The organism is Actinocrinis sp. (assembly GCF_035653575.1).
In the GTDB taxonomy this organism is placed as follows: domain Bacteria; phylum Actinomycetota; class Actinomycetes; order Streptomycetales; family Catenulisporaceae; genus Actinocrinis.
This window is the reverse complement of sequence record NZ_DASRBQ010000122.1, coordinates 1-57671: the sequence shown is the minus strand read 5'-3', so window position 1 is coordinate 57671 and position 57671 is coordinate 1. Positions and strand designations below refer to the sequence as shown.

Annotated in this window: 47 protein-coding genes; 21 read left to right on the top strand and 26 right to left on the bottom strand. The window is 70.5% G+C overall.

The window, feature by feature from the left end:
• The first annotated feature begins 10 nt into the window (after window positions 1-10).
• Window positions 11-610 carry a hypothetical protein gene (locus tag VFA06_RS17670; RefSeq protein ID WP_324841704.1) on the top strand — a complete coding sequence of 200 codons (600 nt, stop codon included), beginning with the start codon at window positions 11-13 and terminating at the stop codon, window positions 608-610.
• Window position 611: 1 nt separating this feature from the next.
• Here VFA06_RS17670 and VFA06_RS17665 read toward each other — a convergent pair whose 3' ends face one another.
• Complete coding sequence (locus VFA06_RS17665) at window positions 612-1820, bottom strand: lactate 2-monooxygenase (protein ID WP_324841703.1); 1209 nt, start codon at window positions 1818-1820, stop codon at window positions 612-614.
• Between the two features lie 30 nt (window positions 1821-1850).
• On the opposite strand from VFA06_RS17665, the gene VFA06_RS17660 reads away from it, so the two are divergent.
• Window positions 1851-3263, top strand: a complete 1413-nt coding sequence (locus VFA06_RS17660) for a class II fumarate hydratase (RefSeq protein WP_324841702.1) — start codon at window positions 1851-1853, stop codon at window positions 3261-3263.
• Window positions 3264-3271: 8 nt separating this feature from the next.
• On the opposite strand, the gene VFA06_RS17655 is transcribed toward VFA06_RS17660, so the two are convergent.
• The 5 genes from VFA06_RS17655 to VFA06_RS17635 all read right to left on the bottom strand — a co-directional run bounded on the left by VFA06_RS17655 (window position 3272) and on the right by VFA06_RS17635 (window position 12542).
• Window positions 3272-4048, bottom strand: coding sequence for a hypothetical protein (locus VFA06_RS17655; protein ID WP_324841701.1), 777 nt, complete (start codon window positions 4046-4048; stop codon window positions 3272-3274).
• Between the two features lie 120 nt (window positions 4049-4168).
• Window positions 4169-5281: a hypothetical protein gene (locus tag VFA06_RS17650; protein ID WP_324841700.1), complete on the bottom strand. Its 1113-nt coding sequence runs from the start codon at window positions 5279-5281 to the stop codon at window positions 4169-4171.
• 65 nt (window positions 5282-5346) lie between these two features.
• Window positions 5347-6540 carry a methyltransferase gene (locus VFA06_RS17645; protein WP_324841699.1) on the bottom strand — a complete coding sequence of 398 codons (1194 nt, stop codon included), beginning with the start codon at window positions 6538-6540 and terminating at the stop codon, window positions 5347-5349.
• 66 nt (window positions 6541-6606) lie between these two features.
• The gene (locus tag VFA06_RS17640; protein ID WP_324841698.1) at window positions 6607-11178 is read right to left on the bottom strand and encodes a carbohydrate binding domain-containing protein; all 4572 of its coding nucleotides are present in this window, start codon (window positions 11176-11178) and stop codon (window positions 6607-6609) included.
• Window positions 11178-12542 carry a ricin-type beta-trefoil lectin domain protein gene (locus VFA06_RS17635; RefSeq protein ID WP_324841697.1) on the bottom strand — a complete coding sequence of 455 codons (1365 nt, stop codon included), beginning with the start codon at window positions 12540-12542 and terminating at the stop codon, window positions 11178-11180. The genes VFA06_RS17640 and VFA06_RS17635 overlap by 1 nt, the downstream gene beginning before the upstream one ends.
• A gap of 584 nt (window positions 12543-13126) precedes the next feature.
• On the opposite strand from VFA06_RS17635, the gene VFA06_RS17630 reads away from it, so the two are divergent.
• Complete coding sequence (locus VFA06_RS17630; protein WP_414639917.1) at window positions 13127-15793, top strand: caspase, EACC1-associated type; 2667 nt, start codon at window positions 13127-13129, stop codon at window positions 15791-15793.
• Here the strand turns inward: VFA06_RS17630 and VFA06_RS17625 are convergent.
• The 3 genes from VFA06_RS17625 to VFA06_RS17615 all read right to left on the bottom strand — a co-directional run bounded on the left by VFA06_RS17625 (window position 15763) and on the right by VFA06_RS17615 (window position 17656).
• Window positions 15763-16242: a hypothetical protein gene (locus VFA06_RS17625; protein WP_324841695.1), complete on the bottom strand. Its 480-nt coding sequence runs from the start codon at window positions 16240-16242 to the stop codon at window positions 15763-15765. The two genes, VFA06_RS17630 and VFA06_RS17625, sit on opposite strands and share 31 nt — an antisense overlap.
• Before the next feature lie 229 nt (window positions 16243-16471).
• Window positions 16472-17089, bottom strand: a complete 618-nt coding sequence (locus tag VFA06_RS17620; protein WP_324841694.1) for a flavin reductase family protein — start codon at window positions 17087-17089, stop codon at window positions 16472-16474.
• Window positions 17090-17224: 135 nt separating this feature from the next.
• On the bottom strand, window positions 17225-17656 hold the full coding sequence (locus VFA06_RS17615) for an STAS domain-containing protein (protein WP_324841692.1): 432 nt from the start codon (window positions 17654-17656) through the stop codon (window positions 17225-17227).
• Window positions 17657-17898: 242 nt separating this feature from the next.
• Here VFA06_RS17615 and VFA06_RS17610 point away from each other — a divergent pair, with 242 nt between their 5' ends.
• The 3 genes from VFA06_RS17610 to VFA06_RS17600 all read left to right on the top strand — a co-directional run bounded on the left by VFA06_RS17610 (window position 17899) and on the right by VFA06_RS17600 (window position 20737).
• The gene (locus VFA06_RS17610) at window positions 17899-18741 is read left to right on the top strand and encodes a helix-turn-helix transcriptional regulator (RefSeq protein WP_324841691.1); all 843 of its coding nucleotides are present in this window, start codon (window positions 17899-17901) and stop codon (window positions 18739-18741) included.
• Window positions 18741-18935: a DUF397 domain-containing protein gene (locus VFA06_RS17605; RefSeq protein ID WP_324841690.1), complete on the top strand. Its 195-nt coding sequence runs from the start codon at window positions 18741-18743 to the stop codon at window positions 18933-18935. The genes VFA06_RS17610 and VFA06_RS17605 overlap by 1 nt, the downstream gene beginning before the upstream one ends.
• Window positions 18936-19087: 152 nt before the next feature.
• Complete coding sequence (locus tag VFA06_RS17600; RefSeq protein ID WP_324841689.1) at window positions 19088-20737, top strand: serine/threonine-protein kinase; 1650 nt, start codon at window positions 19088-19090, stop codon at window positions 20735-20737.
• 227 nt (window positions 20738-20964) lie between these two features.
• Here the strand turns inward: VFA06_RS17600 and VFA06_RS17595 are convergent, their stop codons facing one another.
• Window positions 20965-21324, bottom strand: coding sequence for a hypothetical protein (locus tag VFA06_RS17595; RefSeq protein WP_324841688.1), 360 nt, complete (start codon window positions 21322-21324; stop codon window positions 20965-20967).
• Window positions 21325-21443: 119 nt separating this feature from the next.
• Complete coding sequence (locus tag VFA06_RS17590; protein ID WP_324841687.1) at window positions 21444-21677, bottom strand: hypothetical protein; 234 nt, start codon at window positions 21675-21677, stop codon at window positions 21444-21446.
• Window positions 21678-21823: 146 nt separating this feature from the next.
• Between VFA06_RS17590 and VFA06_RS17585 the strand changes: the two genes are divergently transcribed.
• Together VFA06_RS17585 and VFA06_RS17580 are read left to right on the top strand one after the other, a co-directional pair.
• Window positions 21824-23374 (top strand): MFS transporter, encoded by a 1551-nt coding sequence (locus VFA06_RS17585; protein WP_324841686.1) that lies wholly within the window; start codon window positions 21824-21826, stop codon window positions 23372-23374.
• A gap of 131 nt (window positions 23375-23505) precedes the next feature.
• On the top strand, window positions 23506-23844 hold the full coding sequence (locus VFA06_RS17580; RefSeq protein ID WP_324841685.1) for an STAS domain-containing protein: 339 nt from the start codon (window positions 23506-23508) through the stop codon (window positions 23842-23844).
• Window positions 23845-23911: 67 nt separating this feature from the next.
• Here the strand turns inward: VFA06_RS17580 and VFA06_RS17575 are convergent, their stop codons facing one another.
• Together VFA06_RS17575 and coaA are read right to left on the bottom strand one after the other, a co-directional pair.
• Entirely contained in the window at window positions 23912-24331 is a 420-nt protein-coding gene (locus tag VFA06_RS17575) for a CBS domain-containing protein (RefSeq protein WP_324841684.1), read from the bottom strand.
• Window positions 24332-24408: 77 nt separating this feature from the next.
• Window positions 24409-25458, bottom strand: coding sequence for a type I pantothenate kinase (coaA, locus tag VFA06_RS17570; protein WP_324841683.1), 1050 nt, complete (start codon window positions 25456-25458; stop codon window positions 24409-24411).
• Between the two features lie 102 nt (window positions 25459-25560).
• Here coaA and VFA06_RS17565 point away from each other — a divergent pair, with 102 nt between their 5' ends.
• A complete protein-coding gene (locus VFA06_RS17565) occupies window positions 25561-27060 on the top strand; it encodes an SGNH/GDSL hydrolase family protein (RefSeq protein WP_324841682.1) in 1500 nt (499 codons plus the stop codon).
• A 59-nt stretch (window positions 27061-27119) separates the two neighbouring features.
• Here the strand turns inward: VFA06_RS17565 and VFA06_RS17560 are convergent, their stop codons facing one another.
• Together VFA06_RS17560 and VFA06_RS17555 are read right to left on the bottom strand one after the other, a co-directional pair.
• Entirely contained in the window at window positions 27120-27425 is a 306-nt protein-coding gene (locus VFA06_RS17560; protein ID WP_324841681.1) for an adhesin, read from the bottom strand.
• A 107-nt stretch (window positions 27426-27532) separates the two neighbouring features.
• Window positions 27533-28144 carry a hypothetical protein gene (locus VFA06_RS17555; RefSeq protein WP_324841680.1) on the bottom strand — a complete coding sequence of 204 codons (612 nt, stop codon included), beginning with the start codon at window positions 28142-28144 and terminating at the stop codon, window positions 27533-27535.
• A 326-nt stretch (window positions 28145-28470) separates the two neighbouring features.
• On the opposite strand from VFA06_RS17555, the gene VFA06_RS17550 reads away from it, so the two are divergent.
• From VFA06_RS17550 to VFA06_RS17540, 3 genes are all read left to right on the top strand, one after another.
• Entirely contained in the window at window positions 28471-29748 is a 1278-nt protein-coding gene (locus VFA06_RS17550) for a cellulose-binding domain-containing protein (protein WP_324841679.1), read from the top strand.
• Between the two features lie 40 nt (window positions 29749-29788).
• Window positions 29789-30967, top strand: coding sequence for a cytochrome P450 (locus VFA06_RS17545; protein ID WP_324841678.1), 1179 nt, complete (start codon window positions 29789-29791; stop codon window positions 30965-30967).
• A 395-nt stretch (window positions 30968-31362) separates the two neighbouring features.
• A complete protein-coding gene (locus VFA06_RS17540) occupies window positions 31363-32064 on the top strand; it encodes a hypothetical protein (protein WP_324841677.1) in 702 nt (233 codons plus the stop codon).
• Window positions 32065-32152: 88 nt separating this feature from the next.
• Here VFA06_RS17540 and VFA06_RS17535 read toward each other — a convergent pair whose 3' ends face one another.
• Both VFA06_RS17535 and VFA06_RS17530 read right to left on the bottom strand, forming a co-directional pair.
• Window positions 32153-33586 (bottom strand): ATP-binding protein, encoded by a 1434-nt coding sequence (locus VFA06_RS17535; protein WP_324841676.1) that lies wholly within the window; start codon window positions 33584-33586, stop codon window positions 32153-32155.
• A 4-nt stretch (window positions 33587-33590) separates the two neighbouring features.
• Window positions 33591-35858: a terpene synthase family protein gene (locus VFA06_RS17530; RefSeq protein ID WP_324841675.1), complete on the bottom strand. Its 2268-nt coding sequence runs from the start codon at window positions 35856-35858 to the stop codon at window positions 33591-33593.
• Window positions 35859-36321: 463 nt separating this feature from the next.
• On the opposite strand from VFA06_RS17530, the gene VFA06_RS17525 reads away from it, so the two are divergent.
• The 3 genes from VFA06_RS17525 (at window position 36322) to VFA06_RS17515 (ending at window position 40077) form a co-directional block, all read left to right on the top strand.
• Window positions 36322-37302 (top strand): lytic polysaccharide monooxygenase, encoded by a 981-nt coding sequence (locus VFA06_RS17525; RefSeq protein ID WP_324841674.1) that lies wholly within the window; start codon window positions 36322-36324, stop codon window positions 37300-37302.
• Window positions 37303-37399: 97 nt separating this feature from the next.
• Entirely contained in the window at window positions 37400-38323 is a 924-nt protein-coding gene (locus VFA06_RS17520; protein WP_324841673.1) for a hypothetical protein, read from the top strand.
• A gap of 59 nt (window positions 38324-38382) precedes the next feature.
• Complete coding sequence (locus tag VFA06_RS17515) at window positions 38383-40077, top strand: serine/threonine-protein kinase (RefSeq protein WP_324841672.1); 1695 nt, start codon at window positions 38383-38385, stop codon at window positions 40075-40077.
• A gap of 88 nt (window positions 40078-40165) precedes the next feature.
• Here the strand turns inward: VFA06_RS17515 and VFA06_RS17510 are convergent, their stop codons facing one another.
• The 3 genes from VFA06_RS17510 to VFA06_RS17500 are packed head-to-tail and all read right to left on the bottom strand — an operon-like array spanning window position 40166 to window position 43325.
• Complete coding sequence (locus VFA06_RS17510) at window positions 40166-40642, bottom strand: type II toxin-antitoxin system PemK/MazF family toxin (protein WP_324841671.1); 477 nt, start codon at window positions 40640-40642, stop codon at window positions 40166-40168.
• Window positions 40639-41808 carry an amidohydrolase family protein gene (locus VFA06_RS17505; protein WP_349260228.1) on the bottom strand — a complete coding sequence of 390 codons (1170 nt, stop codon included), beginning with the start codon at window positions 41806-41808 and terminating at the stop codon, window positions 40639-40641. Before VFA06_RS17505 ends, VFA06_RS17510 begins: the two co-directional genes overlap by 4 nt.
• Complete coding sequence (locus tag VFA06_RS17500) at window positions 41805-43325, bottom strand: APC family permease (RefSeq protein ID WP_324841669.1); 1521 nt, start codon at window positions 43323-43325, stop codon at window positions 41805-41807. Before VFA06_RS17500 ends, VFA06_RS17505 begins: the two co-directional genes overlap by 4 nt.
• Window positions 43326-43529: 204 nt before the next feature.
• On the opposite strand from VFA06_RS17500, the gene VFA06_RS17495 reads away from it, so the two are divergent.
• The 6 genes from VFA06_RS17495 (at window position 43530) to VFA06_RS17470 (ending at window position 52415) form a co-directional block, all read left to right on the top strand.
• A complete protein-coding gene (locus VFA06_RS17495; protein ID WP_324841668.1) occupies window positions 43530-44927 on the top strand; it encodes a glutamine synthetase family protein in 1398 nt (465 codons plus the stop codon).
• A 10-nt stretch (window positions 44928-44937) separates the two neighbouring features.
• Window positions 44938-45795, top strand: a complete 858-nt coding sequence (locus tag VFA06_RS17490) for a MurR/RpiR family transcriptional regulator (RefSeq protein ID WP_324841667.1) — start codon at window positions 44938-44940, stop codon at window positions 45793-45795.
• 94 nt (window positions 45796-45889) lie between these two features.
• Window positions 45890-49285: a BTAD domain-containing putative transcriptional regulator gene (locus VFA06_RS17485; RefSeq protein WP_324841666.1), complete on the top strand. Its 3396-nt coding sequence runs from the start codon at window positions 45890-45892 to the stop codon at window positions 49283-49285.
• 67 nt (window positions 49286-49352) lie between these two features.
• Window positions 49353-50591 (top strand): hypothetical protein, encoded by a 1239-nt coding sequence (locus VFA06_RS17480; protein WP_324841664.1) that lies wholly within the window; start codon window positions 49353-49355, stop codon window positions 50589-50591.
• Window position 50592: 1 nt separating this feature from the next.
• On the top strand, window positions 50593-51540 hold the full coding sequence (locus VFA06_RS17475) for an ABC transporter ATP-binding protein (protein ID WP_324841663.1): 948 nt from the start codon (window positions 50593-50595) through the stop codon (window positions 51538-51540).
• Window positions 51537-52415 (top strand): ABC transporter permease, encoded by an 879-nt coding sequence (locus VFA06_RS17470; protein ID WP_324841662.1) that lies wholly within the window; start codon window positions 51537-51539, stop codon window positions 52413-52415. Before VFA06_RS17475 ends, VFA06_RS17470 begins: the two co-directional genes overlap by 4 nt.
• Here the strand turns inward: VFA06_RS17470 and VFA06_RS17465 are convergent.
• From VFA06_RS17465 to VFA06_RS17440, 6 genes are all read right to left on the bottom strand, one after another.
• The gene (locus VFA06_RS17465) at window positions 52405-53277 is read right to left on the bottom strand and encodes a hypothetical protein (protein ID WP_324841661.1); all 873 of its coding nucleotides are present in this window, start codon (window positions 53275-53277) and stop codon (window positions 52405-52407) included. The two genes, VFA06_RS17470 and VFA06_RS17465, sit on opposite strands and share 11 nt — an antisense overlap.
• A 57-nt stretch (window positions 53278-53334) precedes the next feature.
• Complete coding sequence (locus VFA06_RS17460; protein WP_324841660.1) at window positions 53335-54183, bottom strand: metal ABC transporter permease; 849 nt, start codon at window positions 54181-54183, stop codon at window positions 53335-53337.
• Window positions 54180-55106 carry a metal ABC transporter permease gene (locus VFA06_RS17455; RefSeq protein WP_324841659.1) on the bottom strand — a complete coding sequence of 309 codons (927 nt, stop codon included), beginning with the start codon at window positions 55104-55106 and terminating at the stop codon, window positions 54180-54182. The genes VFA06_RS17460 and VFA06_RS17455 overlap by 4 nt, the downstream gene beginning before the upstream one ends.
• Window positions 55096-56043 carry a metal ABC transporter ATP-binding protein gene (locus VFA06_RS17450; RefSeq protein WP_324841658.1) on the bottom strand — a complete coding sequence of 316 codons (948 nt, stop codon included), beginning with the start codon at window positions 56041-56043 and terminating at the stop codon, window positions 55096-55098. The genes VFA06_RS17455 and VFA06_RS17450 overlap by 11 nt, the downstream gene beginning before the upstream one ends.
• Window positions 56044-56143: 100 nt before the next feature.
• Window positions 56144-57121 carry a metal ABC transporter solute-binding protein, Zn/Mn family gene (locus tag VFA06_RS17445; RefSeq protein WP_324841657.1) on the bottom strand — a complete coding sequence of 326 codons (978 nt, stop codon included), beginning with the start codon at window positions 57119-57121 and terminating at the stop codon, window positions 56144-56146.
• Window positions 57122-57532: 411 nt separating this feature from the next.
• Complete coding sequence (locus VFA06_RS17440) at window positions 57533-57646, bottom strand: phospholipase domain-containing protein (RefSeq protein ID WP_324841712.1); 114 nt, start codon at window positions 57644-57646, stop codon at window positions 57533-57535.
• Window positions 57647-57671 lie beyond the last annotated feature (25 nt).

Genomic DNA, 57671 nt, shown 5'->3' with positions numbered 1-57671 from the left:
AGGAGTGCTCATGCTCAGCGACTTCCAGCGGGCGAAGCTCGAACGCCGCTTCGAACTGCTCGACATGGACGGCGACGGGTACATCACCGCGAACGACTACGACGTGGCCGCGGCGAGTGTGTGCCGCGCCTTCGACTTCGCGAAGGATTCGCCGCAGTACGAGAAGGTGCACGTGATCTATCTGCGGCTGTGGGTGGCGCTCAGCCGCCGGATGGACCAGCAGCAGACCGGCATGATCTCCCGCCAGCAGTTCGTCTCCAGTTGCGCCCGGTCCATCGTCGAGGCCGAGGAGGGCTACGACCGGATCATCGGCCCGATCGCGCTGACCATCTTCGACCTCATCGACGCCGACGACAGCGGCACCCTCGACATCGAAGAGCTCACCACCTGGTTCAACGCGTACGGCGTGTGCGCGGACGACGCGGAGCGCGCGTTCAAGGCGGTGGACCGCAACAGGGACGGCCTGCTGGACGCGAACGAGGTGCAGAACGCGATCCGCGAGTTCTACACCAGCGACGACCCGCAGGCGCCCGGCAACCTCATCTTCGGTCCGCTGCCGATCCCCGCCGCCGCGAAGAAGCGCCCTGCGACAACCGCGGCCAAGCGGTAACTCAGCGCTCGCGCGTCAGCGCGTCCGCAGTCAGCTGGCCGGGTTCGGTGTAGCCCGACAAGGCGAGGGTGAGATCGAACTCGGCCAGCAGACACCGCAGCACATGCTCGACCCCGGCCTGCCCGTCCAGCCCCAGCCCGTACGCGTACGGTCGGCCCAGCAGCACCGCCTTAGCCCCGAGCGCCAGCGCCTTGAACACGTCGTCCCCACCGCGCACACCGCTGTCGAAGAGCACTGTCAGCCGATCGCCGACCGCCTGCGCGATCCCCGGCAGCGCGTCCGCCGCGCCGATCGCGCCGTTGACCTGCCGGCCGCCGTGATTCGACACCACGATCCCGTCCATTCCGGCGTCGGCGGCACGCAGGGCGTCGTCCGGGTGCAGGACCCCCTTCAGCACGATCGGACCGTCCCAGTGCGCGCGCAGGAACTCCAGGTCCGCCCACGTCTTCGCCGGATCGGCGAACATCTGCGCGAAGTGCAGCACCGCCGCGTTCAGGTCCTCGTGCACTGGCTTGGCCAGCCCGGCCTGGAACGCCGGATCGGAGAAGTAGTTCGCGGTGCCGACCCCGCGCAGGAACGGCAGGTAGGCCTGATCGAGGTCGCGCGGCCGCCAGGCCAGCAGCCAGGTGTCCAGCGTCACGAACAGCACCCGGTATCCGGACTTCGCCGCCCGCGTCAGCAAACTGACCGTCACCTCGCGATCCTTCGGCCAGTACAGCTGGAACCACCGCTCGGCCCCCGCGGCGACGCCGTCCATCGCCTCGGCCACCTGTTCCAGCGTCGTACTCGACGCCGTGGAAAGGATGAGCGGAAGACCTTGCGCCGCGGCGGCCCGCGCAGCCGCCGGTTCCGCATCCGGATGCATGATCGACAAAACGCCCACCGGTGCCAGCGCGACCGGCGCGGGCAGCCGAGTGCCGAACAGCTCCACCGACAGGTCGCGCTGATGCACGTCGCGCAGCATCCGGGGCACGATCCGCCACCGATCCAGCGCCTCCCGGTTTGCGCGCACCGTCTTCCCGTCACCCGCCGCGCCCGCGACATACCCGACGGGCCCCGGACCGAGCCGCCGCTCGGCGACCTGCTCTAGCCGGGACAGGTCCGTCGGCAGCCGCGGAACCGTGCCGGCGATGCCGTTCAGGTAGATCTCGTACTGGAACGCGGACCAATCCTTCGCGGGTACCGGGTTCGGAGCATCGGAAGCGGTCATAGGTGAGGATGCTAGGAGGAGGTGACCGGCATGAACAGTGACGACGCCGCGTACAAGGGCATGCGCATCGAGCACGACTCGATGGGTGAGGTCCTCGTCCCCGCACATGCGAAGTGGCGCGCCCAGACGCAGCGCGCGGTGCAGAACTTCCCGATCTCCGGGATGCGGCTGGAACGGGCGCACATCGCCGCGCTCGGCCAGATCAAGGCCGCGGCCGCGGCCGCGAACGGGCGGCTGGGCGTGCTCGCGCCCGACCTGGCCGACGCGATCAGAACCGCCGCGACCGAGGTGGCCGAGGGGCGCTGGGACGAGCAGTTCCCCGTCGACGTCTTCCAGACCGGCTCCGGCACCTCCTCCAACATGAACGCCAACGAGGTGATCGCCACCCTCGCGGCCGAGCGGCTCGGCCGGCCGGTGCACCCGAACGACCACGTCAACGCGTCGCAGAGCTCGAACGACGTCTTCCCCTCCTCGATCCACGCCGCGGCCACCGGAATGCTCGTACGCGACCTGCTGCCGGCCCTCGACCTGCTGGAGAACGCGCTGGCCACCAAGGCCGCGCAGTTCGCCGACGTGGTCAAGGCCGGGCGCACGCACCTGATGGACGCCACGCCGGTCACCCTCGGCCAGGAGTTCGGCGGCTATGCCGCGCAGGTCCGCCGCTCGGTGCAGCGGCTCGAGTCCGCGCTGCCCCGCCTCGCCGAACTGCCGCTCGGCGGCACAGCGGTCGGCACCGGCCTCAACGCGCCGCCGGGCTTCGCCGACGCAGCCATCGCCCAACTCGCCGAGGACACCGGACTGCCGTTCACCGAGGCGCGCAACCACTTCGAGGCGCAGGGTGCGCGCGACGCGCTCGCCGAGTGCTCAGGCCAGCTGCGCGCCCTCGCCCTCGCCCTGTTCAAGATCTGCGGCGACCTGCGCTGGATGGGATCAGGGCCGCGGGCGGGACTCGGCGAGCTCACGCTGCCGGACCTGCAACCCGGCTCCTCCATCATGCCGGGCAAGGTGAACCCGGTGATCCCCGAGGCGGTGCGCATGGTGTGCATCCAGGTCGTCGGCAATGACGCCGCGGTCGCCTTCGGCTGCGCCTCGGGCGAGTTCGAGCTCAACGTCACCCTGCCGGTCCTGGCGCGCAACCTCCTGGAATCCATCAGACTGCTGGCTTCCTGCTCCCGTCTGCTCGCCGACCGGTGCGTATCAGGGATCGAAGCCAATGCCGAGAAGCTGCGCGAGTACGCGCAATCCTCGCCGTCGATCGTCACCCCGCTGAACCGGATCGTCGGCTACGAGGAGGCCGCGAAGATCGCCAAGCAGTCGCTATCGCAGGGCACGACGATCCGCGAGGCCGTCATCGAGCGCGGCCACGTCGACTCCGGGGCGATCAGCGAGCAACAGCTCGACGAACTGCTCGACGTGCTCGGCATGACCCGGCCGCCGAGCTGAGCGCCGGGTCAGGCGAGTACGTCGAGGCCGACCGGGGCGTTGCCGGCGGTCACGTTCACCGAGACCTTGTTCGTGTCGGCCGGCAGCGAGAGGCTCACCGCGCCGCCGTTCGCCGTGACCGTGTGCTCGACGACCGTCCACGCGTGCTGCTTGAAGCTGAACGTGGCGACCCGTACCGTCGCGTCGCCGAAGTCGCTGGCCAGCAGCATCGTCGAGGTGCCGCCCAGCACCGCGGCCGGGTTGGTGAACACCACCGGGGTGTTCGGCTTCAGGTCGACGTGCATGTCGTTCCTCCTGAGACTCGCACCGAAGGTGGTGCCGGACGCCGGATCGACGCCGGGCCAGTAGTCGGCGACCACGGACAGGTCGTAGCCTGCCTGGTTGTTGTTGTAGTACTGCTTGGCGACCGCGCCCGCGGGCAGTGTCGCGATCCCGTCGTACTGCGCGACCCAGTAGTGCGGTTCGGCCACCTTCCGCGCGCTGAACTCGGAACGCACGGTGGGCCAGGTGGACGTGTTCATGTAGACGGTCGGATCCACTCCGGCGCGCCGCCGCATGAGGACCCAGTCCACTGATTCGGCCGGGGTGGCGTTGCCGGGTTCGACATCCAGGACCTCGCCATCGTTCGTGCTCGAAAACACGGCGATGCGCACCTTCACCGACTGCGGGAACCGGGCCCAGTCGGCGGCGGACCACGCATACGCGCCGTCGACGTAGCCGGCGACGAGCTGCGCGTCCGCCGGGAGTCTGCTTGCGTCCACGCCGTCGTACATCGTCCTGGTCACGATCGCGGCTCTCCGTCCTGTCCTGCGCGCGTGGAACCGAACATGCCCACGATTCCGCTTCGCATGCCTCTTTCACACGTAAGCGCGGCGTAGCGGTTCATGGCGCGCGTCAGTGCCCGGCTATCCGCCCGAGCAGACGGTGCTGATCTCAGCGTCCAGATCCTTGGTGAACTGCGTGCCGAGCCCGGCGTCCCAGGTCTGCGTGGTCTGATTCGCCATCGCGGTGATCTGCACGCCCGCCGCCGAGTGCACCGAGGTGGCGATGACGCAGCTCATCACCCGCCAACTGACCTTCAGCCGCACGGTCTGCCCGTCGAGCACGGTGACCGGCAACGGGGGATCGGTCGTCGTCGCGCTGATGCCCGGGTTGTCCTGCGAGATGCTGTACACCGTGACGGCCGTGGCCTGCGGCGCGGAGAGCGTCAGGCTGTAGTTGAAGGTGACCGGCGTCAGCTCCATCAGGGTGTTGCCGTAACCGCCGTACGCCACCTTGAGGTCCGCTTGCGGTGACGGCTGGGTGCACACGGCCCAGCGGAGCGGTTCGCCCGCCTGCCAGGGCGTCGCGTCGGGCGGGAGGGAAAGTTGCACCGAGCGGGAGTTGCCGTGCGCGGTGAATCCGGTCAGCCCGACCGTGTGCGTGACCGCGGGCTCGCCGCGGTTCGAGCAGTCGTAGCGGAACGGGACGGTGACCATCTCGACGTCGCGCGGCGAGAGCGCGATCGGCGTGATCGCCGTGCCGAGACCGAACGCGGACTGCTGGGGCGAGCCGACCTCGAACTCGGTGACGCCGGGTGCCTCTTCCGCCTGGCTGAACCTGATCAGGCCCGGCTGGTAGATCGCGACCCCGGTCAGTTCGACCATAGTCGAGCCCATGTTCTGCACGGCCATCTGCAAGTCGATGCCGGAGGCGTCCTGTCGCAGCTCGTACTGCGCGGAGATCAGCGTCAGAGTGAAGTCGTCGCCGGTCTTGTCCTGCTGCCGCACGACCGCGTACGCGCCGCCGGCGACCGCGAGGATCAACACCGCGAGCAGCACCGTGACAGGCGTGACCCAGGCCTGCGCCCGGATCCGGTCGCGCAGCGCGCGGCCCGGCAACTGGACGCGACGGCGCGGCGGCTCAGCGCCCACGGCCTCCACGCCGGATGCGTCATCCGCTGCGGCCTCGGTGCCGGTCTCTGGTTCCGGCTCGGATTCTTCATCCGAGCCGAGGAACTCGACCTCGGAGATTCCCACGCTCCCCAGTGTCTACTGCACGCGCGCTTGCGGGTACTGCCCGGCGAAGTTTCTGCTCGCCGCTGCTAGAAGCCGCCGTCCGACACGATGCCGGCCCGGATCGCGCGCTCGCGCCACCGGTCCAGCGCGGTGGGCAGCCGCACTTCGGCGTCGTGTCCGGGGGCGGCGAGGATGACGTGCGAGACGCGTCCGGCCAGCCGGATCGTCTGCGCGAGCGCGACGGTGTAGCCGGCCCGAGCGAGTCGTGACGGGACGTCGAGATCCGCCTCGGCCACGGTGCAGATCCGGCCGTGTGGCGCGAGAGAGCCGGGGATCGCCCGCCAGAAGGGGTCGAGCGTGTCGGCCAGCGTCCCGGCCGCGCCCACGGCCCGATTCCAGGGCGGGTTGGTGACGAGCAGGTCGAACCGGCCGTCGGCCCACACCGGCCGCCCGGCGTCGGCGAGGATGAACCGGGTGTGTGACGAGACCCGGGCGCGTGTCGCGTTCGACCGGGCGTTGGCCAATCGCTCCGGGTCGAGGTCGGCGGCCACGAGGCGCGTGCCCGGGAAGGCGTGCGCGGTCTCGATCGCGACGGTGCCGTCGCCGCAGAACGGATCCAGCGCCGTGTCCAGCGGCCCTTGGCCGCCGATCCGGGCGAGCGCGGCGGCCAGCGGCGGGTGCAACGTTCCGGGACCGGTGTCCAGCTTCCACGGCCGTCGGTGCAGCGGCTTGCGCGAGAGACGCAGCGCCACGTCGACCGTGTCGCCGGTCAGCGAGAGCCGCACCGTGAACTCGGCTTGCGCGGCTTCGGGCGTGCGGCCGAACCCCGCCGCGGGATTGCGCGAGGCGTACCGCGCGCCGACTGCCTTGGCCACGATTTCGCCGGCGACGTCCTCGACCATGAACCGGTTGTAGTTGCGCCGACCGAGCAGGCTCACGACGACGTCGAACGGGAGCGCGCGCAGATCGTCGCCGTCATCGCCGCGCGCCCGCTGCACGAGGGCCAGTCCCGTGCCGAAGTCGATTTGTGACAGCTGCCGGGAAAGCTCGGCCACGGCCGCGCGGGTGTGGTCGATGCCGTGCAAGGTGCCCAGATCGAGCAGCACGTCGTCGGCGGTGCGCAGGTCCAGCCAGCCCGCGTCGATCTCGGTCGTCTCGAAGGAGACCTGCCGCTCGGCGAAGCTGAGTTTCTGCGCCGCGCCGTCCGCGACGCCCGCCACTTCGGCCGCGAGAATCCACTCAAGGCCGCGGACGCAGCGGGCGGTAAGGCGGAAGGTCACGCAGCACATGGTACGGGCGGCGCCCGGCAGGGCGCCGCCCGTGAGTGCTTACCGCCTGGTGAGCGACTACTTCGCGATGGCCATCGCCTTGGCGAGTCCGGCGATCGCGGCAGCCGGGTCGCCGATCAGCAGCGCATGCTCGGCGTCGGCTGTGCTCGCCGCGGTCTTCGTCATGGCCGCCGCTCCGCCCGCGGTGATGGTCTGCTGGGCGAAGTCGCGCACCACCGAGACGAGCAGATTCGCGTTCTGCTCGGCCGTCGGGGAGGTGCCCGAAACGGCGGGAGATGCGAGAGCGATCAGAACGAGTGCGACCGTTTGGTTGCGCACGGAGCCGTCCGCGTTCCAGTTGCCCTTGGCGGCTAGCAGCGCGGTAAGGGATATCGCGCCAAGCTGTGCGGTGAATCCAGGCTGCTTGACCAAAGCATCGCGCACTGCGGTAACGCGGGCCTTCTCCGAGTCGGTTCGCAGGCCCCAGCCATACGGGTACAGCGGGTCGTACGTGCCTGTGGTGCGCGGAATGCCGACGTCCACAGGCGTCGTGGTTGTGTCCACCTGCTTTGCCCAGGAGTCCGGGAGTCGGCCGGTGAACAGGGTCTTGCCGAACAGCGTGTCGGCGACGCCCTCGCCCTCCGAACCGGGCAGCCACGAGGCGACGATCGCGTTCGCCTCGGCCTGGATCGGCGCGATGTTCATCGGCCGGCCGGAGACGACCAGCACGACGCACTTCATCGCCGCGCAGACCTTGTCCACCGCGTTCTTGTCGGCCGCCGTGAGGTCGAGCGTGTGACCGTTGCCGACGTCGCCGACGCCCTCGGCGTACGGGGTTTCGCCGACCACGACCACGCCGACGTTAGAACCCGTCATCGGTGCGGAGGCGTCTTGCGAATAGGTGATGTGGGCGTTCGGAGCGTCCGCCTGCATGCCCTGGTAGACGGTGGTGCCGACGTCGGTGTTGCCCGAGGCGCCCTGCCAGGTCACCGTCCAGCCGCCGAGCTGGTTGCCCAGGTTGTCGGCGTTGCTTCCGGCCAGGTAGATGTCGGCGGTGGGGGAGAGCGGGAGTGCCGCGTCCGCGTTCTTCAGGAGAACTTGCGACTCGGCCGCGGCCTGACGGGCCACGGCCCGATGTGCGGCGTTGCCGATCGTCGAGGCGTTGGTCCGGTCCGCGTACGGCTGCTCGAACAGGCCGAGCCGGAACTTCTGGGCCAGGATCCGGCTGACCGCGTCGTCGATCCGCGACTGGGCCACCAGGCCCTTGCTGACGAGGTCCTTCAGGTCGTTCTCGAAGGTGGTGTACTGGTCCGGGACCATGATCATGTCGAGGCCGGCGTTGATCGAGGTCTCGACGTCCTGCTCGTAGTTCGGGCCGAGCTGGTTGATCGCCTGCCAGTCGCTGATCACGAAGCCGGAGAAGCCGTACTGCTGCTTGAGCACCCCGGTGATCAGATCGGCGCGGGCGTGCATCTTGATCGGCGCGGTGTCCTGGCCGATGATCTGCAGGCTCGAGTAGGACGGCATGACCGAGCCGAGGCCGTGCTGTTGCACCGCGGCCTGGAACGGGGCGAGGTACAGGGCTTGAAGCTGAGCCTGCGTCACCTGCGTGACGCCCTGGTCGATCTTGTAGCTGCCGGTGGTCGAGGAGCCGTAGGTCGTGCCGCCGTCGCCGACGAAGTGCTTCGCGGTCGCCAGCACGCTGGTGTTCTTGCTGAGGGCAGTGTTTCCAGAACCATCGCCGCCCTGGAGGCCGTCGATGATGGTCTCCATCTGGGTGACCAGCGCCGGGTCCTCGCCGAAGGACTCGTAGGTGCGGCCCCAGCGCTCGTCCCGCGCCACGCAGAGGCAGGGGGAGAAGGCCCACGTGACGCCGGTCGCTCGGGTCTCGGTCGCGGTGATCTGGCCGTCCTGCTTCACCAGCGCCGGGTCACGGGTCGCGCCCATCGCGATGTTCTGCGGGAAGACCGTGGCGCCGACCAGGTTGTTGTCTCCGTGCACTGAGTCCTCGCCGTAGATCAGCGGGATCTGCAACGGGGTGGCCTGGGCGCGGGCCTGGAAGGAGTCGATCATGTCGGCCCAGGCCTGCGGGGTGTTCGGGGTCGGTGTCGAGCCGCCGCCGCTGAGCAGCGAGCCGAGCGCGGCCGTGGTGATGTCGGACTGATGTGCGAGGTCGCCGCGCTCCGCCTGGGTCATCTGGCCGATCTTCTCCTCCAGCGTCATCCGCGAGAGCAGGTCCTGCACTCGGGTGGCGATGGGAAGCGAGGAGTCGAGATATGGCAGGCCGTGCGCGTTGATGACTACCACCGGGTTGTCGGCAGTGACGTCGGCGCCGGCGGGCGTGAGCTGGATCGGGATCGCTTTCGCGGTGGAGGCGGTGGTGTTCGGCAGGGTTTGCACGGTGAAGGACTGGGTGCTGCCTGAGGCCGAGCCGGTCGCGAAGGTGAGGCTGCCGGTGGTGTCCGTGTAGTCGGTTCCTGCGGTCGCAGATCCACCGCCGAGCGCGTAGTTGACGGTCACGTCGTGATCCAGCGCTTTGCCGCCGTCGGTCGTCAGTGTGACGCCGACCGTCGCGGTGCCGCCGGGGTTGACCGCGTAGACCGCCTGCGCGGTGCTCACATGGGCGCCAAGTGTTCCGGTGTTGATTCCGTAGACGGCGAACTGGTCGACGTCGAACTCACCGTTCGCCGAACCGGCCGGCTCGGTCAGCGCGAAGCCCCGCATGGTGGTCAGGTCGATCGTGGTGTTGCCGGGAGCGCCGGAGGGCTGGTAGTCGGTGCGCCGCTTGAGCGAGGAGAACGGCACCTGGATCAGGTGCCAGCCCTGCCAGTCGTCGGTGAAGAAGGTCTGCCACAGTTCGGCGTGCTCGCCGTCGGCGCCGCCCATCTTCACTTCGAACTCGTACTTGGGCCCGGAACCCGGCACCGCGTCGTTGCTCGGATTGTGGCCGTAGAACCAGAACTCGATGCCGGCGTACGGGCTCCAGTCCTGCGGTGTGTTCGTGGCCAGGTCGTAGCTGAAGCCGCCGTAGCTGGTATCGGAGACCCAGGTGCCGCGCAGCGCGTGGTTGTTCGTGACGCCGGGCCGATCGAGTTGGGCGATGCTCAGCGTGGGGGTGCTGCCGGTGTCGCCGCCCCAGGAGAACGCGCCGGTGTTCGCGAGCGCGCCATTGGTGTCGGTGATCGGGTTCGCGCCCTCGAAGTCCTGGATGATCTGGAGCGACTGGTAGACCTGGAAGTCGTCGAACTCCAGCGTGTTGGTGGAGCCGCCGGGCAGGTTGACCGCGTAGCCCCACATGGCGGTCAGCGAGATCTGCGCGGAGTTCGGGGCGCCGGAGGGCTGGTAGTCGGCCCGCTTCTTGAGATTCGCGAAGCCGATCTGGACCTTCTTCCAGCCGTTGACGTCGTCGGTGAAGAAGGACTGCCACAGTTCGGCGTGCTCGCCGTCCGCGCCGCCCATCTTCACCTCGAACTCGACCTTCTGGCCGGAGCCGGTTCCCTTGACCCAGAAACTGAATCCGTCGTACGCGCTCCAGTCCTGAGCGGTGGCCAGATCGTGCGAGAACCCGCCCCAACCGCTGATCTTGTAGGCGACTTGCAGCGCGTGGTTGCCGCTCGCGGCGCCGGGCCGGTCGGCGGCGGCGACCTGGGTGAGCGTGGGGGTGGAGGCGGCGTCGGAGGAGAAGGTGAAGATGCCCGGGTTGCCGCTGCTGAACGGGACCGTGCCCTCGAAGTCGTCGATCGTGGCGACGGCGCCGTCGGTGGGCACCGGGTTGTTGTTCAGGATGCTGACGGTCGTGGTGGCGCGCGGGCCGATCGAGGTGCCGGACGGGCTCGCGTTGGCGAGGGTGACGCTGAAGGTCTTGGTGGGCGCGTGCAGCGCGTTGGGAAGAGCGGTCAGATGAATGCTCTGCGAGGTCTGACCGGGGGCGAAGGTGAGCGTTCCGGCGGCCGTGGCGTAGTCGGTACCTGCGACGGCGGTGGCGTCTGAAGTCGCGTAGTCGACGGTGACCGGTACGGTCGCGGCCATATTCAGCTTCACCGGCAGATCGATCGACGTGCCCTGCTGCAGAGCGAGCGTGTCAGTGCTCGTGCTCACGGCTTCCTGGGTGAAGTGCCCGAGCACCTGGAACTCATAGATCGAATACCCGTACTGCGCGCCGCCGATGGTGGTGCGCGCGGTACCGGTCAGCCGCACGTAGCGGCCGGTGGTGCCGGACGGCACCGAGACGGACTCGGTGCCGCCGGCGCCCGACGTGGTCGCGTAGACATGCGACCACGTGGTCGCGTCGCTGGAGACCTCGATGTGATACGCGGTGGCGAAGGCGGCTTCCCACTGGATGGAGAAGCCGCTGATCGCCGCGTTCGCGCCGAGGTCCAGTTGCAGCCATTGCGGATCGCTCCACGCGGAGGACCACCGCGTGGTGGAGTCGCCGTCCACGGCGGCGGAGGCCGGGGTGTCGGCCCCCTGTACCGAGGAGGCGGTGGCCTCGGCGCCGAGCGCGATGTTCGTGTCGGCGGTGGTGTCGGCCAGAGCGGTCCGCTGGAATCCCAGCCCGAGCAGACCTGCGAGCAAGGCGAGCACCGCCGGGTACACGGTCACTCGCCGCCGGGCGCGGGATCGGCTGCGATCAGCGACGCGGGAGAACATCAGGGCAGATTCCACTTCTGGTTGGAGTTGCCGGTGCAGTCCCAGATCTCGGCCTGGGTGCCGGAGCCGCCCCAGCCCGTGTCATCAAGGCACTTATTGGACTGTGGGTTGTAGAGCGACCCGTTGGACTGCGGGATGAAGACCTGTGCGGCCGTGTTATTGCAGTCGTACAGGTCCACTGTTGTGCCGTCGGCTGTTCCGCCTCCGTTGATGTCGAGGCACTTGCCTAGGGCATGCAGCGTCGTGCCGGCTTGGACGAAGGTCCACTGCTGCGCGTTCGTTCCGTTGCAGGTGTAGACCTGGACCGGCGTGAAGTTGGCGGTGTTGGCGCCGCGCACGTCGAGGCACAGTCCGTTGTAGGCGAGGGTGACCGGGCCGGAGCCGGGCGGCGGCGGGGGCGGGCTGCCGCCGTTGGTCGTGTACGCCGCGACGTAGTCGACCTGCATCGTGCCGCCCGAGGCGGTCGAGCCGGTCGGCGTCGTGCAGCCGCACACGCCGTTCGGGTAGCCGCCGCCCATCGCCAGGTCGAGGATGATCGACTGGCCGTGGTCGAAGGCCTGCTGCCAGGTCGAGGTGCCGACCTGTCCCTCGGTGACGGTGAAGTAGGAGTTGCCGTCGAGGTAGAAGGTGATCGACTCGTTCGAGGTGTTCGTACGGTCGAGGATCATCGAGTAGGTGTGGAAGCCGGACTGGCAGCCGCCGCAGCCGCGCAGCCCGCTGCCGATCCCGTTGGTCTCGTTGCACGGGCCGCCGGGGTCGACGCCGCAGTGCACGGTGCCGGACACCTCCGACAGGGCATTGACATCCTCCATGATGTCGATCTCGCCGTTCTCAGGCCACTGACCCGGGCCGAGCATCCAGAACGCCGGCCAGTAGCCCAGGCCGCCGGTGGGCTGCTGGATGGAGGCGGTGACCTCCAGCTTGCCGCCGGCCGGGGCGCCGTACGTGCCGTAGGTCTGCACGCGGCCGGAGGTCCAGTTGCCGCCGTTGTTCAGGGCGGTGATGTCCAGGTTGCCGTTGCCGTCCAGGTGGACGTTGGACGTGGAGCTGGTCATGTTCTCGATCTCACCGGTGCCCCAGACGCCCTGGCCGGTGTCGTACTGCCACTGGCCGTCGATTCCGCTTCCGGAGCCGCCGTTGAAGTCGTCGCTGAACACGGTGGTCCAGCCCGAGGGCGGGCCGGGCAGCGCGGCGTTCGCCTGGGTGGTCGCGACGGTGAACAGCCCGACCAGCGCGACCGCCGCGCCGGCGGCGGTCAGCCGGAACCAGCGGCCGGGCAGCAGCAGCCGCCGGCGGGTACGGGTGGGTGAGGTGGGTACGGCGGGGTCAGGGGGAGTGGCGCGACCTCGCGTCTCTTCGATCATGGCATGCGACCTCTCGCGTTGGACGCCTGCGCCCGTCCGGCCGCGCCGAGCCGTCAGGGCGAAATATGGGTTCTGTGCGCTCGCGGTATGGCCGGGCCGCGCTTGGAAACGTTTCCGAGCCGTTGCCGACGCCTCAACCGCTGAGCTTCGGGGTGGTGGTTGGGAGTATGTGGTCGCCGACAACTAACGTCAAGGGAGTGGTGTTCGCGCGGCCCGCGGCCGAATATCCGGTCGAACGCTTGTCCGTTCGGGCGGGCAAAAACCCGAATGCCGTTCACGTTTCCGGCCCGGTGATCGGATTCGGCGCAGAGTAAAGCGACACTGCGGGCATAAACTCAGATTACGTACACACAAGCCGCAATTACCGCAGTACGGCTAATTTCCCGGCTTACTTGACGGCGCCAGGTATTCTTCAGGGCACGACATTCGCAGGCTCAACTGTGCATACACTGTGGGATCGATCCCAAGGCCCAGCTGCGGTAACGGCTCGGTTACAGCGGCTCGAATGGGCACCGGTTTTTACCGTCGCGTTGCAGGATCTCTGATGAACCCTGCGCGGCTCAGAGGAGGGGGCGGCATTGCCAGTGCAAGATCCGAGCACGTCGCGCGCGGTCCTCATCGCGGTGGACGACTACCTGCCCGCCGGAGAGCCTGGACCGGTCCCCGGCGTCGCAGCGAACGTCGAACAATTGTCCGCGCTGCTGACGGACCCCGACCTGCTCGGCCTTGCCCCGGAACACTGCACCGTGCTGCGAAACCCGGCCGACGCGGCCACCGTCTTCGACGTGGTCTACGAGGCGGCGGCGGCCGCCACCGGCGCGTTCATCCTCTACCTCGCCGGCTACACCCTCGCCGCGCCGCGCCACCCGGACCTCTACTTCGCGCTGCCCGGATCCTCCGAATCCCGGCTCTACCGCGCGCTGCGCTACCCCGACGTCGCCGCGCTGGTGCGAGACACCGGCCGCGCCGCGGACCGCGTCGTCATCCTCGACTACTGCTACGACGGGGAGACCCCGCCGACACACTCCACCGGGCCCGCGATCCTCGAGGCCGTCCCGGGCGCCTCCGTCCTCGCGGCCACGGCGAAGGACTCGAAGTCCTGGGTGCCATCAGGGCAGCGGCTGACCGCGTTCACTGGCTCGCTGATCCGCACCGCACAGCAGGGTGTCGCGGATGCCGGAGACGCGCTCGACCTGGCCGCGCTGCACCACCACGTCGGCCAGGACCTGTCGGCCCATCAGTTCCCCACGCCACGGTTGTGGCCGGGCCAAGGCGAAAGGCGGATCGTGCTGCTACGCAACGCACACATGGGGCAGGCGAACGGTGCCGGCCCGGTCGACCACTCGGGCGGCGGCGGCGCGGGCTCGGAGCCCGATCCGGCCGATCGTCAGTACACCGACAACCTGCCGAGGGTGCCGGACGGTCAGGAGGCCGCGCTGACCATGGCGCCCTCCGCGCTGGCCGACTGGACCGCGCAGCTGCGCACCTCCGGCTGGGGGCAGGTGGCCGACGACGTACTCGCCGGCGTGGCCGCCCGCAGCGTGCCGCCGAACGTCGCGCTGCTGCTGGTGGTGCTGCGGATGGCCGGGCGCGAGGCCGAGGCCGACCAGGCCGGGGCGGTGGCCCTGCTGCGCCCGCCGGACCAGACCGCCGAGATCGCCGTCGCGCTCGTGCAGTCCGGCTACCGGGAGGAGTGCGGCCGCCTGCTGGCCCAGGCCGCCCGAAAACCCGCCGACCACATCAAACGGCTGGTCCGGGCGCTACTTGCGCGCGGCGGCAGGCCGCAGGCCGCGCTGCTGTTCGCCGAGGCCACCGCGCACGCCCCGGCCGGCGCCGCGATCGAGCCGTTCGCCGACCTGCTGCCCGAGCTCGGCGCGCCGAAGGAGGTCGGCCCGGCACTGGCCGAGGCGACCACGCACTGGCAGGAAGGCAGGGTCCTGACGCTCGCGGAGGAGCTCGAGGCCGGGGGAGCGGAACGCTGCTCCTACGCGCTGTACGCCCGCGCCGCGCAACTGGCCGCGGGCAACTGGCCGCCGGACCGCTTCGCCGCGCTGCTGCACCGCATGTCCGACGCCGGCGCCCAGGACGAGATCGACACCCTGCTCGGTGCGGCCGAGAAGGCGGTCGGCCCGTTCCCCTCGCTGACCGCCTACCTGGCCACGGACCTGGCCGCGGCGAAGGTTCCCGGCCTCGCCTACAAGCTGCTCAGCCACGTGGTCCCGGCGTATTCGGACGTCGAACTCGTCGCCCTCTCCTCGTACCTGGAGGCGGGCCGGCAGCGGGACCTGGCCGTGCACGCGTACGCCACCGCCGCGCTCAGCCGCCCGCCGTCCGCGACCGTCGGCTACATCGACGTGCTGCGGCGGCACCGCGAGGCCGCCAACGCCGACAAGCTGATCCTCGGGGTGCTCGGCGGCCGGCCCGGTCACATCGTCGGCCTGCTCGAGGCGCTGCGCGCGGCGGAGCGCACCGAGGACACGGACCACGTCCTGGCGCTGGTCGCCGCGGGCCCCGCCGACCTGGCCGGGGCGGTGGCCCGCGAGCTGTGGGAGAACGGCGACGAGCAGGACACGGCGCGGGTGCTCGACGGCGTCGCCGGCCGGCCGCTGGTCGACATCGCCGGGGCGCTGGTCGCCCTGGCCGCCTCCGGCTCGACGGCCGCGCTGCTGGATCCGCAGCTGCGGGTGCGCTCGCCGCAGGAGTTCATCGACGCCGTCAGCGTGCTGCGTACCGCCAAGCGGGACGAGGAGGCCGACCTGCTGTTCGCCGCGCTCGGCCGCGGCGCTCCGCACCAGATGTGCGCCGCTGTGCTCGCGCTCACCCAGGCGGGCCGGCATCAGGACGCCGCCAGCCTGCTGGACAGCTTCGCCGCGCAGGCTCCCGCGATCGAGGCGGTCGAGGCGATGGCGCTGCTCGCGGAGACCAGGCAGGGTGCCCAGGCCGCCGGGGAGCTGCTGATCACCGCGCTGGCCACCCGGACCGACCCCGGCCGCATCCTGGCCACGCTGCGGCAGGTGCGCGCCTCCGACCAGACGGACCGCTACCTCGAACACCTCGGCGCCAGCATGCCGCCGGCCGACCTGGTGGTGCTCGCCTCGAACCTGGCGACCCGCGGCTGCGACGCGGAGGCGGACCTGATCCTGACCCGGGCCGCGCGCCGCGACGACTTCATGGAGCTGCGCGCGGCCTTCCACGAGGCCGGACGGCACGCGCAGGCCTATCACCTGACCGAGCGCCGCGGGGAGTTCTGAACCAAGGCGGGCCGGCCGGCCGCGTGCCGCCGCAGGCTCTGCGCGAGGCCGGCCAGCGCGGTCAGCGTCGCGAAGCCCTCCGCGATCGTCGTGGCGGTCTTCTTCGGGAACCACAAGGGCTCGTACATGTTCGGCAGCGGGCCGAGCGTGCCCACGTTGACGTAGCGGTACAGCAGGACGGCCCCGACCCCGCTGGCCGCGACGAGGAACGCGAACGTCCACACGAGGCGGTGCGCGGACAGCAGGATGAGCAGCGCGGCGAGCGCGGACGCGCCGGCCTCGATACGGAACAGGTCGCCCTGGCTGATGCTGTTGCGCACCGGGTCGTAGACCGAGGCGAGATCGGCGTGTACGTACGCGTCCACGGCCAGCGCGGCGGCAGTCAGTACCCGGAGGAGAGCCTGCGTTCCCGAGCTGGTACGGGACTCCGCGGATCCGAATTTGATCATTGCCTCACCGTCCGTCACAGTCACTGTTCATCACGTGACCGGCGGCGTAAGGGTTCACGGCTGCATCCGATCGGCGGCTGTCCGCGTCTCTAACGGTCGGATGGTTGTGTCCGGGGTCGCTACCCGGTCACCGAGGCAACAAAGCAGAACCGCCCGCCCGCGCTGGAGATGGTCATCTCAACGCGGGCGGCGCTGTTTTGTCAGGCTGTGTTTCGTCAGGCCGCGTCGGTCAGCAGACGCGCGGGAGCGCGCCGTTTCCGGCGACCGGGAAGCAGTTGGCGAACGCGCCGCGGTGGTAGACCAGCGGGGCCGCCTCGCGCTGCACCGCGAGCGCGTGCACGTTGCCGACCACGATGGTGTGATCCCCGGCGGGATACTCCGCCTCGACCGTGCAGTCGATCCAGGCCAGCGAACCGTCCAGCACCGGGCAGCCGCCGGGGGAGCGCCACCAGTCGATGCCGAGGAACCGGTCCACGCCGCGGGTGGCGAACCGCGCGCAGAGCGCGTGCTGGTCGAAGGCGAGCACGTTCACGCAGAACCGGCCCGCCGCGAGGATCCGCGGCCGGCTGCTCGAAGCGCGCGAGACCGAGAAGGACACCATCGGCGGGTCGAGCGAGAGCGAGGTGAAGGCCTGACAGGTGAAGCCGATCGGCGTCGGGCCGTCCAGCGCGGTGATCACGGTGACCCCGGTGGCGAAGTTCCCCAGCACCTCGCGGAACTCGCCGGATCCGACCTCCTGCGGCTCGGGCGCGGGCTCGCCCCGGTGATGCGGCCGGAAGGGGAGGGCCGGGGCTTCCCGGACGTCCGCGCGCTCGAAGCCGGGCACCGCGCGCCGTCGTCCGTTCATCGAGCCTCCCAGCCCCTGTAGGTAAGCCTCACCTTACTAGATAGTAGGGCGAGCGTACCGGGGCCCTCAACGGGCCCAGGCTGATTCAGGTACCCCTGGCTGGGAATAGGGATGCACGCCGCGGGCTGGATGTGGCTAAGACCTCACCGGCCGCCGGGCCAGCGCGCGCTGCGACTCGATCTCGGCGCGCTCGGCGGCCTCGACCGCCGATTGCACGTCCGGGTGAATCGGCCAGAGCTTGATCAGCCCCATCCGCCGCAGCTTGACCAGCAGATGGCTCTCCGGGATCACCAGGCGCAGGGTGCCGGCGCGCGCCGTGGCCTGTTTGCTCAGCGCCACGATCACCGCGATCCCGGCCGAGTCGATGAAGCCGAGCTGCCGCAGATCCATCACCACGTGCACGAATCGGTGCGCCGGATACAGCGCGAGATAGCGGCGCAGTTCGAACGCTGTGTACGCGTCGAACTCCCCGGACAACTCGACCACCGTGGCCGGTCCGCTGTCGCGGACGGTAAGCGTCAGATCCGCGAAGGTCTTGGTGTCGCACGCGTCGCGGGGGAGCGTCATGCCGAATCCTGAGATAGAGATGAGGCGCAAGTTACCGACGTGGCGAGAACCCGGCGCCTACCATGAGCAGATCCTGCGCGTTGTGCAAACGCCGTGTGCGGATGCGGGGCGCTAACATCTCGTCAGACGGTGAGGATGCCTTTACGCTAAGTTACTAACTTGACGATGCACCGGAGCGTGCTCCGGTGCAAGCAACGACGTGTGGCTTTACCAACTCTTTACTTGGCTGGTTGGGGTTCCCGATGGCGTTCCAAGCGAGCTGGCTGCAACGGCAGCTGGGCCGGGAGCTGCTGGAGCTGCGCGAGAGCCGAGGGCACACGACCCGTGAGGTCGGCGAGGCGCTCGGCTGGGCGCACACCAAGGTGGGCCGGATCGAGCGGGCCGAGAACAAGATCGACCCGATGGACGTCATCCGGCTGGCCAAGTACTACAAGCTTTCTGACGCGGACTCAGAGCGGCTGTGCACCATGGCCCGGGAGAGCCGCACGGACAGCTGGTGGGAACGCTTCAAACCCTGGATCAACGAGCCGTACTACACCCTCCTCGGCTACGAGAACGACGCGACGCGCCTGCTGGCGCTGCACAACTCCGTGGTCCACGGCCTCCTGCAGACCGAGGGCTACATGCGGGGCCTGTTCGAGACCAGCGCCCTGATCCGCGACCCGGATCATGTGGACGTACACATCGAGGTCCGTCTGTTGCGCCAGCGCCGCCTGTTCGAACCCGAACCGTTGGTCGTCGACGTGATCCTTCAAGACAGCGTGCTGGGCACCCCCTTCGGCGGGGTCAAAGTGCTCAACGAGCAGCTCAGGCACCTGCGGGAGCTGGCAGAGCTGCCCAACGTGGTGCTCCGCAGCATCCCGGCGACCAGCCCGGTCACCCGGATGCCGCTGGACATCTACGAGTTCGGCGGCGGCGACGGCCCGGCCGTGGCGAGCTCGGAATCGATCTTCTCGACCGTCGTGCACGACGGTCCGCTGGAGGTCCGCCAGGCGCGCAGAGCGCTGGAGCGGGTCCGCAGCGCGGCGCTCTCGCCGGAGGAGACTGTCCGGATAATCGAGCAGAGGATCAGAGAAACCCACTGATGGAACGCAATGTGTGGCGCAAGGCGAGCGCGAGCGGCGGCAACGGCGGCCAGTGCGTCGAGGTCATGGTCACCGATGACGCCGTGAAGGTGCGGGACACCAAGGACGCGGGCGCCGGCCCGGTGCACGTCTACACGCACGCCGAGTGGAATGCTTTCGTGGACGGGGTCAAGAAGGGCGAATTCGACTTGTAGACCGCGGCCGCGCGTGAGGCCCACGGCCGGGTGGTGACGACTCGTCACCACCCGGCCGTCGCGTCTGCCGGGATCTTACGAACCGCTTAATTGGGCATCAGTTCTGTCATGGTTTCGACCGGGGTCACGCGAGCGGCGCAATAATCCGCTTTATGGAGCCCGCGATACCCGGCACGCTGCTCGCCGGTCGCTACCTGTTGGTCCGGCCGCTCGGCAGTGGCGGCAGCGCGACCGTCTGGGAGGCTGTGGACACCTCCTACGACCGGCCGGTCGCCGTCAAGCTGCTGCGTGGCGCCGCCGTGAACGACCCCACCGAGCGCGAGCGGCTGCGCCGCGAGGCCAGGGTGCTGGCCCGGCTCGCCCACCCGCGCATCTGCGCCATCCGGGACTACCTGGAGAGCCCGCGCCCGGACGGCAGCACGGTGCCGGTCCTGGTCACCGAGCTGCTCACCGGCACCAGCCTGGCCCGGCGGCTGAAGGAGGGGCCGCTGCCGTGGGCCGAGGCGGTCCGCGTGTGCGCTCAGATCGCCGACGCGCTGCTGGCGGCGCACCATGCCGGAGTCGTGCACCGGGACGTGAAGCCCGCGAACGTGATGCTGGTCGCGGACGGCGCCAAGCTGCTCGACTTCGGTATCGCGCGCGGGGCTGGGGACGGGGATCTGACCGGCAACCTGACCGTCGGCACGCCGCTGTGCATGGCCCCGGAACAGGTGCGCGGACAGCGGGCCAAGCCGGCCTCAGACATCTACGCGCTCGGCTGCGTGCTGTTCTGGTCGCTGACCGGCCGCCCGCCCTATCAGAGCAACGACATCACCGAGATCTTCGAGTCGCAGCTCTATGACCCTCCGCCGTCGATCGAGGTGCCCGGCCTGCCCGCGCGCGTGATCGAGTTCTGCCACTCCTGCCTGTCGAAGAACCCGGCCTTCCGGCCGAACGCCGCCCAGGCGCTGACCACGTTGTCCGGTCTCGCCGCGGCGGCCGGAGTCCCGCTCGGCGACGAGTTCATCGGCCGCCGCTCCATCTCCGCGTTTGAGGCCGTGCCGCAGCCGCAGAGCGTGCAGGACCCCCGCGTCGGCGCGCAGTACCAGGCCGCACCGGTGCCTCCGCCTCCTCCTGCACCGGTCCAGGCGCCGGGGGAGAGCACGATGCTGTCCGAGACGTTCGACGATGAGGAGGACCTCGGCGACGTCGGCGCGGCCTTCGACGGCAGACTGCGGCCGCGCGGCGCGCCCGAGGCCGGGAGACGACGCGATCGGGGCAACCAGGACGGCAGGCGCGGTCCGCGCCCCATGCTGCTCGGCATGGCGGCGCTGGTCGTGCTGGTGGCCATCGGAGTGGTCGCGCTGGTGCTCACCACCAGCCACGCGGCCACGGGCACCTTCTCGGCGGGACCGCGCGAGACGGCGCAGCTGCCGAATCCGTCGCGGCCGACCGGCGGGCCGACCGCCCCGATGCCGCGGATGGGCGGCGGGGCGGCGCCGTCGATCACCGCGTCCGCCGCCGATCCCATCCGGTACCTGGAGGCGGTGCGGGCCCAGATCCGCGTCTTCGTCGCGGACGGCCCGGCCACGCTCGACCCGACGACCGGCGGCGACCTGCAGAACTCGATCATCGACATCGAGAACTCGGTGGTCTCGGCGCAGCGCAACGGCGGCGCCGCCCACCTTCAGGAGATCCGCAACAAGATCGCGCTGTTCAACGGCAGGCTCGACAAGCTGGTGGGCAAGGAGCGCATCTCGGCGGCCGCGGCGAGTCAGCTGACCGCGGAGGTCCAGCACCTGTCGGGCACCGTCACGGACTGAAGGGCGGGTGCGACCGTCCCGCCGACCCGTCGGTCGCACCCGCGCTCGGGATCCCCCGCCTCCATGGGCGGACGGTATCCCGCAGCGGCGGTCGGTGCGCGCCGCCCGATTGAATACGCTGAGTCACCGCAGCTGGCAAACGATATTGACGCGACGCCCGCGTGAAAACAGCTGAAAGTTGCCGGAGGCTACGAATACGGGGCCGCACATGGATCGTGCGCCCGAGGCTACGTCTCCGGGAAGCTCAGCCGGGAGGTACCGGCGCCCCACTGCTCCCTGCGCCGCCGCCGGACCCGGCTGCGCGCGGCGCCGAAGAGCAGCAAGGCGGTCACCGCGCCGACGCAGCAGGCCGCGATCACCACGTCGAGCGTCCCGGTGCGGCCGGCGGCCAGGGCCAGAAGCAGCGTCGTCGGTATCAGCAGGCTCAATTCGGCGCCGCGCAGTCTGCGCTGGACTGAAAGCAGTCTGAGTCTGAAGGGCAGGCGAAGGTTGCGCAGACGCTCGTCGAGCCTGCGGTCCCGGCGCAGTACCGTCTCGATCTCTTCGAGAATGCGCTGCTCCCGTAGCGAGAGCCGTCGTCCATCCATTGCCCGCCTCCGCAGTGACTGCAACGCGCGCGTTTGTCGCTGTTGTCTACCCCGTCGGCGGTGGAAAATGCGCTGCGGTCAGGCCTGCGACTCAGTACAGCTCAGTGCTTCAGTACGGCTCAGTGCTCCGACGGCGGGCGCACCACGACGGTGCGCTCCGGAGGCTGCACCTCCGCCGCGGTCATCTGGCGCTGCCGCTGCAGCGCGGCGATCTGAAGGCCCAGCGCGACGAGGCCGACCACCATCAGCACTCCGCCCATCGCGATGACGCTGAAGCCCGAGCTGTGCACATGCGTGGCGAAAGTCAGGATCGCGCCCACCGCGACCACCGTGATGCTCGCCCCGATCGACATGGCTCTCCCTAGTCCGTATCCGAGGTCCGTCTCGCGGAACCGAACCTGGCGCCGAGTACCCGGCCGGCCGGTTCCTACGCGCGGCCTCGCCGTTTGCTGGACGGCTTCCCGGTTACCAGGCATCCGGGAATTGAACGGAGGTAGACATGTCGGCCACTGAAGCTGACGGCTCGCTCTCGTCCTCGTCGCGGATCCGAACCCTGATCCCAGCCCGGATCGACCGGCTGCCCTGGTCCCGCTTCCACACCCGGCTCGTGATCGCGCTGGGCGTGGCCTGGGTCCTGGACGGCCTGGAGATCACCGTGGCCAGCGCGGTCGCGGGCGTGCTCAACACGAAGCAGACCCTCGGCATGTCGTCGACCGCGGTCGGCGCGATCGCCACCGTGTACTTGGCCGGCGAGGTCGTCGGCGCGCTCGGATTCGGCCGCCTGTCCGACAAGCTGGGCCGGCGCCTGCTGTTCATGGTCACGCTCGGGGTGTACCTCGTCGGCAGCGGGCTGACCGCCCTGACGCTGGGCTCGAGCTGGGCGTGGGTCGGATTCCTGTACCTCACCCGCTTCATCGCCGGCACCGGCATCGGCGGCGAGTACGCCGCGATCAACTCCGCGATCGACGAGATGATCCCGGCCAAGCACCGCGGCCGGGTCGACATCGCGGTCAACGGGACTTACTGGGGCGGCGCGATCCTCGGCACCCTCGGTTCGCTGCTGCTGCTGAACGTGCTGCCCGAGAGCATCGGCTGGCGGCTCGGCTTCCTGCTCGGCCCGGTCCTCGCGGGCGTCGTGATCTTCGTGCGCCGCAATCTGCCGGAGAGCCCGCGCTGGCTGGTCATGCACGGCCGCGAGGCGGAGGCCGAGGCCTCGATCCGGGAGATCGAGGAGGAGGTCGAGCGCACCGGCGGGCGCCTCGAACCCGTCGCGCGGGACCAGGCCCTGGAGATCCAGCCGGCCGAGCGCACCGGATACCTCGCGCTCGTCAAGGTCCTGTTCTCGCAGTACCCGAAGCGTTCGGTGCTCGGCGCGAGCCTGATGATCAGTCAGTCCTTCCTGTACAACGCGATCTTCTTCACCTACACCCTGGTCCTGACCAAGTTCTACGGAGTCGCGTCGAACAAGGCCCCGTGGTTCCTGATCGCCTTCGCGGTGGGCAATCTGGCCGGCCCGCTGACCATCGGGCGGCTGTTCGACACGATCGGGCGCAAGCAGATGATCGCCGGAACCTACCTGCTGTCCGGGGTCATGCTGGCGATCACCGCGGAGCTGTTCCGCGACGGGGTGCTCACCGCCGCGACGCAGACGATCGCCTGGTGTGTGATCTTCTTCTTCGCCTCGAGCGGGGCGAGCGCCGCGTACCTCACGGTCAGCGAGATCTTCCCGCTGGAGGTGCGGGCGCAGGCCATCGCGGTCTTCTTCGCCATCGCGCAGTGCTTCGGCGCGCTCGGCCCGGTGCTCTACGGCCACCTGATCGGCAACGGCACGAACCGGAACCTGCTGTTCGTCGGCTATCTGATCGGCGCGGGGGTGATGGTGGCCGGCGGCCTGGTCGAAGTGGCCCTCGGCATCGCCGCGGAACGCCAGTCGCTGGAGAGCATCGCCAGGCCGCTCTCGCTGGTGCGGCAGGCGACGGCCGCGGCGTCCGGCGCCATCGTGCCGCGAACGCCGAGCATGCGGCCGACCGGGACCGCGCAGTCCGGCTAGGTCTCGCGGGCGCGGCGTTTGCGCTACGGGAGTCCGGGCATAGTCCGGGCTCCCTTCGCTTGTCTCCGAATCGGCGATAAGGTGTGCCTGAAGGGGCAACAGGACTCTTACAGCGATATAATGGAGCTTCCATGGAGCGTTTCGAGGTCGGCGTCGGGCCCGCCGAAGAGGGCGACCGGGTGGTGACCGTGCGCGGCGAGCTGGATCTGGCGGCCGCCGATCAGCTGTGGGAGACGATCGAACCGCTGCTGCTGCCCGGCACCCTGGTGGTGCTGGACGGAACGGACATGACCTTCCTCGACTCCAGCGGCCTGCGGGTGCTGCTCCAGGCGCACAAGCGCGCGGAGAGCGAGGGGGCGGTCTTCCGGATCGTGGCCCCGCAGCAGGCGGTGCAGCGCGTGCTGGATCTGGCCGGCGCGGCCAGCTATCTGCACGTGCGCGACGACGTGTCGAGCGCGCTCGCGGGCTGAACGGAAGTACGACAACGCGGCGGCGTGACACACCGGGTGTCGCGCCGCCGCGTTGTCTGTGCCGCCGTCAGAGGGTGGGCGGCTGCGCGCTGATCGCGGCCAGCACCGAGCTGTCGTCGCGGTCCTTGGCCAGGTCGCCGAGTGACACGATGCCGACGGCGGTGCCCCGGTCCACGACCGGGACGCGCCGGATGCCGTGCTTGCGCATCAGCGCGGCCGCCTCGGCCGGATCGTCGTCCGGCGCCAGGGTGATCGGGGAGGCGGTGGTCACCTCGGCGATCGAGGCGATGTCCGGGTCCGCGCCCTCGGCCATCCCGCGCACCACCAGGTCGCGGTCGGTGACGATGCCGAGCAGTTCGTCCCCGTCCATCACGAGCACGGCGCCGATGTTCGAGTCCCGCATGAGCGAGGCGGCGGAGCGCATCGGGGCGGTCAGCGGCAGGGTGACCGGGACGGGGCTCATCACGTCGGCGATCTTCGTCTGCATGGTCGTTACCTCCACAGTCGCGGTCCTTTGCTTCGTTTAGTCCCGCCTACCCGCGACCGCGATTCAAAACGGAGGGCTCACAGCTTGCGCAGCCACACCCGCTCGATGCTGTGATCCGGCCCCTTGCGCAGCACGAGCGTCGCGCGCCGGCGCGTCGGCAGCACGTTCTCCACCAGGTTCGGCAGGTTGATCCGCTGCCAGAAGGTGCGCGCCTGCTCCAGCGCCTCCTGCTCGGAGAGCGCGGCGAAGCGGCGGAAGTAGGAGTCGGGGTCGGTGAACGCGGTGGCGCGCAGCTGCTTGAACCGGTCCAGATACCAGCGTTCGATGTCGTCGGTGCGCGCGTCCACGTAGATGCTGAAGTCGAAGTAGTCGGCCAGGCCCATGCGGATGCGCCCGTCGCTGCCGGGGGCGGCCGGCTGCAGCACGTTGAGGCCCTCGACGATCAAGATGTCCGGGCGGCGCACGGTCAGCCGCTCGCCGGGCACGATGTCGTACACGAGGTGCGAGTAGACCGGGGCGCTGACCTCCGGCCTGCCTGACTTCACGTCAGCCACGAACCGGGTCAGCGCCCGGCGATCGTACGACTCGGGGAAGCCCTTGCGGGCCATCAGGCCGCGGCGCTCCAGTTCGGCGTTGGGAAGCAGGAAGCCGTCGGTGGTCACCAGCTCCACGCGCGGGTGCTCCGGCCAGCGCGCCAGCAAGGCCTGCAACAGGCGCGCGGTGGTCGACTTGCCGACCGCGACGCTGCCCGCGATTCCGATGACGAACGGCGTGCGGCCGGCGTCATCCCCGTCGCTGTCCTTCTCGTCCGCGCCTGCGCCGAGGAACGTGTCCAACGCGCCGCGCAGGCCGTGTACCGCGGCCACGTAGAGGTTGAGCAGCCGGGAGATCGGGAGGTACATCTCCCGCACCTCGTCGAGGTCGATCATGTCGCCCAGACCGCGTAGCCGCTCGACCTCGTCTGCGGTAAGCGGGAGGGGAGTGCGTTCACGCAACGCGCTCCAGGCCGCTCGATCGAGATCGACGTAAGGCGTGCCCTCGCCGCGGCGCACGGTGCCGGAAGGCGCGGAAGACGAGCGTGCGGCGGCCACGTGCCCGGACGCGGAGGCTCCGGCGGAGATCGACATTGGACCATTGTGGCCGAGGAGCCGGGTCGGCAGCAGGTCGCCAGGAATAGTCCGCTTTTGGATCGTCCTATGAGAGGATGAGCATCCTGTGCTGATTCGTGCGTGAACCGGAGCATCTTGAGCCACAGCAATCTCCCGCGGCGCATCCTCGAACGCTCTCCCGGCGGCCTCGTCCCCCGCGTCCTGCGCAACCGCAGACTCTGGGGCCGCGCCCGCCGAGCCGCCGCCGTCTCCTTCGCCCTGCTGCTCGTCGCCGCCGTCGCGGCGTGGCTGGCGCTGCTGGTCACGCCCGCGCAGTCGGTGTCCGCCGCCGGGCAGACCCTCAGGGTCGGCGCGACCTCGCCGGACCTCTCCCTGGCCGGCCCCGGCGAACTGGACCTGTTCGGCCAGTCCGTGCCGACGACCCTGCAGTTCAACGGGCTGATCCGGCCCAAGCTCGAACTGACCCGCATCACCATCGACAGCCAGCTCACCCAGTTCGTGCAGACCTCCGCCGACCACGGCGGCGCCAGCGCGCAGAGCCGGCTGGCCGCGAGCCTGATCAGCGGCTGGGAGCACTACTTCCTGTGGCAGACCGCGGTGACGGCCGGATTCGCGATCCTGCTGCTGCTGGCCGTCTCGGGCCTGCGCCACTACACACACCGCAGGATGCTCAAGGTCGTCGTGATCGGGACGCTGGTCTCGGTGGCGGCAAACGCCGGCGCGGTCGCCGTCTTCGCCACCGGCGCGCCCAGCACCCTGCGCCAGGTCAAGTCGCTCAGCGACCTGGTCGGCGACAGCGCGCTCGGCCCCGCGGCCCCGGCCAGGAACGGCGCGAGCCTTCCCGGTGTGCAGGCCGTGGTCATCGGCGACTCGACCGCGGCGGCGATCGGCAATCCGCCGGTCGCCCACCCCTCCGACCAGGACAAGGCCTGCGGCCGCAGCGCCGACTCCTACGCGGTGGACCTCGCCCAGGCCAACAACTGGAAGGTGCTGAACCTCGCCTGCAGCGGCGCGACCGTGAGCGCGGGCGTGCTCGGTCCGCAGATCGCCGGCGGGCTGACCGTGCCGCCGCAGATGAGCGTGCTGGAACAGGCGGACCGGGCTTCGGTGGTCGTGGTCAGCATCGGCGCCAACGACCTCAAGTGGGTCGCCACCGAGGCGCTGTGCGTGCTGGCCGCCGCCTGCGACGACCAGGCGTCCACCGCCTACTTCCAGAGCAACCTGCACGACTTCACCCGCGGCTACTACGAGATGCTGCACGACCTGGCCGCCCTGCCGCAGCACCCGCAGGTGCTGATCAACACCTACTTCGACCCGTTCGGGCCGAACCTGAGCTGCCTGAGCGGCGTCGGTTTCACCCCGGCCAAGACGAAGGTGCTCTCCTCCCGCCTCGCGACGCTGAACACGGTGCTCGCGGACGGCGCGCAGACCTTCGGGTTCATCACGGTGCGCCCGAGCTTCGCCGGCCACGAGCTGTGCAGCAGCCAGCCGTACGTACAAGGGCTCAAGGACCCGGCGCCGTTCCACCCGACCGCGGCCGGCGAACTGACGATCGCGCTGGCAGACCAGCAGGCACTGACCAAAAACGCGCTGTCGATCTCCGCCGCCGGCGCTAAGTAGTAGCGCACCGGCGCCGAAGACCGACAGCGTCGCGTCTTTGGGATCGCGCTCGAGCGGTGCTACACGTTCCGCGGCGGCTGCTGCGAGATCATGAAGGCGATCTCGCCCTGCTCGTCGATGCGCGCGTCGAGCACCTTGTCGTCGAGCAGCTGCGATACCGCGGGCTCCAGGTAGATCCGGGCGTCCGGGGTCTCGATGACCTCGTCGGCGGCCTGCGGGGCCTGCGTGAGCGAGAGCGCGAAGGCGGGGCCCTCGCCGTTGTCGGCGGCCTGCGGGGCGATCCGCAGCCCGGTCCCGTCGGGCAGTCCCGGCTGGGTGGTCAGGTCGTGGATGACGCCCACCGCCGTCTGAGTCAAAGCGAGCACGGGTTTCTCCTCACCGTCCGTTCCAGGGTCCGCCCCGCAGTACCCCCTGAGCCCGGTCCAAACGGTCGGATGCGCGGAAAACTCGCGCCCCCGCGGCCCGGCCCCGGTCACAGCAGGTTGGTCAGGTGATCCGGCTCCTGGGCGTCGCGCAGCCCGACGATGTACTCGCGCAGCTCGAACAGCAGCGACGGATCCGGCATGGCGTCGCCCTCGGCCGTGGCGACGGCCAGGTCGTCGTACTTGGCGCTGGTCTCGTCCAGCAGCCGTTGCAGCATCGGCTCGATCACCCGGTGCCCGTAGTCGACGTAGCTCTGCGCGTGCGTGATCGCCTCCGGCCGGTGGATCAGGTCCTCGATCGCCTCCCGCGTCGCGCCCTGGGCACTGAGGGTCTTGAAGTCGCTGTACTCCAGCCGCGCGCCGCGGGTGATCTCGTGCAGGCGGCGCACCTCGAGCCGGGCGAGCACGACCAGGTTCTCCAGCGCCCTGGCCTCCACGACGCACCGCAGCTTGGACAGCTCGCGGCGGGTCTTGGTCAGCACGTCGAGCACGTGCCGCCCCACGGACCTGCCGGTATCCCCGAGCCGGTCCTGCCGGTCGATCGCGGACAGCGCGGTGGAGAGGCCGACGAGCTCATCGCAGGTCTGCGAGAGCTCCGCCACCGCCTCCGCCAGCCGGTCCTCACGGTCCCAGCTCACTGGGCCGTCGTGCGCCTGTGACACCTGTTTTCCTTCCGAGCCTTACCAGTGCGTGCCGCACTGGACGGATTATCCGTCGCGACACGCCGGGCACCAGCCTAAGCTGCGGCGGTGACGGATTCGGCCGCGGCCGGCGCCAGGGCGGCCGCCGGGCCGAGGCTTCTTCAGTCGTCTGATATGTAACTTTCCTTGTCGATCACGGTGATTGCGCCTCTCCGCGCAGGACACCGCCGATCTCCCGGTGCGGCCCGCACCGGCCGGTTGCCCCGCTTCGGCGGCCGCCCGAATACTGCGCCCAACGCACCGCCCACCTCGCGCAGCAGCGTCAGCAACCAGCAACTGGAGTCCGTATGGTCAACCTCCTGCGCCGGCCGCGCCGCCTGCGCGATGCCGCCCTGGCCGTAGCGAGCGCCGCCGTCGCGGCTGGCGTCGTCGCCGTCGCGCCGAGCGTGAGCGCCGCCTCCGGCCCATGCAGCGTCGCCTACCAAGTCAACCAGTGGTCAGGCGGGTTCACCGCGAACGTCACGCTGACGAACACCGGCTCGCCGGTCACCAGCTGGACGCTGAGCTGGACCTTCACCGGCAACCAGCAGATCACCTCCGGCTGGAACGCGCAGATCACCCAGACCGGCACGTCGGTCAAGGCGGTCAACGAGTCCTACAACGGCTCGATCGCCACCGGGGGCACCGCCACCTTCGGCTTCCAGGGCACCTTCTCCGGCGCCAACGCGACGCCCACCGACTTCGCCCTGAACGGCGTGTCCTGCGCGGGCGGCTCCTCTTCGTCGCCGAGCGCGAGCGCGAGTGCGAGTGCGAGTGCCAGCGCCACTCCCAGCGCCAGCCCGAGCACGAGTCCGTCGAGCAGCCCTTCGGCGAGCCGGTCGGCCAGTCCGTCCGCGAGCCCGAGCGGCAGTTCGGGCGGCGGTTCCTGCCCGAGCGCGGCAGTGTTCTGCGAGGGCTGGGAGAACCAGACGGTCGGCGCCGCGCCCTCCGGCCGGTGGAGCATCAGCACGCCGAACTGCTCCGGTAGCGGCACCGCGACGATCACCGGAGCGCAGGCGCACGGCGGCGTGAAGTCGCTGGAGATCGACGGCGTCGGGACGTACTGCAACCACGTCTTCGCCGACGACACCACCGACATGCCGCTCGCCTCGCCGACCTGGTACGTGCGGTTCTGGTTCAAGCACACCGCGCCGCTGCCGACCAACCACACCACCTTCCTGGCCATGAACGACTCCGCGGACAACAACACCGATCTGCGGCTCGGCGCGCAGAACGGCGCGCTGATGTGGAACCGGCAGTCCGACGACGCGACGCTGCCCGCGCAGAGCCCGGCCGGAGTCGCGCAGAGCGTGGTCGTGCCGACCGGGGCGTGGGAGTGCCTGGAGTTCTCGGTGAGCAAGACCACCGGGCAGATCTACACCTGGTACAACGGCACCCTCGTGCCAGGCCTGACGGAGGACGGCGTGCCGACGCAGGACATCGACGCGCAGTGGCTCGGCGGCTCCGGGGCGAACTGGCGGCCGAACCTGACCGACCTCAAGCTCGGCTGGGAGAACTACAGCAACGGCAACGACACGCTGTGGTTCGATGACGTGGTGCTCAGCACCTCGCGCATCGGCTGCTGACGGCGCCGCCGTGCTCCGGCTGAGGCGTTAACCTGTCTCCATGATCTCGCCGCGCGCCGACCGGTTTCCGGTCGGCGCCGCGGCGACGGTCGCCGAGCTCGAGCAGGACCCGCATCCGCTGCTCGCCCGGCTGCGCGCGCACGAGCCGGTCTCCTGGCTCCCGGCCCTCGGGGGCTGGTTGGTCACCCGGCGCGATCTGGCCGTGGCCGTCATGCGCGACGCCGAGACGTTCACCGTGGACGACCCGCGCTTCTCGACCGCTCGCGTCGTCGGTCCGAGCATGCTCTCGCTGGACGGGCCGGTGCATACGCGGCACCGCACTCCCTTCGCCGAGCGGTTCCGGCCGCGCGACGTGGAAGCCAGGCTCGCCGCGTTCATCGAGCAGGAAGCGGCGCGCTTGGTCGACGCGCTGCGCCCGGCCGGGGCGGGCGAGCTGCGGCGCGGGATGGCAGGTCCGCTCGCGGTCGCGGTGGTCGCCGAATCGCTCGGCCTGCTCGGCACCGACCCGGCGACGGTCCTCGGCTGGTACGACGCCATCGTCGGCGCGGTCAACGACATCTCCGCGGGGCTCGAACCACGGCCGGGCGGCGCCGAGGCGGTCGCGCGGCTGAGCGCGAGCGTGCACGCCACCGTGCGGGCCGGCGATCCCGAGGCGCTGCTGGTCGCCGCCGGGGCGGGGCTGGAACTTCCCGAGGTGGTCTCGAACGCGGCCGTGATGATGTTCGGCGGGATCGAGACCACCGAGGCGATGATCGCCAACGCCGTGCTGCACCTGCTCGCCCACCCCGACCAGCTCGCCCTGGTGCGCGCCGATCCCGGGCTGGTCGCGGACGCGGTCGAGGAGTCGGTGCGGCTGGAGCCCGCGGCGGCGGTCGTCGACCGGTACGCGACCCGTGACGTCGAGCTGGCCGGCGCCCCGATCGGCGCCGGAGACCTCGTGACCGTCTCGATCGCGGGCGCGAACCGCGATCCGCGGGTCTTCGCCGAGCCGGACCGCTTCGACCTGCGCCGCCCGAACGCCAGGCTGCATCTCGGGTTCGCCCAGGGCCCGCACTTCTGCCTCGGCGCGCACGCCGCCCGGCTGGAGACCCGCGTCGCCGTCAGCACCCTGCTGCGCGAGCTGCCCGGGCTGAGGCTCGATCCGGACCGCCCGCCGGCCGCCCCGCGCGGACTGGTCTTCCGCAAGCCCGAATCCTTATACGTGCGCTGGGACGCCTAAATCAGTGCAGGGTGCATCGGCCCGGCGGATCGGGTCAGGAGAGAGGTCCCCCGGCGTCTCTGGGGGAAGGCGACGCCGGGGGGTGCGTCCGAGCCGCGAAATCGCGTTCCTCGGGCGCGAGATCAGACTGGGGGGATGCCTGATCTGCCTTTCAGTCTCTCACCTGATGCGACGTGAGCTGTGTGCCGAACCGATCAGTGTGGCATCAATTCGCCAATGTGATCCGTGGGACTTCCGTGACGCCGTATCATCGCCTCCGCCCCGGGATCCGGCGGGCCCCGATCCGCGCCGCGCGCATTCGTTCACTCTGTAACGGTTCGGTCCGCGCACTCGTAGTGAGCGCTCGGTGACCGCTAACCTGCGTGCCGTCCGCCACCTGATCCCGAGGGGATTGCATGCGCGTCTTGAGTGTCAAGTCCTTCACGGTCGCTTTCGGTTCGGCCGCACTCGTCGCTCTGGCCGCAAGCGGCTGCTCGTCGTCCGCGGCGGCGACCTCGCCCGGCGGCACGGGCTCCGCGCAGCCCTCGGTGACCGCGCCGTCCGGCATCGGGACGGCGCCGTCGACCGCGGCCCCCGCCACGGGGCTGGCGGCCAAACTGCTCGCACCGGCGGACCTGCCGGCCGGCTGGGGTATCGACGCGTCGGCGACGAACCCGACGATGCAGACCACCTGTCCGCTGCTCAACACCGCGAACTGGAACAGCCCGCTCAACAGCCACGCGGAGGCGGATCTGAACGGCGGAATGACCGGTCCGTTCCTCGTGGAGCAGATCGCCGCTGGAGATCAGGCCCAGGTGAATAAGTCCTGGGACACGCTCGTCAACGGGCTGCCCAAGTGCACGACTTACACGCACGGCGGCGCCAACGGGTCGAGCACCTTCTCGATCGTGCGCGCCTCGCTGCCCGCCTACGGGGACAGTTCGTACTCGTTCACGCTCTCGATCGAGATCTCCACCGGCATCACCGGCAAGGGCTACATCGTGGCCGCGCGCAACGGGAACTCGGTCATCGTGGTCTACATCGTCGGGCTCACCCCGCTGGACAAGACCTTCGTCGAGAACACGATGAGCAAGGCGGTCACGAAGGCGCGCACCTGAGCCGCCGGCCGCGCGCGGCCGCACCGGTTCATCCGGCGGGGCTCTAGTTCATGTGGCGGGGCAGTGGTTCATGTGGCGGAGCCGTGGTTCAAGTGGCGGGGCCGTGGCCTCCCGCGCCGAGCAGCCTTCTGGTCAGGGCGTTCGCTTCGCCGAGCAGGACGTCGAGCGCGGCGTGCAGGTGCCGGTCGGTGAGGCGCAGCGGCGTCGAACCGGCGCCGTCCGAACCCCCGGCGCCGTCCGAACCCCCGGCGCCCTCCGCCGCGATCAGCGCCGACCGGCGAAGCAGTTCCTTGATGAAGGAGGCGGTCACGCCCTCGGTGCGCCGGATCACCTCGTCCGGATAGGCGAGGTCCAGCTCCAGGCCGCCGCGGTACACCTCGATCAGCGCGCGGCGCCCCTCGGCGTCCGGCAGCGGGATCTCCACCGCGTGGTCGATGCGTCCCGGCCGGCTGGCCAGCGCTGGCTCGAGCACGTCCACCCGGTTGGTGGTCAGCACGAACGTGACGTCCACGTCGTCGCGCAGGCCGTCCATCTCGTTGAGCAGCTGGAAGAGCAGCGGGTTCTGGCCGATCGGCCGCGAGCCGCGATCCTCGGCGATCAGGTCTACGTCCTCGATGATGAGCATGGAGGGTTGCAGGTCACGGGCGATCGAGCACGCCTCCTGGACGAACCGCAGCGCGGCCGCGGAAAGGATCAGCACGGACACCTCGGGCAGCCTGCTCATCAGGTAGCGCACCGTGTGTGTCTTGCCGACGCCGGGCGCTCCGTAAAGCAGTACGCCGCGCTTGAGGTGCTGGCCGTGCGCGAGCAGCAGCTCCCGGTGCCGTGCGACGCCGAGGATCTGCCGCTCGATCCCCTCGAGCACGCCGTCCGGCAGGACCAGCTGGTCGCGGGTCATCCGCGGGCGCGGATGGAAGGCCAGCAGCCCGCCGCGGCGCGGTCCGAACATGTCGGGCTCGAAGGAGACCACCTGGCGGCGGTAGACGCTGCGGCGCAGCCCGAGCTCCCGGATCTCGGCCAGCGCCCGCCGCGCGGCGGCCGGGTCCGTGGCCGTGATCTCCATGCTGACATCGGGCTGCGGGCCGCGCTCGTCCGAGCCGCGCAGCAGCAGGGCCATGCGAAGCTCTCCATCGGAGAGCAGGTACAGCCCGCACTGCACGCAGCTGCGCATCTCCCCGTCCGGGCTGACGGGCTGCTCGCTGACCGGCACCCCGGCCAGCGCGAGGCCGGTCTCCATGCCGGGCTGGCAGAGGTCTGCCAAGCCGAACATCCGGTGCCGGAAGCCGGCGAGCCCGAGCAGCCGGTGCTCGCCGGGCCAGCCTTCCAGCCAGTGGTCCAGGCCGCCCTGCACGTTGACGTGTTCGTAGGAGGGCCAGGTGCCGGAGGTGACCGGCAGCGAGCCGGCGCCCTCGCCGAGATGCTCGATCAGGGTGCTGCTGATCGTGTGCTGTGGCCCGGCACCGGAGGCAGAGCTTGCCGATACGGCCACGGCGCGTCCGCGCATGAAGCCCCGTGATTCCATTCCGTCAGCATGGCACGCGGGCTGAGTGGAAGGCGGGCAGCTGACCGAAGCGCGGCGCACCGCCGACGCGGCCCGGCGCGGTCTGCGCGATGCCGGTCGCGCCATACCGTTTGCGCAGCGCCGCCTCGTCGTAGCGGTCGCAGCCACGGTGCCAGTTGAGGATGCCGGCAAGCCAGTTCTGCATGTGCCGCACATACCCGTCGACCGATTCGCGTGCTTCCGCGTCGAGCGCGAAGTCGTCGCAGAGCACTGGCAGCTCCGCCGCGACGACGTGCTGGAACTGGCTCAGCCGCGAGTTCATCAGGTCGCTGACGATGGCGACGGCCTGGTCCCGGCCGCAGTCCAGGAAGTGCTGCACCACCAGCACGCAGTTGTGCCGGTCGCCCTCGAACTCGATCTCCTTCTGATAGGAGAACAGGTCGTTGAGCAGGCAGGCGTAGTCCATCGCCGCGTTGTCCAGCGACCGCATGGTTCCGGCGCGGAATACCTCCGGCGGCACCCGGCGGGCCCGGCGCAGCCTGGCCAGGCTCGCGGTCAGCTCGGAGCCGAAGGTCTTGCGCCGCATCTCCAGGTAGTCGACCGGGTCGGGGACGCGGTTCTGGATGTGGTTGGCCAGTTCCCACAGCCCGGCGCCGAGCATGTCCTCGATCGCGGCGCGAAAGTCCGCGCGTGCGCTCGGGTCCATCGGCGCGGCGCTGCGTTCCCACAGATCGGCCAGTGCGCGCTCCAGCGCGGTCAGCGGGGTGGCGGCGCGGTGGGCGGCGTCGGCCGGCTCCAGCGGCATGAACAGGGAGAGCCGGTCGGTGGCCGCCTTCGCGGTGGCGTAGTCCCGGCGCGAGCCGTACACCGCGGGCAACAGGTCATCCCAGTAGGTGCCCCAGGTCAGCCAGTGCGAGCCGAGTTCCAGTTCGTCCGGCGGGCCGTCCGGGTTGAGCCCGGCCATGCACAGCGGGAAGTCGAATCCGGACAGCCGCTCCTCGTCCCAGATCGCTGACATCGGCTCGCCGGGCTGCGCGGCCAGCAGGCCCATCCGCCGCGCCCACGTCAGGGTGCTGCGCCGCGCCTGGTCAAGGTGCGGATTGAGGCGGAGCACGAACGGCAGCTCGAACTCGGGCAGCGGCGTCGGCCCGACCTTCCGGTATGGCGCGAAGGCAAAGCTGCGTGCTCGTAACGTCTCGCTGGCAGGGGTGACCGGCGGCCGGGCGGCGACGGCGGACAATCCGAGATCGGCCAGCGGCAGCTCGGTCAGGCCGAACGGGAGGCGCATCGTGGTGGCCCGGCCGCCACCGTTCATATACCGGCTTGAGCGCATGTGCCACTCGTGGCCGCCGGCCTGCCAGTCTTGCAGACCCTTGACATACGCGAGCACCTTCGCGCACGAGGCCGGATCCAGCCCGTGCTCGGCGAACAGCGGCAGCAGCTCGGTCAGCGCGGTGTTCTCGAACTGCTGCAGCCGCGAGGTGAGCAGGTCGTTGACGGCGTCGGCGGCACGCTGCGTGTCGTAGCCGAGGAAGGTCTCCAGCACGAGCACGCCGTTGCTGAGCTCGCCCTCGGTGCCGGTCTCGCGTTCGTAGGAGAACAGGTCGTTGCGCAGGTGGACCCCGTCGGAGAAGGCGTCTCTCAGCACCCTCATCGGCCGGCTGCCCGCGATCACGGCCGGCACCTCGGCCCCGGCCGCGTGTTCGACCAGGCCCGCGGACCAGGGTGCGCCGCCGACCTTGCGCCGCATCTCGATGTACTCGACCGGATTGGGGATGCGGCCCTCGTTGATGTTCGAAAGCTCCCACAGCGACTCGTTCAGCAGGTTCTCGGTGCTTTCGGCGAACCGGGCGCGCCAGTCCAGCGACATGCTCGGCACGGTGCGCGCCCACAGGTCGGCCAAGCCAGCCTCGACGGGGTTGGTCGGCTCCGGCATCCCGACGGCCAGGTCCATCGGCATGAACGCGGGCAGCCGGTCCAGATACGCCTTGCCGCCGGCCCGGTCCTGGCTGCGCTTGAACGTCTCCAGGAAGTGGTCGTCGAAGAAGAACACCCACACGTACCAGTCGGTGACCAGGTCGAGTTCCGGTGCTGAGGCGTCAGGGTGCGTATACGCGCACAGCAGGCCGTAGTCGTGGGCGTCGAGGTCCGCCTCGGTCCACACGCCCGAGCCCTCGAGCATGCCCATTCGGCGCGCCCACTGCTTCGAATGCAGCCGTGCGCCCTCCAGGTGCGGGTTGAGTCTGGCGGGGTACGGGAGATAGAAATCCGGCAGCTCGAACGGCTGGGTCACGCGGCCCGCCTCTCCTCGTCGGGTGGCCCTCACTTGGATTGAAGAAGACGCCTGTGCGGCCCGGCAAGCAACGTCACCCGTACCAGTGACCATCAGGGTATTGCTGTCGACGGGTCGGCGGTTCGCTACGAAAACTTCACGTTGGGTGCGGAAAGTTTCATCCGCTTCGTCCGGATTGCGGCCGACTGAGTCAGCCTCCTGCGCACCCTGACGTGCGCGGATCAGGTCGCCGACGGATGACCGGGGCTTTCGATAACGGACCATGATCGCCGTGCCGTTCACCCGCACTTGCGCCGCAGGTACTCTCCGCCACGACCTGGGCGTGTCCGCCCCGGGACGTCGGGGCCGCGTCCCGGGTCGGGCATGCCCCACCTCGCCGGACCCAAGAAGGGTGGGTAATGTGAGGAAAAGAACGAGATGGGCGCTATGGGGTGCCGTCGCGGTGGCGATCACGGCGAGCGTCGTGAGCGCGACGCCGGCCTCCGCGCACGGCGCGATGCTGATGCCCGGTAGCCGCACCTACCTCTGCTACGAGGACGGACTGACCTCTACGGGCCAGATCATCCCGCAGAACCCAGCCTGTCAGGCGGCCGTGGCCAGCAGCGGCGTCACGCCGTTGTACAACTGGTTCGCGGTCGGCAACCGCAGCGGCACCACCAGCGGCGAGACCAGCGCGCTGATCCCGGACGGCAAGCTGTGCAGCGGGAACAGCAACTACTACGACTTCTCCGGATTCGACCAGGCCAGCAGCTACTGGCCGGTGACCCACCTGACGGCCGGCGCGACCATCCAGATCCAGTACAACAAGTGGGCCGCGCACCCGGGGACGTTCTCGCTCTACGTCACCAAGACCGGCTGGGACCCGACCAAGCCGCTGACCTGGTCGGAGCTTCAGGCGACGCCGTTCTCGACGGCGACCTTGCCGCCCTCGGTCGGCAGCGCGGGCAGCGCCAGTAGCTATTACTACTGGAACGCGACGCTGCCCTCGGGGCTGACCGGCCGTCACATCATCTACTCGATCTGGGCGCGCTCGGACAGCACCGAGACCTTCTACGGCTGCTCCGACGTGGTCTTCGACGGCGGCACCGGCCAGGTCACCGGCCTCGGCCCGGGCTCAGGCCCGCCGCCGCCCTCGGTGCCGTGCACCGCGGCCTACTCGGTGACCAGCAGCTGGAGCGGCGGCTTCCAGGGCCAGGTCACCATCACCAACCCCAACACCACCACGATCAACAGCTGGACAGCCAGCTGGGATCTGGCGAACTCCGAGACCATCACCAGCGCCTGGAACGGAACGCTGTCCCAGGCGGGCACGCTGGCCACGGTGAAGTCCGCGAGCTGGAACAGTCAGCTGGCACCGAGTGCGAGCACCTCGTTCGGCTTCACGGCGAACTACTCCGGTTCCGGTACGCCGCCGGTGCCGACCGTCTCCTGCACCAGCCCGTGACGACCGCGGCAACGGTCAGCTGACACGGATTCACGGCCTCGCCCTCACCGGCGGGGCCGTGAGCCTCCGAACCGCGAGCAAAAAGGGAGCCCGCACCTTGCGTCACCGACTCGCCGCGCGCCGGATCACGGCCGCGTTCCTGCTGGCCGCGGTGATCCTGCCGGCGGCGGCGTGCAGTTCGTCGAAGGCCACCAAGATCGCCTCCGGCACCGGCTCGGCGCAGAACATGTCCGGCATGGACATGGGCGACATGGCCGGACTGCCGACCACTCCCGCGATCGCGGAGGCCGCGCCCACGAGCAACGGCCTGGCCGCGAGCTACTCAGGGTACATATATCTGCCCGGCGCGGCGTCAGTGCCCGCGAACACCGCGGCGGAGTTCAGCTTCCACATCACCGGCCCGAACGACCACGCCGTGACCCGGTATCAGGCGTACGAGAGCCAGTTGGTGACGTTCTACCTGGTCCGCTCGGATCTGGCCGAATTCCGGCAACTCGAGCCGACGATGCGGCAAGACGGCACCTGGACCGTCGGCCTGCCCGCGCTGCCGCCGGGTTCGTACCGCAGCTACGTCTCCTTCGCCGCTCCCGATTCCAGCGAGGGCACCCCGCTGGTCTACTCCCTCTCTGCACCGCTGACCGTCACCGGACCGGGTGCGAAGCCCGCGGCGGGGCTTCCCGCGCCGGCCTCGACGGTCACCGTCGACGGCTACACGCTCAAGCTTTCCGGCGCCTTGAAGGCGGGAGTGACGACCCAGTTGGCACTGGACGTGACAAAAGCCGGAAAGCCGGTCGAGTACTTCGACCGCTACCTCGACGGATACGCGCACCTGACCGGGTTCCACGCGGGTGACGGCGCGTTCGCGCACCTGCTGGCCACCGGCCGGGCCAGCGGTGCGGGCGGCGTCGGGCCGCTGACGACGCGCGCGCTGTTCCCGGAGAGCGGGACCTGGCGGCTGTTCGTCCAATTCGAGACCGGCGGCGCGTTGCATCAGGCCGCTTTCACCGTCGACGTGTCCTGAGCACCGGCAAACGGCTCGATCGAAGGGCCACGTGGCGTCCGGTCCCGTATAGTGCCGCCATGACTGCTGGGGGGTCGGCGGCCCGCGGCCTCATCGACGGCCGCTTCGAGCTGTTGGAACGGCTCGGCGGCGGCGGTATGGGGCTGGTGTGGCGCGCTCGGGACTTGGCGCTTGAGCGCGAGGTCGCGCTCAAGGAGGTGCGGCCCGCCGGCGCCTCCGTGTTCGACGACGATCCGGTCGCGGCGCACGTCCAACGGGAGCGCGTGCTGCGCGAGGCCCGCGCGCTCGCGCGGCTGCACCACCCCAATGTGGTGACGATCTATCACATCGTCGACTCGGTGGAGCATCAGTACCCGTGGCTCGTCATGGAGCTGGTGTCCGGCGGGTCGCTGGACAGCCGGATCGAGCGCGCCCCGCTGTCGCCCGCGGAGACCGCGCGCATCGGCCGCGGCGTTCTGGCGGCGCTGCGCGCGGCGCACGAGGCGGGCATCCAGCACCGCGACGTGAAGCCGGCCAACGTCCTGCTGCGCGCGGACGGAACGCCGGTGCTGACCGACTTCGGCATCGCCGCCCTGCGCGAGGCCACGGCGCTGACCACGACCGGCACGGTGATCGGCTCGCCCGAGTACATCGCCCCCGAGCGCATTCGCGGCCAGGAGGGCGACCCGGCCTCCGACCTGTGGTCGCTCGGCATGCTCATGTACGTCGCGGTGGAGGGCGCAAACCCGCTGCGCCGGGAGACCACGCTGGCGACCATCGCCGCGGTGCTCGACGCTCCGTTGCCGGAACCCCAGCGCGCCGGTCCGCTCACGGCTCCCCTGGCGGCCCTGCTCGTGCGCGATCCCGCGGCTCGAATCGACGCCGCGCGCCTCGACCAGCTTCTCGCCGCAGTGCAGCGGGAGGCGGGCAGTGGGAACGGAAGTGGCGCCGATCCGCGATACGGCGAGCAGTTCCCGCCGCATTCGTATCCGCCGCCTTCATACCCACCGCGTTCCTACCCGTCGGGTTCCTTCCCGCCGGCTGGGCAATCGTGGTCGCCGCACGACGCCCCACCGCAGCACTGGCAGCCGCAAGGCTCGGTTCAGGGGCAGCGCCGACGCCGCAACCGCACGTTCGTCGCGTCAGTGACCGGTGTTGCCGTGATCGGCCTGTCCGCGGCCTTGGTCTGGACACTGCACGACTCGTCCGCGTCGGCCTCCACCGGCGGGGGCTCGCACGCCACGGGCACGCCGTCGACCGCCGGCAACGCGGGCGCGAACTCGCAGACGACCTCCGCGTCGCCGACGGATCAGGGAACCGGCGCTGGCGATCAAGGTACTCAAGTCAATCTGCTGACTCCCGCTGGTGCCCGCGCCGCCGTCAGGGCGCTGAAAAACCGGGTCGGCAGCCGCAAGATCATCCAGCTCGACGTCTACCCCGGCTACGCCATCGCGCAGGTGCTCACCGCGGCCGATCCGATCGAATACGACGAGTACACCTACCGCGACGGGCAGTTGGATCACTCCCCGGGAGGAACGATCTCCGACGAGAAGCCGTTCGATCCCGGGGCGATCAACTGGGACGCGCTGCCGACGCTGCTCACCGAGGCCAAGCAGCGGTTGAAGGTCGCCAACCCCACGAGCGAGTACCTGATCATCGAAGGCAACTTCTTCGGTGAGGGCCCGGGCATCGGCGTGTACATCTCGAACGACTACGACAAGGGCGGGTACATGTTCACCGATTTCAAGGGCAACATCATCCGCACTGTGCAGTAGCCGGCGCCGTGCAGTAGCCGACACTGCAGTAGTAGGCACCGTGCAGTAGCCGGCACCATGCAGTAGTCGGCACCGTGCAGTAGCCCGCTCAGCTCCAGCCGTAGCGGGCGTGCAGCCGCTCGACCACCATGTCGAAGTAGTGGCGCTGCATCGCGCAGGCCTCGCGCCGCATGCCCTCCTCGTAGACCCGCACCACGCGCTCCAAATTGACCCAGGACTCGCGCCCCTCGCGGTCCCACGGGCCCGTGCCGACGTCGACGAAGTCCGTCGTGCCGTCGTGCCGCTTGCTGGTCAGCTGCACCGCGAGCAGGCTGCCGGTGTGCTCCCGCGCGACGATCAGCACCGGCCGGTCCTTGCCGCGCCCGTCGTGCTCCTCGAACGGAACCCAGGTCCACACGATCTCGCCCGGATCCGGGTCGCCGTCGTGGTTCGGCGCGTACGTGGTGTGCACCTTGCCGACGCGCGTGGGCTCGATCTCGACGGTCGCCGTGGCGCCGAAGCGGCCGGGGGAGTCGGCGAACGGATCGGCCGGATCGTGCCCGTAAGCGGTTCTCAGATCAGTCACGCGGTCACTCTAGCGGCGGGGGTCAGCCGATAGACGCGCTTCGCGTTTTCCGAGCCGATCAGCCGTGCCACCCGGGCGGCGTCGGCGGCGGTCCATTCGTCCGCTGCGATGCCCGCGTCCAAGAACTCCGCGAGCCCGCGCCGGAACAGCACCGCGCCGAGGTAGTAGAGCTCGGGCAGGCCGAACGCGTCGGAGGAGTACAGGAACTTGCCGAACGGGGCGAGTTCGAGAGCCTCGGCGATCAGCACGCGAGAGCCGCGGCCGAGGTTGTGCGTGGCCAGGCCGACGTCCAGGAAGACGTTGGAGAAGACCTGCGCCAGGAATCCGGCCTGCCGGTGGAAGGGATAGTTGTGCAGCAGCAGCACCGGAACCCCGGTCGGCTCGATCGCGCGCAGCAGGTCGGTGAGCAGCAGCGGGTCGCAGCGGTCGAGGTTGACGTCCGCGTCGCCGTAGCCGACGTGGAACTGGACCGGAAGGCCGAGGTCCACCGCGCACCAGACCAGAAAGCGGTGCAGCGTCTCGTCGGAGAGCCGCAGTGGCGATCGCGCGTCGCCGTTCGCGCTCGCCTTGCCGGCGCTCTCCTCTCTCGCCAGCCACTGACCGGTCGCGATCCGGACCTCGGCGTCGCTCGGCCGTTCGCCCGCGAGCCGCAACCCGTGCCGATAGGCCGCGATGGACTTGAAGCCGACCGCCGTTCGTGCCCGCTGCGCCAGCCGGGTCCGCACCGCGTCGGCGAATCCGGCGGCCGTCGTCGTGGGCGCGGTCTGCTCGGCGACCTGCTCCAAGCGGACGATTTCGTATGACGATGCGCCCGCCGCCTCGCCGAGCTGTCGCGGCGAGAGCAGCGGCTCCGGCTCGAATCCGGTGTCCACGCACAGCGCGTCGAGTCCGGCCGCCTGGAGGAAACGCGCGGTGACCTCCGCGTGGCCGAGCTCGGCGCGACGCTCAAGGTAGACATCGGCCCCCGTGTGCGGCGCAAGGTCCAGCAGGGGAGCGCACCAGCGCCGCACCGCGAAGCCGATCTGCGAATCGAGGGCGCTGCCGCCGAGCGCCCCGACGGAACCGGCCTCGGTGAGCAGCAGCTCGAAGCCGGTTCGGTCCAGGTCGCGGCGGATGACGCCGTGGCAGTGATGGTCGATCAGCCCGGAGGGCTCGGTTTCGTTCAGCCCGCACCACCTTCCAGCACGACACTATCGGCCGGTGCGCGCGCGGGCTCGGAGGCCTTGGCCGCGGCGATGCCCTCCATCTCGGTGAGCAGGAAGCCCATCCGCCGCGCCGTTCCCGGGGCCGCGATGACCGCGATGATGCCGATCACCAGCCAACTGCCGGAGACCACGGGAAGCCAGGCGGCAGCCCCGGATGGATACGGGCTCACGTTGCGGTACAGCGTGTAGCCGAGCAGCACGATCGCCGCAATCGGTATGACGATCTGCCAGGTCGGCACCGCCATCTTCCGCTGGATGAAGAACAGATAGATTGCGCCGATCGTGGTCAGGATGTAGGCCACCAGGAGGATCAGCGTGCCGATCGTGCCGCCCCAGACGAAGGTGTCCTCGGGGTTAGCCGAGAACAGCACGATCGAGCCGCCGATGATCAGGGCCATGATGCCAGCCACCACGCTGCCCGCCCGCGCCGGCGTGCCCACGCCGGAGACCCGGCCGAGGCCGCGGTCGCCGAAGCCGTCCCGGTTGAGCGCGAACAGCAGCCGCGCGCCCCCGACCGTGCAGGCAAGGCAGCAGCCGAAGGCGCTGATCATGGCGCCGAGCGTGATCGTGTTGCCGACCCACGAGCCGACGTAGGTCTTGCCGAGGTCGCCGATCAGCGAGGAGGAGTTGCCGAAGGCCGAAACGCCCTTGGCGTCGGTGCCGAAGCCCATCGACTCGATCGCGGTCACCACGGTGAAGAAGATCCCGCCGAAGATCGCCGTGCCGAGGATCGCCCGCGGGATGTCCCGGTGCGGGTGCGCGGCCTCCTCGCCGAGCGTCGCGGCCGCTTCGAAGCCGGCGAAGGAGAGGAACCCGAAGACGATGCCCAGGAAGACCGCGGAGATCCCGGTGCCCGACGGGACCGTGAACACGCTCATGGTGAAGTGCTGCCCGGCCGGCGTCTTGTGCGACAGCAGCTTGACCAGCACCACCGCCGAGACGACCAGGATCAACGCGACCGTCGCGCCCTCGACGGTGAGCAGGATGTTCGTGCCGCGCCGCACCGGCACGACGGTGAGCAGCCAGCACAGCACCAGCGCGACCGCGGTGAGGATGTAGGGCGCGAGCACCGGCGGGTTGTCCCACACGTGGATGCTCTGCAGGAAGTCCGTGCCGAAGATGCCGACCACCGACGAGGTGGTCACGCCGTAGAAGATGTAGGTGCCCATCAGGCCCCAGCCGGCCACCACTCCGGCACGCGGGCCGAGGGTCGCCCCGACGAAGGCGTATACCGATCCGGAATGGTTGAAGTACTGGCACAGCCGTACGAACACGTAAGCGACCAGCAGTACGCCGACCGCGGCGAGCAGGAATGCCAGCGGCACGGCCCGGCCGACCGACGGGACGCTTGCCTGCGGGTTGATATTAGAAGCCATGCTCGGCGCCATCAGCGCTACCGACAGCCCGACCGCCTGCCACACGTTGAGCGTGCGACGCAGGCCGGCTGCGGGCGCGGGCTGCTGGATCTGGGTCGGCATATGCGACTCCTCACTCCAGTCGGGTGCACTTGCGGTCAGTGTGACGCGTGATGTAACGACTGGTAAGTAGGGAATGGCATCTGTAACAAACAATTCTTGCGAAGGCACGGCTGTAATCACTCCGTCAGCTGTGGTGGTCTCACCCGGTGCTGCGCGATCGGGCAGACTAGGCGTCCGCAGGACCGTTCGGCGAAGGGATGAGCGATGAGCCGGTGGGGGATCGTGGAGCAGGCGGAACGCGAAGAGCGCGCGGCCAAGGCGCGCGGGATCGCCGCCGACCTGGCCGAGCGCGGGGTCAGCGGCGTAGCCGTCACCTGGGTCGACAACAGCGGCATCACCCGGGTCAAGGCCGTCCCGCTGGCGAAGCTTGAGCGCGCGGCCGCCTGGGGGATCGGCGTATCGCCGTGCTTCGACACGTTCCTGCTCGACGACTCCGCGGCGGTCGCCAAATACGCCGGCGGCGCCGTCGGCGACCTGCGCCTGATGCTCGACCTTGACCGGCTCACCCCGCTCGTCGCCCAGCCGGGCTGGGCCTGGGCGCCCGCGGACCGGTTCCGGCAGGACGGCACCGTGCACCCGATCGACCAGCGCAGCCTCGCCAAGCGCGAAGTGGAGCGGCTGGCCGCGCAGGGGTACTCGGTGCGCGCGGCCTTCGAGGTCGAGTGGTGCGTCTCGGTCGGCCTCGGCGACGAGTTCGTGCCCGCGTGCGCCGGGCCCGCCTACGGCTTCGCCAGGCTCATCGAGCAGTCCGACTACGTCAGGGACGTGATGAACGCCCTGACGGCGCAGGGCTTGACCGTCGACCAGATCCATCCCGAGTACGCCGCCGGACAGTACGAGGTCTCCGTCGCCGCGCAGGATCCGGTCGGCGCCGCCGACACGCTGATCCTGGTGCGGGAGACGATCCGGGCGATCAGCGCTCGGGCCGGGCTGCGCGCGACCTTCTCGCCGAAGGTGCTGGCCGGGGGAGTGGGCAACGGCGGGCACGTGCACCTGAGCCTGTGGAACGGCGACGGCGAGAACCTGATGTCCGGCGGCGGCGGCCGCTACGGGCTGACCGAGCCGGGCGAGGCCTTCGCAGGGGGCTTGCTCGCCCACCTGCCCGCGCTGCTCGCCCTCGGCACCCCGGCCGTGGCCAGCTACCTGCGGCTGATCCCGTCGCACTGGGCCGGCGCCTATGCCTGCTGGGGGCTGGAGAACCGGGAGGCCGCGCTGCGCTTCGTGACCGGCTCGACCGGCGACGGCGCGAGCGCGGCGAACCTGGAGATCAAGAGCTTCGACGCGGCCGCCAACCCCTACCTGCTGATCGCCGGGCTGCTCGCCGCGGGCCGGGCCGGCCTGGCCTCCGGCGCGAAGCTGCCGGAGCCGGTCGAGGTCGACCCGGCGACGCTCCCTGCGGACGAGGCCGAGCGGCGCGACATCAGGCCCCTGCCGTCCGAGCTGGCGGGCGCGGTCGCGGCGTTCGAGGCGGACGAGGTGTTCGCCGAGGCGTTCGGGCCCGAGTTCGTCGATACGATCGCCACCGTGCGCCGCGCCGAGATCAAGCTGTTCGAGGGCGCGGAACCGGAACAGATCGTGGCGCGAACCCGCTGGCGACACTGAGGTCGCGGCCGTGAACGCGGGAAGCGTGGCGGACCTGCTGCGCGCCCGGCGGGCCGAGCTCACCCCCGCCGAACGGCGCGTGGTGCAGATCCTGCTCGGCGACTATCCGGCGGCCGGGCTGCAATCCGTGGCCCGGCTCGCGCAGGAGGCCGGGGTCAGCCCGCCCACCGTGGTCCGGCTCGTCGCAAAGCTCGGGTTCACCGGCTACCCGAACCTGCAGGACGCGCTGCGCGGAGAGCTGTCCGCGCGCACGACCGGCCCGCTGCACGCCTACCCCGACGGCCCGAGGGCCGCGCGGCACGCCGATCCGCTCCCGGCCCGGGCCGAGCGCTCGATCGGCCGGGCGGTGCAGGAGAGCCTGCACGCGCTCGACCCGGTGGAGTTGGATCACGCGGTGGACCTGCTCACCGACCAGGGCCGCGAGGTGGTGGTGACCGGCGGCAGGTTCTCCTGGACGCTCGCCGCCCACCTCTCCAGCTTCCTCTCGCTGCTGCGGCCCGCAGTGCGCCATCTGCCGCCGGAGCCCGGCGAGCGCAACCGCGGCCTGCTCGACCTCGGGCCGCGCTCCACCGTGGTCCTGTTCGACTATCGCCGCTACCAGCGCGACACCGTCGAGTTCGGCCGGGACGCGGCGGCGCGCGGTGCCCGCCTCGTGGTGTGCACGGACCCGTACTTGAGCCCGGCGGCCGCGGCCGCCACCGTGCTGCTGACCACCTCGCTCGACGGCCTCGCGCCCTTCATCAGCCTCGCCGCGCCCTTCGCCCTCGTCGAGACCCTGGTGGCCGGCGCGGCCGAGCGCGGCGGCAAGGCGGCGCGCGCGAGGCTGGCCGGATACGAACGGCTCGGCTCCGCGGCCCTGCACGGCTGACCGGAGGTTACGAACCGCGGACCCCTCGTGTCAGAGCCCGAGCACGGTGCAAGAATCACAGCACGGCTCGGATCCGGCTGAGAGGGGCGGGGTGGTGGGCGAGTCGAAGACGCCTTATGTCGCCGCCACCGCCGGCGAGTCGCTGCGCCGGCTGCGACTTCGCGCCGGGCTTGGCCAGGGCGAGCTCGCCGCGCGCGCCGGAATCAGCGTGCGGACACTGCGCAACATCGAGAACGGCACGTTCAGCCGTCCGCAGGCCGCGTCGATCCACCGATTGGCGGTCGCGCTCGGCCTTTCGGGCGTCGAGCTGGACGGACTGCTCGCGGGCACGACGAATACGGCCCCTGACGAAACCGGCCCCGGGCTCGCGCTGCGGGTCGACGTGCTCGGGCCGCTGACCGTGCGGCGAGGAGCGAGCACGGTCGAGGTCACCTCGGCGATGCAGCGCAGCTTGATCGGCCTGCTCGCGGTTCAGCAGCGGCAGCCCGTCGGCGCGGACGAGATCGTCGATCTGCTCTGGCCCGACGATCCGCCGCGCACCTGCCTTCAACTCGTGCACACCTATATCGCGCAGGCGCGCCGCCTGCTCGAACCCGCGCGCGGAGCGGGCGAGTCAGCCAGTGTTCTGCGACGCGTCGCGGGCGGTTATCAGCTCGACCTGCTGTCCGAACAGAGCGACCTCGTGCAGTTCACCGGGCTCGCGCGGCAGGCCGGGGACGCGTGGGAGGCCGGCGCGACCGAGTCAGCGCTGCAGCTGCATCGCGAGGCGTTGTCGCACTGGCGCGGCCCGGTCTTGGCCGGCTGCGACTCCCGACTGCGCGAGCACCCCGCTGCGATTCGGGCCGCCCAACAGCGGATCGCGGCCGTACAGCAGTGGGCTGACGCGGCGTTGAGCGTCGCGCGATACGACGAAGTCCTCGGTCCGCTGCGGGTTCTGCACGCGGAAGAGCCCTTACACGAGGGATTGGCCGCGCGGCTGATGCTGGTGCTGGCCGGTGCGGGACAACAGGCCGCGGCGCTCGCGCTGTTCGAGTCCGTCAAGGGCCAGCTGGATGAACAGCTCGGCGTGAGCCCCGGCCCCGAACTGAGGACCGCGCAACTCAGGGTGCTGCGCGGAGAGCTTCCCGTCGCTTCGAGCGGCATGCCAAGCGAAATCGCGCAGAGCGGCGCTTCACCGGCGCCGGTCCCCGCGCAGCTTCCGGTCGACGTGGCCGGATTCGCCGGACGGTCCGAATGCCTTCGGCAGCTGGAGCGCTTCCTGCGCGCGACCGGGCACGCCGAGTCAGACCCCGGATCTCAGCAGCCGGTCACGATCGCCGCGGTGGTCGGAATGGGCGGCGTCGGCAAGACCGCGCTCGCGGTGCACTGGGCGCACCGGGTACGTGATCGCTTCCCCGACGGCCAGCTCTTCGTGAACCTGCGCGGGCACGGCGTCGAAGGACCGCTGCGGCCGATCGACGCCCTGTCCGGGTTCCTCCTCGCTTTCGGCACGCCGGCCGATCGGATACCGCAGGATGAGGCGCAGGCTGCGGCCCTGTATCGCAGTCAGACCTCTGGCAAGCGGCTGCTCGTGGTGCTGGACAATGCCGCGGACGCCGACCAAGTGCGTCCGCTGCTGCCGACCGGCGCCGGCTCGCTCGCCGTGGTCACCGCCCGCGAGCGGATGGCGGGGCTGGTGGCGCGCGACGGCGCCCATCTGCTCTCACTCGACGCGCTCGAACCCGAGGAGGCCGGCACCCTGCTCGAGCGGATGCTCGGCTCCCGGCGCGTCGCCGCCGAGCCTGAGGCGGCGGTCGAACTCGCCCGCCTGTGCGCGCACCTCCCCCTCGCCTTGCGCATCGCCGCCGCGAACCTCGCCGGCCGGCCGAACCGGCGCATCGCCGACCAGGTCTTCGCGCTGTCCGAGGGCGACCGGCTCGGCGCGCTCGCCATCGACGGCGACGCCGCCACGGCCGTGCGGGCCAACTTCGCGCTCTCCTGCGACGCGCTGCCCGCCGCCGAACGCAGGCTGTTCCGGCTCACCGGGCTGCTGCCCGGCGCCGACTTCACCGCACCGATCGCCGCAGCGCTCACCGGCCTGCCGCTCGCGCGGGCCCGGCTGCTGCTCGACCGGCTGGCGAATCATCATCTGCTCGACGAGCACCGGCCCGGCCGCTTCACGATGCACGACCTGCTGCGCTTGCTGGCCGTGGAACTCGCCGGGGAGGAAGAGGACGAGGCGACGCGCTCGGCGGCGCTATCACGCGTATCAGGGCACTACCGAACGCACCTGAACGCGGCGGCGGACCTGCTGTATCCGCACTTGCTGCGCTTGCCGGACCGCGCAGGCGCACCGGAGACCGAGCAGGTTCGACCGTTCCGGGACGGCGCCGCGGCGCTCTCCTGGCTCGATGACGAGTGCGCCAACCTCGTCGCGTTGATCACCCACCTTGAGCAGCAAGGGAATCACGCCGACACGTGGACGCTGGCCGCCCTTCTCAACGGCTACTTCGTCATGGGCCGCTCCACGCGCGACTGGCAGGCCGTCGCCGAGGCGGGACGACGCGCCGCTTCAGCCGCGGGCGACGTGATGGCCGGCGCGATGACCGAGCTGAACCTCGGCATGGTGCACAACATGCGCGCACCGCAAGCTGCCGCCGCGGCGCACCACGCCCGCGCCGCCGAACTGGCCCGCCAGGCCGGCTGGATCGACGGCGAGGCGGTGGCGCTCAACAACCTCGCCCGCGCCTCCTGGCTCGCCGCCCGGCTCGACGAAACCGTCGACTGCCTCACCCGCGCGCTGGCCCTGCATCGGCGCAGCGGCCGCAAGGTGGGCGAAGCGGTCACGATCGCGAACCTTGCCGTCGCGCACCTGGAACGGGCCCGGCACCGCGAGCACGACCGCGCGCGGGAGAGCGGAAGCGGCGCAACCGAAGCCGCGGAACTGGACGCGCGCGTCGAGCCGCTGCGGCTGCTGCACGAGGCCCTGGAACTGCATCAGGCCGCCGACGACCGGCGCAACGAGGGCGACACGGTGCGCATCCTGGCCGAGGCGCACCGGGATCTGGGCGATTACGCGCTCGCCCTCGAACTGAGCGAACAAGCCCTCGCGATCGCCGACCGCGCCGGAGACCTGCGGTTCGCGGCCGCCGCGCGCAATACCCGCGCCACTGTGCGCACCCGCCTCGGTGACGCCCAAGCAGCGTTCGATGATCACGCGGAAGCCCTGCGCACGGCGGCCGAACTCGACGACGATCGGTTGCGCACGCAGGTCCTGCTCGACCTCGCGGAAAGCCACGCGCGGCTCGGGCAGCCCGACGACGCGCTGCTGCGCCTGCACGACGTGCTCGCCCTCGCGCACCGAAGCGGATCGCGGCTCCTGGAACGCCAAGCACGCCGCGTGCAGGATCTGGTGCACGAGGCCCGGCCCGATCTTGTGCCCTCGGTCGCCCTCCCCGCCCCCGTCTCCACCGCTGCGCCCGCGCCCGTGCGGCACCGATCAGGTTCTTGATCGCTGTCCTCATCCCGTAATGCTGTTACCGGCCGCATCTTCAGACTGCGGACGTATCGTGGGCCGGGTGAGCGTTGTCCGCCGCGACACGTACCGCCGCTGGGCCGTCGTCGGAGTGGCGATCGCCGTGCTGTGCTCGCTGCCGAGCGTCGTCTCCGCGCTCCCGGTGCACACCGCCGCCATCGCACCCGACGCGCTGCGGGCGCGCATGCTCGCCTCCGCCGACCATCCATATCAGGGCTATGTCGAGACCGACGGCCGGCTCAACCTGCCCGAACTGCCGCAGCTCGGCACGATCAGCTCGCTGCTGAGCGGGTCCACCAAGATCCGCACCTGGTTCGCGGCCCCCGACGAGTGGCGCACCGACGTCCTGACCGACACCGGGGAGCAGGACACCTACGGCACCCAGGTGGGCACGCTCTCCTGGAACTTCGAGACCGGGCAGATCACCCAGATCCTCGGCGACCCGGTGGTCCGGCTGCCGCGCGCCGACGACCTCACCCCGCCCCATCTCGCCCTGCGCCTGCTGCACACCGCGGCGGCCGGCGACAAGCTCGTCCCGCTGCCCGCGCGCGACGTGGCCGGGATCTCCGCGCCGGGCGTGGAGATCCGGCCCGTCTCCCCGGACACCACCATCACCCGCGTCGACCTGTGGGCCGACCCGGCCACCGGCGTTCCGGTAGCCGTAGAGGTGTACGGCGGCGGCTCCTCCGCCCCGGTGATCACCAGCCGCTTCCTCGACTTCTCCTCGGCCCGCCCCGCCGACTCGGCCGCGCAGTTCGCCGTCCCCGACGGCGTCGCCGTCGCGACCGCCAACTCCTCGGACATCAACTCCCTGCTCGACACCCGCGCCCGGTTCCCGCTGCCCGCGCAGCTGGCCGGCCAGGCCGCCAAGCCGGTGCTGGACGGGTACGGCGCGGACGTCTCCGGCTACGGCTCCGGCTTCGCCACCTTCGCGGTGCTCTTCCTCGGCGACCGGATCGGCGACAGCGCGCTGTCCGCGGCCACCCAGGCCGGCGCGGCCCCGGTGACTTTCCCGAACGGCACCGGACGATTGATCCGCACGCCGCTGCTGTCCGTGTTGCTGGTGCGCTCGGACCGGTTCGACCGGATCTTCCTGCTGGTCGGCCTCACCGGCCCCGAACTGCTGACCAAGGCGGCGACCGACCTGCTCACCGACGTGGACACGCAGTTCGACCAGTGCCGGGCGCTGCTACGGGGCCGGCCGCCGGGGCAGCTGCCGCCCGGCCAGATCCCCGCGGCCTGCCGCCCGGTGCCCGTCCCAGCCCCCGGAGGAAACCCCTGACGTGATCGAGACCCGGCAGCTCACCAAGCGCTACGGCGCGGTCCTCGCGGTGGACCGGGTCGATCTGGACGTGCGCGAAGGCGACCGCTACGGCCTGCTCGGGCCGAACGGCTCCGGCAAGACCACGCTGATCCGGATGCTGCTCGGCCTGGTCTTCGCGACCAGCGGGCAGATCGAGATCGACGGCTGCCCGGTACCGCGCCGCGTCGCTCAGGTGCTGCCGCGCATCGGGGCGCTGATCGAGGGCCCCGCGTCCTACAGCTACCTGTCCGGGCGCGCGAACCTCGCCCTGATCGACGCGGCGGGACCCGGCGGCGAGCGGCGCACCCGGCGCGCACGGATCGAGGAGGCGCTCGAGCGGGTCGGTCTCGCCGGGGTCGACCGGCGCCCGGTACGCGCCTACTCCCTGGGCATGCGCCAGCGCCTCGGCCTGGCCGCCGCGCTGCTGCGCCGGCCCACGCTGCTGATCCTCGACGAGCCGACCAACGGGCTCGACCCGCGCGGCATCCGCGAAATCAGGGACCTGCTGATCGAGCTGAACCAGGGCGGCACCACGATCCTGCTCTCCAGCCACCTGCTCGGCGAGGTCGAGCAGCTGTGCACCCGCATCGGCGTGCTCGACCGCGGCCGGATGGTGATCCAGGACGAGCTGGCGGCGCTGCGTGCCCCCACTGACCGCATCCTGTTGCACACCCCCGACGCCGACCGCGCCACGGCGTTGCTCGACGGAACCCTGCTCGGCCGGGACGGCGACCGGCTGATCGTGCGCGGCGCGGATCCGGCGCAGCTCAACGCGCGGCTCGTCGGCGCGGGCGTGCGCGTCGCAGAGCTCGTACGTGAGCGCCGGTCGCTTGAGGACCTGGTCGTCGAGGCGACCAGCGCGGGTTCGGACCGCGTGGACCAAGCGCGCCCGGATGAGATGACGTCGGCCGAGGAGGAGGCGCGGTGATCCACGTCGAGCTGCTGCGGCTGATCCGCCGCCCGCGCACCTGGATGAACCTGATCCTGTTGTGCGCGCTGCCGATCATCGTGGCGATCTTCATCTCGGTGACCAATCTGGTGCCGGCCCCGGGCCAGGGGCCCGCGTTCCTCTCTGCGGTGCTCTCCGACGGTTCGCTCTATCCCGCCGCCGGGCTCGCGATCGTGCTGCCGGTGTTCCTGCCCGTCTCGGTGGCCGTGCTCTCCGGCGACGGGGTGGCCGGCGAGTCCGGCACCGGCATGCTGCGCTATCTGCTCACCCGGCCGGTCGCGCGCACCCGGCTGCTGACCGCGAAGCTGGTCGGCACCATGTCCTTCGTGGTGACCGCCGTGATCCTGGTCGCCGTCACCTCGTACATCACCGGAGTGCTCGCGTTCGGCAGCAACGGCCTCAAGCCGGTCTCCGCCTCCTCGAGCTCCGGAGCGGTCTCCTCCGCGACCACCGGAGTGTCCATCGGCACCGTCTCCACCTCGCTGTCCGGCACGCCGCTCGGCACCGGTCAGCTGATCCTGCGGGTGGCCTACGGCATCGGCTACATCTCGGTCTCGATGCTCGGCGTCGCGGCGATCGCGCTGTTCCTGTCCACGCTGACCGACTCCGCGCTCGGCGCCGCCCTCGGCGCGCTCGCGGTCCTGGTCACCAGCGAGGTGCTGGCGACCCTCGACGCGGCCGGCTCGGTCAAGCCCTACCTGCCCACGAACTATTGGCTGGCCTGGATCGACCTGTTCCGCGACCCGATCCTCTGGCACAACGTCGTACGCGGATTCGGCATACAGGCCATATACGCCGTGGTCTTCCTCGGCTTGGCCTGGGCCAACTTCTCCACCAAGGACGTCACCGGCTGAGCGCCCGCAACGCAGAGCACTGCGACGGGTCGGGTGCGGCGAGCGGCGCGGTGCCGAGCGCCTGCAACACCATCCCGACCACGGCCGCGTCCGTCGGCAGCTGGCTGTGCGAGACCTGCTCCCCAGCGCACACCGACTGCACCGACACGTCCACCGCGTCCGGCAACTCGGCCGAGGTCGGCGGCACGACCGTCTGATCCTGCTGCGTCCACACTGAAAGCCACGGCGGATGCCCGGCGGCCGGAGCGCCCGCGTCCAGTTCAGTCAGCAGGCTGCTACCGGGGATCAGCTGCTGGCACGCGGCCGGGCACGCGCCGGTACCCGCTCCCACGGCGGCACCGGCCGCGGCGACCGTCGTGCCGTGGAACGGAGAGCCGAGCGTGATGACGCGCCGTACCTTCGCCGCGCCGTCATGCTGCTCGACCCACAGCCGCACCACCACGCCGCCGGCCGAGTAGCCGATCAGGTCCACCGAGGGCCCGCTCTTGAGCGCGTCCGCGACATAGCCGTCCAGGACGGCGGCCTGCTGGCTCAGGTCGCCGACTCCGCCGTCCGGCAACTGCACGACCACCGCCTGCCGCCCGGCCGCGCGGATCCCCGCGGCCAGCACGTCGAGTGAGCCGGTCCCGCCGCCGTAGCCGGGCACCAGCAGCACGGTCCCGGGCCGGTCCTGCGCGGGGTAGCCGCTGGGCTGGCTGCTGTCGAGGCTGGAGATCACCGCCGGACCGGCCAGCGCGCCAACGAGGACCACGACGGCCGCGACCGAGACCCCGAGGAACCAGCGCCGCCGCGGGCTGAGCGCGCCGAGCCGCCGGCCCAGCGCGGTGCTGGTCAATCGCCGTGCCGGTCTTATCCGTGCCACGCTGTTCACGATAGGGGCCCGCAACCGGCTGCGACGCTCAGTGCGCTCCGCAACTCCTTACGCGGCGGTTACCGCTACCCGGTCCCGGCCTGAGCGCACTCGACCGTACATAACGGCGGCCGCGTACACGACCGTGACCACCGCGGTGATCGCGAAGCTGGCCGGCAGCTTGGGCGCGTAGTACGCCAACAGCAGCCCGCCCCACACCGAGCCCAACGCGAGCCCCACCGAGAGCGCCATGCCCAGATACGGCCGATCCGTCAGCGCGAGCGCCGCGCCCGCCGGACCAGCCAGCAGCCCGAGCAGCAGCAGCGCGCCGACCGCCTGCGTCGCCTCCGCGGTCGTCACCCCGACCAGCGCCAGGAAGCCGAAACCGAGCAGCCGCACCGGCACCCCGCGCGCCGCCGCGACCGCCCCGTCCACGGTGGCGAACAGCAGCGGCCTGGCGATCGCCACGATCGCGACGAACACCCCGAGCCCGATCAGCAGCGCGACGCGCGCCTGGCCGTCCGAGATGCCGATGATAGAGCCGAACAGCACGCTCGTCGTCGCATTCCCGGTGCCGCCGCCCGAACGGTTCGTCGTGTAGAGGGTCATGAAGAACACGCCAAGGCCGAGCACCCACGCGAACACGCTGCCGATCACCACGTCGTCCGCGCGACCGCGCTTGCCGAGAGCGCCCAGCAGCAGCGCGATGAGGATCGTCGCCGCGAACAGGCCGAGCCGCAGCTCGATGCCGAAGGCGAGGGCCGCCAGTGCGCCGGTGAAGGCCACGTGCGAGAGCGCGTCGCCGGTGAACACCTGGGCCCGCAGCACCAGGAAGTACCCGACCAGGCCGCAGGCCAGCGCGATGCCGGTCCCGGCCAGCAGCGCGCTGACCATGAAGGGATGATCGAACAGGCTCATGCCGCGCCCACCGCCTTTGCCGGGTCAGGGCTCGACCGCGGCCGCGAAACCCGCGCCGCCAACGCCGGTCCGGCGCCGCGCACGAGATACGCCAGGACGTACGCCCCGAACGCGAAGGTCGTGATGTAGAAGCCGATCGGGTAGCTCGTGAAGTACGCGAACGCGAACCCGACCCAGGACACCACGAGGCCGATCAGCACGGTCAGCAGCAGGCTGAGACCGGGGCGCGCGGTGATGATCTGCGCGGTCGCCGCGGGCATCACCAGCAGCGCGAAGACCAGCAGCGAGCCGGTGATCTGGGAGACCTCGGCCGTCGCGGCGCCGAGCAGGACCAGGAACAGCGCGCCGAGCAACCGCACCGGCACCCCGCGCGCCCGCGCGACGTCCGGGTCCACCGAGGCGAACAGCAGCGGCCGGCCGATCGCCGCCATCGCACCGAGAACCGCCACGGCCACCGCCGCGAGCACGATCACGTCGCCGTCGGTGATCCCGAGGATGTTGCCGAACAGCAGGTTGTCGACCTGGTTCAGGAATCCGCCGTAGAGCGAGACGAACAGCATCCCGCAGGCGAGCGCGAAGGCCTGCACGACGCCGGTCAGCGCGGATTCGTTGCCGGGCTCGCGGTTTCCCGGCCGCGTGCCGTACGCGATGACGAGCGCGGCCGCGACGCAGAACCCGAAATACCCGTACCCTGATGCGACCCCGAGCAGCACCGCGCCGGCCGCGCCCGGGAATCCGGCGAGCGAGATGGTGTGCCCGGCGAAGGTCTGGCGGCGCAGCACCATGAACCAGCCGACCACTCCGGCCGTCACCGCGATGATCGTTCCGGCCCGGTACGCGTTCACCATCGACGGCAGCGACCACATCTCCTGGATGTCGCGAACCACGTTCCAGGAGAGCGACCACGCGGGATTACCCGGCATGGCGGTCGGCTCCTTGCCTCTCAGGACGCTGATCCGCGTGGGCGTGCCGATCGGTGTGCAGCGCGGGCGCTTCCGGCCCGCCGACGACCACGAGGCGGCCGTCGGAGGTGCGCAGCACCTCGACCGGCGTGCTGTAGAGGCGGGTCAGCGTCTCGGTGGTGATGACCTCCTGCGGAGTTCCGCAGGCCGCGCCGCCGGACGCGATGTACACGACCCGGTCGAGGTAGGGCAGGATCGGATTCACGTCGTGCGCCACCATGACCACCGCGACGTTCGCCTCCCGGCAGATGCGGTGGATCAGTGCCGCGACAGAAGCCTGATTCGGCAGGTCCAGCGAGTCCAGCGGCTCGTCGAGCAGCAGCAGCCCGGGGCGGCGCACGAGGGCCTGCGCGATCAGCAGCCGCTGCTGTTCACCGCCGGAGAGCGCGCCGATCGGGCGATGCGCGTACGCCGAGGCGCCGACCAGATCGATGACCTCGCGCACCCGCGCCTGTTGCGCACGCCGCTGGGCACTGAATCGCGCGGCACCGGGAATCGGAATGCCCCACCGGTCGCCGTCGAGGCCGAGGCGCACGATGTCGATCCCGCGGATGCGCAGCGAGGCGTCGAAGTTGCGCCGCTGCGGCAGGTAACCGATCCGCTCGCCCGCGCCGCCCGGCCGCCGGCCGAGCACGGAAACGGTGCCGGCCGCGGATGGAAGCGTGCCCAGCAGAACCTTGATAAGAGTCGACTTCCCGACGCCGTTCGGACCGAGTACGGCCACGAACTCGCCGCTGCGCACGGTCAGGTCCACGCCGCTCCACAGCGTGCGCCCGCCGACGGTCGCCGCCGCTCCGCGCAGCGCGATGACCGCGCCTGCTTCCGCTCCCGCGCTGACTGTCTCCGGGTCCACGCTCATCGCGGTCACGTCCTTCGCCGGGGCCGGGCTCTTCGTCATGACGGTCCTCATCACCGCGCCCTTCGTCACTGCGCCCTTCGTCCCCGTGCTCTTCGTCCCTGCGCTCTTCGTCACTGCACTCTTCGCCAACACAGCTGCATCACCGCCCGGTCGCCCTGGCCAGCGCGCTCTCCAGCTCCTCCAACTGGGTCAGCTGCCACTGCTGGAAGGTGTCGCCCGAGGGGAAGAGGGTCTCGGTCACCGTGGTCACCGGGATTCCCTCCGCCTTGGCCTCGGCGACCTGCGCCGCGATGTCAGGCGTCGCATTCTGCGAGTTGTACACGTAGACCTTGATCGCCTTGCTCTTGATCTGCCGGTCGATCAGGGTCTTGTCGGCCGCGGTCGGGTCGTTGCCCTCGCTGATGTCGCGCAGGAACGTGGCGGGCGTCAACATCTTGAGCCCGAGGGTGTCGGCGAGCCCTGAGACGATCGACTCGGAGGCGCCGATCGGCGTACCGGCGTACCGGTCGCGGATGTCGCTGATCAGCTGGTTGTACGGGGCCAGCGTGGTCAGCTCGAATCGGCTCTTCTGCGCGGCGAAGTAGCCGGCGTCCGCGGGGTCGGCCTTCTGGTAGGCGGCGGTGATCGCGTCGATCACCTGGTACACGCTGGACTTCGCGTACCACTGGTGCGGGTTGTCGCCGTCCTTGAGGCCCACGATGTCGCCGACCGTGAGCACGGTGCGGTTCGCGTTCGGGTTGGCCGCGACCAGCTTCGGGGCCCAGGAGGAGTCGTAGCCGAGGCCGTTCTGGATGAAGACCTGCGCGGCGCTGATCGTGCGCGCGTCGGCGGGGGTGGCCTCGTAGTCGTGCGGGTCGGTGTCCGGGTTGGTGATGATCGAGGTCTCGGTCACGTGCGAGCCGCCGAGCTGCGCCGCGATCGACCCCCAGAAGTTCTCGGCGGCCACGACCGTGATCGTGCGGCCTGAGCCCGCCCCGGAGACGTCGGCGGCGACTTGCCCCGGGGCCGTGGTCGCGCAGCCGGACGTCAGCAGCAGCGCCGTCGCAGCCGTCGCCGCGACCGCGGCGGACTTGGCGGCGGTGGCGACGTGCGAGCGCCCGCTGTGGGCACGGACCATGACGGCCCCCTCGGTGAAGATGAACATCGTTTTCAAAAGCTGGGCTTAGCTTATGAAAACCATTCCGATTAGGCAAGGCGGGTGATCACGGGTTCCGTGGCCCGGCCCTTGACGCATGAGGGACTAACGGAACAACCCGGCCTCCGGTTCTGTCCGAGGCCGGGTTGTTACGCGGGGATAGGCTCAAAGTGTGAGACGGAGGCGGGGAGGACTCGCCCGGTGGCTCCGCTCGGGGTAATCCGTCTGGACGCATCGGCGGTCGGCCGGCGGTCGGATTGCCGTGAGCAGATCCTTCGGCGGGGCCGACTCGGTGCGTCCGGCTATAGGCCAGCTGGCTCGGTTCCAGGCGGGACCGCCAGCGCGGCCCCGCCTGTCTCCTTCCCTCTCTCGCCCCGTGCGTACGCCCGCTGGTCAGCCGGTGACGCTCGCCTTGCCGTTCTCGATGTGACCGGCGAAGCGCCGCACGTACGCCGGGTCGGCCGAGATGGTCACCGACAGGTCGTACCAGCCGTGCGCCGTCCGCAGCGGGTCGAAGCGCAGCGTCTCGTGC

Bases quoted from the DNA above. Each gene is read 5' to 3' on its own strand.
- VFA06_RS17670 (WP_324841704.1), top strand. From the start codon at position 11: ATGCTCAGCGACTTCCAGCGGGCGAAGCTCGAACGCCGCTTCGAACTG.
- VFA06_RS17665 (WP_324841703.1), bottom strand. From the start codon at position 1,820: ATGACCGCTTCCGATGCTCCGAACCCGGTACCCGCGAAGGATTGGTCC.
- VFA06_RS17660 (WP_324841702.1), top strand. From the start codon at position 1,851: ATGAACAGTGACGACGCCGCGTACAAGGGCATGCGCATCGAGCACGAC.
- VFA06_RS17640 (WP_324841698.1), bottom strand. From the start codon at position 11,178: ATGTTCTCCCGCGTCGCTGATCGCAGCCGATCCCGCGCCCGGCGGCGA.
- VFA06_RS17635 (WP_324841697.1), bottom strand. From the start codon at position 12,542: ATGATCGAAGAGACGCGAGGTCGCGCCACTCCCCCTGACCCCGCCGTA.
- VFA06_RS17625 (WP_324841695.1), bottom strand. From the start codon at position 16,242: ATGATCAAATTCGGATCCGCGGAGTCCCGTACCAGCTCGGGAACGCAG.
- VFA06_RS17620 (WP_324841694.1), bottom strand. From the start codon at position 17,089: ATGAACGGACGACGGCGCGCGGTGCCCGGCTTCGAGCGCGCGGACGTC.
- VFA06_RS17615 (WP_324841692.1), bottom strand. From the start codon at position 17,656: ATGACGCTCCCCCGCGACGCGTGCGACACCAAGACCTTCGCGGATCTG.
- VFA06_RS17610 (WP_324841691.1), top strand. From the start codon at position 17,899: ATGGCGTTCCAAGCGAGCTGGCTGCAACGGCAGCTGGGCCGGGAGCTG.
- VFA06_RS17605 (WP_324841690.1), top strand. From the start codon at position 18,741: ATGGAACGCAATGTGTGGCGCAAGGCGAGCGCGAGCGGCGGCAACGGC.
- VFA06_RS17600 (WP_324841689.1), top strand. From the start codon at position 19,088: ATGGAGCCCGCGATACCCGGCACGCTGCTCGCCGGTCGCTACCTGTTG.
- VFA06_RS17595 (WP_324841688.1), bottom strand. From the start codon at position 21,324: ATGGATGGACGACGGCTCTCGCTACGGGAGCAGCGCATTCTCGAAGAG.
- VFA06_RS17590 (WP_324841687.1), bottom strand. From the start codon at position 21,677: ATGTCGATCGGGGCGAGCATCACGGTGGTCGCGGTGGGCGCGATCCTG.
- VFA06_RS17585 (WP_324841686.1), top strand. From the start codon at position 21,824: ATGTCGGCCACTGAAGCTGACGGCTCGCTCTCGTCCTCGTCGCGGATC.
- VFA06_RS17580 (WP_324841685.1), top strand. From the start codon at position 23,506: ATGGAGCGTTTCGAGGTCGGCGTCGGGCCCGCCGAAGAGGGCGACCGG.
- VFA06_RS17575 (WP_324841684.1), bottom strand. From the start codon at position 24,331: ATGCAGACGAAGATCGCCGACGTGATGAGCCCCGTCCCGGTCACCCTG.
- coaA (WP_324841683.1), bottom strand. From the start codon at position 25,458: ATGTCGATCTCCGCCGGAGCCTCCGCGTCCGGGCACGTGGCCGCCGCA.
- VFA06_RS17550 (WP_324841679.1), top strand. From the start codon at position 28,471: ATGGTCAACCTCCTGCGCCGGCCGCGCCGCCTGCGCGATGCCGCCCTG.
- VFA06_RS17545 (WP_324841678.1), top strand. From the start codon at position 29,789: ATGATCTCGCCGCGCGCCGACCGGTTTCCGGTCGGCGCCGCGGCGACG.
- VFA06_RS17540 (WP_324841677.1), top strand. From the start codon at position 31,363: ATGCGCGTCTTGAGTGTCAAGTCCTTCACGGTCGCTTTCGGTTCGGCC.
- VFA06_RS17535 (WP_324841676.1), bottom strand. From the start codon at position 33,586: ATGGAATCACGGGGCTTCATGCGCGGACGCGCCGTGGCCGTATCGGCA.
- VFA06_RS17515 (WP_324841672.1), top strand. From the start codon at position 38,383: ATGACTGCTGGGGGGTCGGCGGCCCGCGGCCTCATCGACGGCCGCTTC.
- VFA06_RS17500 (WP_324841669.1), bottom strand. From the start codon at position 43,325: ATGCCGACCCAGATCCAGCAGCCCGCGCCCGCAGCCGGCCTGCGTCGC.
- VFA06_RS17495 (WP_324841668.1), top strand. From the start codon at position 43,530: ATGAGCCGGTGGGGGATCGTGGAGCAGGCGGAACGCGAAGAGCGCGCG.
- VFA06_RS17460 (WP_324841660.1), bottom strand. From the start codon at position 54,183: ATGAGCCTGTTCGATCATCCCTTCATGGTCAGCGCGCTGCTGGCCGGG.
- VFA06_RS17455 (WP_324841659.1), bottom strand. From the start codon at position 55,106: ATGCCGGGTAATCCCGCGTGGTCGCTCTCCTGGAACGTGGTTCGCGAC.
- VFA06_RS17450 (WP_324841658.1), bottom strand. From the start codon at position 56,043: ATGACGAAGAGCCCGGCCCCGGCGAAGGACGTGACCGCGATGAGCGTG.
- VFA06_RS17445 (WP_324841657.1), bottom strand. From the start codon at position 57,121: ATGGTCCGTGCCCACAGCGGGCGCTCGCACGTCGCCACCGCCGCCAAG.